This window comes from Paenibacillus sp. FSL P2-0089, from assembly GCF_038595095.1.
GTDB lineage: Bacteria > Bacillota > Bacilli > Paenibacillales > Paenibacillaceae > Paenibacillus_AQ > Paenibacillus_AQ silagei.
In genome coordinates, this window is the sequence record NZ_CP152006.1 from 2,477,954 (window position 1) to 2,535,624 (window position 57,671).

Consider the following 57,671-nt stretch of genomic DNA (forward strand, 5'->3'; position numbering starts at 1 on the left):
TTGAAGAATATTATGTCCAGTATGGATCTGGATTCCACTCCCGAGATCAGACAAATATGGATTGGGAACGATGTTCATTATGCTTCGACCATGATTTCCTACAAGCTGAATCTGAAGGGACCGAGCGTGAACGTGCAGACTGCATGTTCCACTTCCTTGACCGCCGTAGTTCTGGGCTGTCAGGCTCTGCTGAATTATCAATGCGATATGGCCATTGCCGGAGGGAGCTCCCTGTCGCTTCCTCAGGATAGCGGTTATCTCTACATCAAAGGAGAGGTTCTCGCGGAGGACGGACATTGCCGGCCGTTTGATAAAGATTGCAGCGGTTCATTAAGCGGCAGCGGAGTAGGAACCGTGCTGCTGAAAAGATTGGAAGATGCTGTGAACGACCGCGATCATATCATTGCTGTCATTAAGGGAGCCGCCTTTAATAATGACGGTTCGGCAAAGGTGGGTTATTCGGCACCAAGCATTGAAGGCGAACGCAATGCGATTAAGAGCGCCCAGATCCTAAGCGAGATAGATGAAGACACGATTACTTATATTGAGACTCATGGAACAGCGACTCCCATGGGGGACCCCATAGAGGTCCAAGCACTTACAGAAGCCTTCTCGGAAGCCACGGACAAGCTGAATTTCTGCGCCCTGGGTGCAGTGAAAGCCAATATCGGACATTTGGATTCTGCAGCAGGTACGGCCGGGTTAATCAAAACCAGTCTGATGCTCCAGAAGCAGAAGCTTGTACCCTGCATCAACTATAAAGAAACGAATCCTAACATTGATTTGCAGAACTCGCCTTTCTATGTCAATACCCGCCTCCAAGACTGGAACCCGGATTGCGGGGTAAGAAGAGCGGGCGTCAGCTCGTTTGGCATTGGCGGGACCAATGTTCATGTAGTCCTGGAAGAAGCGATCGACACCCGCAAAGTCGAGAGTAATGAGGAATTCCAATTGCTGCTGCTATCCGCAAAGACAAAGACCGCCTATGAAGAGGTGGCCGGACAATTGCTGGATTTTGTACAAAATAATGAAGACATTGATTACCGGAATATCCTGTATACGATGAATATCGGAAGAAAGAGACTGCCCTATCGAGGCGGTCTGGTCTGTAACAGCAGAGAAGATCTGATTCATAAATTGGGCGGGAGCCTTCCTGCGGTGAAATCTCCAAATGAGAACGAAAAGGAGATTGTGTTCCTGTTCCCGGGACAAGGCGTGCAGTATGTGAATATGACAAAACAACTGTACGATACGAAGCCTGTATTCCGGCATGAGCTGGATAAGTGCTTCGAAATCCTTCAGAAGCAGTTGAACTATGATTTAAGACAGCTTATCTTTGCAGATCAAGCGGATGCTAAGGGTGAGGAGACACTAACAGAAACCCAGAATACACAGGTTGCTCTATTTGCCATTGAGTACTGCTTGGCCAAGACTTTGATGCATTGGGGAATTACTCCCAAAGCTCTGCTGGGGCATAGTGTTGGGGAGTACGTAGCCGCTTGTCTGGCCGGGGTATTCTCACTCGAGGATGGTCTTAGATTAATGGTCATGCGGGGCCGGATCATCCAAAGTCTGCCGGCGGGCGAAATGCTGTATGTGAACATGAACGAGCAGGAAGCGCAGGCCTATATTAACGGGAAGGTCTCACTGGCCTTGATTAATTCCGAGAACCGGGTGGTATTGGCCGGGGATAGCGCAGCGCTGCAGGAAGTGGTCGAACAGATTACAGAGCATCGGGAGTACAGAATTCTTCACACCTCCCATGCTTTTCATTCCTATATGATGCAGGGTGCAGTGGAGGACATGCTGAAGGTGCTCCAGACGGTGACGTTCAACAAGCCGATGATCCCGATCATGTCCAATGTCACGGGAGAGTGGCTGAAGCCGGAAGAGGCGATGAGTGCTGACTATTGGATACAGCATATGCTGGGCACCGTCAGATTTAAAGATGCTGCACTTCATTTGGCACAGAAAAATTATAAATACTTCATCGAAGTGGGTCCGGGAAAAACGCTCTCTGTCTTTATGCAGGATAATTTGAAAGACTACGCAGAGTGCCTATTGTTCCAAACGGTCCGCGGCGTTAAAAATACGATGAATGATAATAAATTTCTGGCGGAGTTCGTAAAGAAGGCCTGGATCAGCGGACTAACCATTGATTTTGCAAAATATTACGAAGATGAAATCTTATTCAGAACCCCTTTGCCGACGTATCCTTTTGAAAGGAAGAGACATTGGATTGAAGCTGGCAAGCAGAAGGCTTATGAAGCGGCTGGAAGCAACGGCTGGGATAGGGAGCTCTCAGCAGACAGTGCTGTAGAAGCGGACACGATAGAGTATAACCGGCCGGATATATCGGTGGAATATGAACAGCCTGACAATGCGATTGAAGAGAGTATAGTGGAAATCCTCCAGGATATTATGGGGATCACGCCGATTGGAATCAACGATAACTTCTTTGAGCTTGGCGGACATTCTCTGATGATCACACAAGTCGTCCTGAGAATTAAGGAACTCTATGGGATTGAATTGCAGTTGAAACTGTTTATCGAAGCACCGACTGTCAAGAATGTAGCTGACCTTGTACTGGAAGAGTTGTCAGAAAGCCTCGATTTGGATGCAGTCTAAATATGGACAGTTAGAGGTGTGGAGAGATGCAGAACAACGAAAGCGGAAGCGTGAAAAACAGAGTGAATGCCTTATCGGACGCCAAGAGACTGCTGCTGGAGAGTCTCTTGGAGGAACAAAGAAAAAAGAAAAGACAGATCATCCTGCAAGACAAAGGGCTGCATAGGGTCATCAAGAGAGCACCGGAGTTGACCGTTTTGCCTTCCAACTATATGCAAAAGAAAATTTGGTATGTCGAACAGCTCTTCAATGAATCGATTACGTATAATGTTTCGGGTTATGTGAAATTCCATGGAAACCTTCAAGTGGAGCTTTTGCACAAGGCCTTCAGAACGGTGGTTAAGCAGCAGGAGGTGCTGCGTTCCAAATTCAAGGGAGGACAAGGACAGCTTGAGGTTGAGCTCAGCGAAGATACCGAAGAGCCGGCCTTCAGAATGTATGATTGCTCCCAGGCAGGGATGGAAATATCGCCTGACGGTATCAGGCAAAGGATGTACGCGGAAGGAATACAGCCGTTCCAGTTAGCTGAGGGCAAGCTTATTCGCCTGATCTGTTACAAGTTGAGTGAGACCGAATGGATTGGACAAATTGTTTGGCATCATATTGTATCGGACGGTTATTCAAGCGGCATTTTTATTAGAGAATTGCTTCAACTGTATGAAGCCTATGAAGGCGCAAGTATGGAATCTGTACACGAACCCGCTGTGCAATACTACGATTATGTCATTCACATGAATGACCGGATTGCCAAAGGGGAGTTCGATCATCAGCTTAAGTTCTGGAGGGAACAATTGTCGGGCAGCAGCATGAGCTGTATGCTTCCAACGGATTACACGGCCGGTCATGGGCTTACCTATCATGGCGAACGGGTAGCTTTTTCAATCCGCAAGGAGATGAAAGTAAAACTGGAAGCTGCTGCAAAAAAACACGGGGTTACACTGTTTGTATTGTTAATGAGCGCACTCAAAATCATGCTGCATAAGTATGTACACCAAAACGATATTATTGTCGGGGTCCCGGTTACCGGCAGAAATGAAGAGGAATGCCAGAGCATCATCGGGTGCTTCCTGAACATGCTGCCGATCCGCAGTAATATTGGTGAAGAGCAACAATTATTCGATTATATCCAGGCGGAGAATGCCCAGGTGATGCAGGCCTTGAAGCATCAGGATTTGCCGTTTGATTTCATAGTAGAGGACTTGAAGGTAGAAAGAGATTTGCTGTCCACCCCGATCTATCAGGTGGTGTTCAGTTATGAGACCAATGCGTTAAAGGATATTACAACAAAGGATTTCTACATAGAGTTCGAAGAACTGGATTTAAAAACGGCCAAGGTTGATCTGGCGCTGGAAGTCAATGATGAAAAGGATGGGTTAAGCGCCTGGTTTGAGTATAAATCGGATAAATTCTCCCGGGAGCGGATTGAAAAGATTAAGGATTATTATCTGAATATTCTGCAATTCATTGCTGAATATGACAATCAGCCTATAACAAATATTGAAATGATCCCGGAAGAAGAAAAGGATGAGATACTCTACTCTTTTAACGAAAAGGTTACGGACTATAAGCCACAGACCATCAAGCAGTTATTCGAGACCCAGGCGGCGCTCCGGGAAGAGGCAGTAGCCGTAGTATGCGGCAATGAGAGGATTACCTACAGAGAACTGAATAACCGCAGCAATCAACTGGCACATCATCTGCGGAAATACGGTGTGGGCTGCGAGAGTCTGGTTGCTATTATGCTGGATAAATCCATTGAGGCCATCATTGCCATACTGGGGGTAACCAAGGCTGGCGGAGCTTATATGCCGGTGGATTCGGCTTATCCCCGGGAGCGGATGGAGTATATTCTGGAAGACAGCAAAGTCCGGTATATGATAACTTCCGGCATCCATCAGGATTATGCAGGCATTGAGCAGATTTCAATGGGTGACAAGCATATCGAGACCGAGTCCACGGACAATCTTACGGACCACAGCAATCCGGATAATCTTGCTTATGTAATCTATACCTCGGGAACTACAGGTCAGCCCAAAGGCGTTATGGTGGAACACAGCGGTATTGTTAACTTGAGAGATTATTTTTGGAATAAATACAAAGTGACCACGGATGATACAATCCTGCAATTTGCCAATCTTGTTTTTGATGCCTCTGTCTGGGAAATGATTATGGGAATTCTCACCGGTGCAAGACTATGCATCATTACCAAAGAAGTAGCGCTGGATGTGAATCTGCTGGAACTGGAGCTGAAAAGGCATAACGTAACCGTTGCCACCTTGCCTCCGCCATACTGGAATGTAATAGCGGATAGGCCCGTCGGAATCCGTCTGTTGATCACAGCGGGATCAGCAGCAAGCGTCAATCTGGTGGAGAATTTGCCAGAGCCGATTGAATATTTCAATGCGTATGGACCTACCGAGACTACGGTCTGTGCGTCGGACTGGCAATACGAAAGGACTGTTCAAATCCCGAATAGAATTCCGATCGGCAAGCCAATTACCAATATGCAAATCTATATTATGAATTATACTTCCTTATGTGGAAAAGGAATTATTGGAGAATTATGTATAGCAGGAGTAGGCATTGCCCGGGGGTATCTGAACAGGCCGGAACTGACAGCGGAGAAATTCATAGATAATCCTTATGGTCCCGGTAAATTGTACCGGACGGGGGATTACGCAAGCTGGCTGGACGACGGAAATATTGCTTTTACCGGAAGAATAGATCATCAGGTCAAGATCAGGGGACACCGGATCGAAATCGGAGAGATTGAGAATAAACTCTCTTCTCATAACAAAGTGATTGAGGCGGTTGTTATCCCGGAGATCGACCACAAGAGCAATCTTTATCTGGCAGCTTATGTAGTTGTGGATACAGCAGTGACTCTGACAGAAATCAGAAGCTTTTTGAACGATGGATTACCTTCGTATATGATCCCATCAGCATTTTATACGCTTGAGGCCATTCCGCTAAATATGAATGGTAAGCCGGATAACAGCAGATTAGCGTCCTTAGGCCAGCCTATGGAAGCGGAGAACGATTTCGCTGAACCGACCACAGAGATTGAAAGAACGCTGGAACGAATCTGGAGTGAGCTCTTAGGAGTTGAGCGGGTTAGTATCCGTGATCATTTCTTCGAAATTGGCGGAGACTCGATTATCAGCATGCAGGTTATTGCTAAGGCGGCAGAGGCAGGAATTAAGCTCGAATTAAAGTCTTTTTACGATGATAAATGTATTGAACAAATGGCCTTAAAGGCTGCGGCAGTTGAACACATCTGCTGTGATCAGGGAGAGGTTACAGGTACTTACCTGTTGACACCTATCCAGCAGTGGTTCTTCACCAATAATTTCCCGGAAAATAACCATTGGAATCAGTCTGTAAGCTTTGAATTGAAGCAGACTGTAGATGCTGGGCGATTGAATGAAGCACTCAATGAAGTGTACCGGCAGCATGATTTGTTAAGAACCCGTGTACTTCCCGGAAAGGCTCCAAGGTATGCGGATATTCTGCCGTTTGCCTACAGCGAACGCTTGAAGACAGTAGAGATTCCAGCTTGTGATGACTATGAACAGCGGATGCAGCAGGAATTGACGGCTTTTCAGCAATCTCTTAATTTGCAAGCGGGAGAAGTATTTAAAGGGCTGCTTATTGTGTCCGATACATGGTCAAGCAGCAGACTGGTATTGACAGCACATCATCTGGTATGCGACGCGGTGTCCTTCAGGTTCATCGCTGAGGATGTATTGAATGGCTATCAAGCCTTAATAGACAAGCGGGAAGTCAGGCTTCCGCAGAAAACCTCATCCTTCATAAGCTGGAGCAACGCGGCAGAAGCATACGCCGGCAGCCATGAAGCAGTGAGCAAAAAAAAGGAATGGACCAAAGAAATTGCGGCTCATTCAAGTAAAACCAAAAGAGGCTGGTCCAGCATAGACAATCTTGAAGGAGAAGCAGAGCACTGCCTGTTCTCCTTATCGGAAGAAGATACCGCCAAGCTAATGATTGAAGTGCCTAAGCATTACAGCATTCAGCCGATTGAGGTCATGATTGCCGCCCTGGAAACGATGCTGCATGAATGGGATGGGGCAGACCATACCTTATATCTGGAAAGTCACGGAAGAGATATGCTTGCCGATCAGGTGGATCTGTCAAGAACGGTAGGCTGGTTTACCAACCTGTATCCTTTGTACTTCTCCGCAGATGATATTTCAACTACTGGAGCTACGTTGAAAAAAGTGAAAGACAGATTAGCTGCCGTGCAGAAGCGTAAGTTCGAGTTCTTGCTTAGTGATTGCCCCCGTGAAGCTATGGATATTGTTTTTAATTACATGGGGCATTTAGATAACAAAACCTCCGAGCATGCACATTTCCGGCTGATTACCGGAGAACCGCTGTATACCAGGGGATTGAAGAATACAAGAGTCAGTCTGCTTGAAGTCAACGGGTATATCCAGCAAGACCGCTTAACCTTCGAGTGGGGATATAACCCGAATATCCATTCCGGGGAGAACATCGTGCAGCAGGCCAATGCTTTCACGGATACGCTTAGGGGGATGATCAGCTACTGTATTGAATCTGAGGATGATGGAGTTTCCGCTGCAGATTTTGACGATGTGGATATGGAAGATTTAGATTTCATCTTGGCAAAGTTCAATTAAGGTCACTCAGGGACAAGAAAGAGGAGAATACATGAACAAGAGGAACGTTGCAGATATCTATGGATTATCCACCATGCAGGAAGGCATGCTGTTCCACAGCCTAAAAAGTGAAAGCAGCAGCATGTATTTGGAGCAATTCTCGTGCAAATTACACGGGCAGATTAATTTCGAATATTTTTGGGATTCCTGGCAGAAGGTCATTAACGATCATTCCGCTCTAAGAACCGCCTTTGTCTGGGAAGGTGTGAAAAAACCTGTTCAGGTAGTTCTGAAGCAATGCGAATGCAGCTACATTCAGTATGACTGGAGCAATCTGCCGCTTGAAGAAATCGGGCATGATTATAGCACGTTTCTTGAAAATGATCGAATGATGGGTTTTGAACTGGACAAGGCTCCGCTGATGAGGTTTGCTCTAATTCAAATTACTGAAGACAGCTATTATTTTGTCTGGAGCTTTCACCACATCATCATGGATGGCTGGTCACTGCCTCTGGTACTGGAGGAAATGTTCGGGAATTATAAAGCGTTCAAGACAGGGGAAGCACCGGCGAAGCACAAATCCGCATCATTTAAGGACTATATCCATTGGTTGCATAAACAGGATGCCGAGGTCTCCAGACAGTACTGGAAAGACAAGTTTAAGGGCTTCGAGGAAGCTTTGCCTCTGTATACTGAGTCTGTAGTGGAAGAGCAGAAGGGGGAGACCCGTAAACTCTCCTTACGGCTTTCAGAGGATATACATCATTCTATCGAGCAGATATCTAAAAATAACGGGTTCAGCGCCTATCAACTGTATAATCTTGCCTTTGCCATCCTGTTGAGTAAATACAGTGGAAAAGAAGATGTCGTCTATGGGACGACTGTGTCGGGAAGACCTGCGGAATTAAAAGGTATCGATCAAACCGTAGGAATCTTTATCAATACCATTCCGGTTCGTGTTCAGTTGGATGATAACCTTACCTTGCTGGAGTGTCTGGAGAACCTCACACAGGATCAAATCAGCCGCAGTCCCCATGAATATATGTCGTTGGCTGAGATCAGCAGCGCCCATAATCTGCCTCAGTTATTCCAGAGTATTTTTGTATATGAGAATTATGCCAACGCGCAGGCTTATAAGGATATCACAGAGTTCTCGATAACAGAGCTGCAATTAAGAGAAGAAATCAATTATCCGCTGGCCTGGGTGGTTAAGCCGGATCACGGAATCCTTGTGGAGACGATTTATAATTCCGCTTATTTCAGCGACAGGATCATTGAAGAATTTCAAAGGAGCTTCATAACGATTTTGGATGAAATTGTCCTTAAAATAAATGAAGCTATCCGCACGATTCAACTGCTTCCATCTGAGCAGAATACAGATTTCAAAGCAGGGAAGGCAGTATCCGCCGTTGTGAACTTGCATAACCAGCCTATCCTTCAGATATCAGCTTCCGCTATACCGCGCGTTCTGATTGTTGATACATATGGGCACCCGCTTCCGGACGGATTCGAAGGCAGTGTATGGACGCCGGATCAGACCGCTTCCGGGTATATGGGCCGTTATTATGCAGATGGAACGTTAATGATTAATGAGACCTTAAGCACCAGCATGGTAATTGGCGGAATCAAACGTGATTTGCCTGTGCTGGAGCGTGCCCTAAGAGCGGAATCATTAGTAGAAGACGTGAAGCTGCTTCACCGTTATAACAGGAAGGGTGAATCCAAGCTTGTTGTCTATTATGTGGAGCCGGTGACGGATGCTGTAGTGGAACAAGCGGCATTCGATGAAGAGCGAACCGGAGCCATAAGAAGTGCAATCGCCGACAGATTGTGCATCTTGCTTGACTTAAATAAGAAGGATTGTCTGGCAGCAGCAGAGTTCGTTCCTGTGTCAAACATTCCTTATTACAGAGATGGCGTTGTCAAAATCAATGATCTGCTTGAACTGGAAATTATTAATGACAACCTCATTCAGCGCTGGAGTAACTTAGTGATCCCGGATGAGCAGAGCGCTATGAGTGAATTTCCTGTGAAGTTCGTGCGTAAGGCCGTAAGAATCAGCCGGGATAATGTGCATATCTCCGATTTGGCCGAGCATTTTTCTTTTATTAAGAAGAGTTCCGGCAAAACGGATAACGTTGAAGTGGTTGAAGTCCGCAAGGAAGAGAGCGGCGCTGACACACAGCTATCACTCATTGTTGGAGAAGAAGTGATCATTCCTGAGAATACCGTCTTTGATCTGGGTTATTACATCAAACGGGCTGCCGATCAAGCTCCTGAGGATTATGGCATCCGGTTCGTTAATTATGATGGCAGCATTGAATTTGCTAACTATAAGCAGGTCTACAGTGAAGCCAAGGCTATCTGCTGCGGTCTTATCGAAAGAGGATTGCAGCCTGGGGACAAGGTCATCTATCAGATGGATAACAACCGGAATTATGTAAATACCTTCTGGGCTTGTATGTTAGGCGGCTTTATCGGAATTCCGGCTACGGTAGCTGCTTCTTATAAAGAAGATAATGCAGTGATCCGCAAACTGTTGAATGCTTGGAAAATGCTTGAACAGCCTGTGATTGTGACGGATGAAGCTCTGGCTGAAAGTATTCGCAGTGTTCCCGGAGTTCTTGGCGGCGAAGAAGAGTTCACCGTCTATTCCGCTGAACAATTGATGAACAGCCGGGAACTAGAAATCACCTACGAGGTGAAGCCGGATGATGTAGCGCTGCTGCTGCTTACCTCGGGAAGCACAGGAATGCCGAAAGGAGTTATGCAGACCCACAGAAATATTTTGAGACGCACCATTGCCGCCTGCCAAAATAACGGGTTTGGTCCAGAAGAAGTGACCTTTAACTGGATGCCTATGGACCATGTGGGCGGAATTGTAATGTGTAATGTAAGAGACATCTATCTGCATTGCCAGGAGATTCTGGCACCTGTTAATTATATTCTGGAAGCTCCGCTCCGTTGGCTTACGCTGATGAGTGATTTCAGAGCTACGAATACCTGGGCACCGAACTTTGCCTTTAATTTGATTAACAGCCTTGAGAGTGGAATCAAAGCACTGAATATTGACCTGTCTGCCCTGCGGTTTATAACCAACGGCGGAGAAGTGGTAGTGGCGCGGACCGCCCTGAAGTTTAATGAGATTCTTAAGCCATATCATCTGGATAAGTCGGCAATGATGCCGTGCTTCGGGATGTCCGAGACGTGTGCGGGTTCCATCTATTCCAGTGATTTTGGTCAAGACTTAGTGAAACAGGAGGATAGCAGTGTAAGCGTAGGCAGACCTCTTCCAGGGAACAGCATCCGTATTGTCGATGCTCAGAATGAATTAGTGCCTCTCTATACAGAGGGACGCTTTCAGATGGCCGGGGTGTGTATTACACCGGGATATTACAATAACCCCAAAGCAAACGCTGAAGCATTTACGTCAGACGGCTGGTTCGATACGGGGGATCTGGGGATTATAACCGACCGGGGACTTACTATTACAGGCAGGGCCAAAGACATCATTATCATCAATGGTGTCAACTATAATAATTCGGAAATTGAGGCCATCCTTGAGGAGATTGACGGGGTTGAAGTATCTTATACGGCTGCGGTATCAGTCAAAGCAAGCAGTTCACAAGAGGAAGAATTAGCGATATTCTTCCATCCGGTATCTATGGATGCCGTGAGGCTCAAAGGAATCATCAAAGAGATGCAAAAGGTCATCACTTCAAAAATCGGGCTTGTTATTGAATACATTATCCCTCTGGCTAAAAAAGAGATTCCAAAGACAGGAATTGGTAAAATTCAGCGGATTCTGTTAAGAGATTCCCTGCTTGCCGGCAAATACGATGCTGTCCTGAAAAAACTCGAAATGGTCAGAAATAAGAACACCGTAAAGCCATGGATATTCAAGAAAGTATGGAAGCCGCTGAGCTTTAAGCTTGAAGAGGGCACCGTACCCTGCGTCAATATCCTGGTGTTTGAGGACCGCCACGGATTGGCGGGTGAATTCATAGAAGGTATGGGCCTGGATGAGACCAGGGTCATATCGGTCAAGCAAGAGGACTGCTTCCAGGTATATGACCGGAATCATTATGGCTGTGATTATACCCGTTATGAGGGCTGCAAAGAGCTGTTTGACTATTTTAAGCAAATCGGGTGGAAGGCCGATCATATGATCTATCTTCCCACTTATCAAATCAACGCTAGCGGAGATACAGATATCTCAAGCAGTAACCAACTCGGTGTCTTTAGTCTAATCCACTTACTGCAGGTATTGGCGGACAATGACCTATGCGCTTCTACAAGCCTGTATGTGGGTAGCAGCAATGTGTTCCAGGATGCAGGCGGCCTGGGAACCCGTTATGATAATGCCGCATTAATCGGCTTCATGGCTACTCTGGATACGGAGAATACGGGTTTACGATCGCTGCTGATCGATTTGGAAGGCAGGGATATCAAGCAGGATGCCCGCTTATTACGCGCTGAGATTATGCACGGAGAGACTGCCGTGAAGGAAATCAGTTACCGTGACGGCAGGAGATTAACCTGGAAGCTCCGGAATGTGCCTTTACGGAAAGCAGAACCCAAGACAAGGATCAAACAAGGCGGAAATTATGTGGTAACCGGGGGTCTTGGGGGCATCGGCACAAAAATCTGCAGTCAGCTCATCGAAAACTATCAAGCGAATCTTCTGATCCTGGGAAGAAGCGATCTGGGGACTCTTGAGGATAATGATAGCAGAGTTCAACATTACAACCAATTAGTTGCACTAGGAACTTCCATCAGTTACCGGCAGGCGGATGTGTGTGATCTGGATTCCATCATTCAGGCGGTTGAGGATTATGAGCAATCGAAGGGAATTCAGATTGATGGAATTATACATCTTGCCGGGAATTCAAGCTATCAACGGCATTTTGACAACCGGGATTCATACCTGATTACGGAAATCGGACAGCAGACTTTTGCCGAAGAATTCAATGCCAAGGTCTATGGCGTGCTAAATCTGTTTGAACTCTTGAAAAGCAGAAAAGATGCGATGCTGATCACTTTCTCTTCGGTGACCTCGCTGCTCGGAAGTGCGACCTTCAGTGCCTATGCGGCAGGAAACAGCTTTCTGGAAATGTTCTGTAAGTATGCAGCCGGCCAATTAGGGTACGCAGTGAAATGTATCTCTTGGACGATGTGGGATAAGATCGGAATGACTGCGGGCAGCCTGCAATCCATTAACAGTCTCAGTGAATCCATCGGGCAGCATGTAATCAGTGAGCAGGATGGCCTGTTATTCTTTGAAGCCCTGCTGAACCTTGGTGACGACATGGTCTATGTAGGAATTGACGAGAATAATGTGCATATCAGCCACAGAATCGATGAGAAAGTGTATGCCAAAGAATATCTTGCTGTCTACAGGCAGGAAGATACAGAGGCTCTTCTCCAGCTTGAGAACGCCAAGGTCCTAGATGATTATGGCGCGGTAAGCACGCTGAAGATGCTCACGGTCAATAGGGATGGCGAAGTGATCGAAGAGGAACAAGCAGAGCCATATGTAGAAGCGTCTACAGATGCTGAGAGAATCATAAGCAACATTTGGTCCGAAGTATTAGCCGCCGGGAAGATAGGGATGAATGATAACTTCTTTGAGCTTGGAGGACATTCCTTAAAGGCAACCCAGGTCGTCTCCAGAATTAAAAAAGAATACGGGATCGAATTTGCCATCAATGACTTATTCTATCATCCGACCGTTGGAGCGCTGGCTAAGCTTGTGGAAGAGAGAGTTCGCCCGGTTACGGATTCCAAGGGGGAAGGTCCCCTTTCAAAATTATCTGATGAAGAGAAGAAACAAGGCATACCGGCTTCTTATGCCCAGCAAAGACTTTGGTTCTTAAAACAATATGATGAAGAAAGCGCGTTTTACAATATTCTGGAGACCATCAGGCTTAAAGGCGAGTTAAATGTCTCCTGCCTGCAGCAGGCTGTTACAGAAATCGTCAAGCGCCATGAAGGACTCAGAACCACCTTCGACAACATTGAAGGGCAAATTATGCAGGTTCTGCATGATGTGGATGCCGTCGAGATCCCTCTGCAGAATCTAATGCATGTGGAAGAAGCGGCAAGAGAGCAGGTAATTACCAAGCTGGCAGATGAAGAAGTCCATCAGGAATTTGATTTCAAACACGGACCGTTAATCAGATGTAAGCTGCTTAAATTGGCCGCAGACGAGCATGTTATTTTCCTCACCATGCACCATATTATTTCCGACGGCTGGTCTATGGGCGTCTTTGTACATGAATTTGTCCAGCTATATGACGCCTTGGTGAATCAAAAGTCGGCCCAATTACCCAAGATTGAATGGCAATATGCGGATTATACCCAGTGGCAGAGAAACTGGTTCACCGGAAAGGTGAAAGAGGACCAGTTCGCATATTGGAAGAACAAGCTCCAGGATGTTGCCACCCTGGATATCCCGTCGGATTACGACAGACCGAAAGTACAGACCTTTAACGGGAAAAAGGACTTCTTTGTCTATAAAAAGAGCATGATGGACCGGGTGAATGATCTGGCAGAGGCTACGGGCGCTACACCTTTTATGATTTACCTGGCGGCGGTCGATGTCCTGTTCGCAAGATATACCGGACAGGATGATATCGCTATTGGAACCCCGATTGCCAACCGTACGCGGATGGAGACAGAGAATACAATCGGATTCTTTGTGAATACACTCGTGCTCCGCAATGATTTGTCAGGCGATATTTCCTTCATGGAATTGATTGAACGGGTAAAGGCAAGTGCGCTGGAGTCCTATGATGCGCAGGATATGCCGTTCGAGATGCTGGTGGACGAATTGGAGCTGGAACGCAATTTAAGCAGAAACCCGTTGTTCCAAGTGATGTTCTCCCTTCAAAATGAGGCACTGCCAGATTTCAAGCTGCCGAATCTTGCGATTACAAGAGTGGAAACAGACAATAAATCAGCAATGTTCGATTTCTGGATTTCTATGAGAGAGCTGGAAGACGGAGTGCACACCTTATGTGAATACAATACGGATATCTATAAAACAGGCACCATACGGAAGATGATGCGGCATCTGGAGAACATCATCAACAGCCTATGCGCAGATCCCTATCAAAAAATCAGGCAGTTCAATTTCATGGATAAAGAAGAAATCAATGAAATCCTCTATGAGCACAATAAGACGGATCATACATTTGAGAATGAATTATTTATCCATGAATTATTTGAAGAACAGGCTGCCTTAAGACCGGATGCACCGGCGCTGAGATTCCAGGGAGACACGCTTACGTATCGGGAATTTAATATGCGGGTGAATCAAGTCGCCCATTATCTGATTGCGCAGGGAATAGGGACCGAGGATTTCGTTGGTGTGTACGCAGACCGGTCCATTGAAATGATGGTAGCTGTCTATGGGATTCTAAAAGCAGGCGCGGCCTATATCCCTATTGATCCAACATATCCCCGGGACCGGGTAGATTATATGCTACAGGATTCTGAGGTTAAGCTGGTGCTGTACTGCATGGACGAGACCGATGCGCTTGCGGGAATCCGGAAGGTGGATTTGCGGAATAAGGAACTGTTCCTGCCGATGAGTACAGATAATCCGGGAGTACAGGTTGAAGGTACCCACGCGGCATATATGATTTATACCTCAGGTTCGACAGGAAAGCCTAAGGGAACGATTAATATTCACAGCGGCATCCGAAACCGTATTGTATGGGGGCAAAAAGAATTTGGGATGCAGCCGGGAGATCGGCAGGTGCAGAAGACGCCCTTCAGCTTCGATGTATCCTGCAGCGAGATTTTTTGGGCGCTGACGGTAGGCGCCTGTCTGGTTATAGCGAAGCCGGAAGGGCATAAAGACGTGGAGTATCTCGCTCAGCTGATCAGGGATGAACAGATTACCATCTCTCATTTTGTTCCTTCGATCCTGAAGCTGTTCCTGGAGCATCCCGGAGCCAAGCAGGCAGGAAGCAGCCTGAGAAAAGTGTTCTGCAGCGGGGAGGCATTGCCGTACCGGTTAAAGGAACAGTTCTTCCAGACCTTCGATGCAGGTCTATACAACTTGTATGGCCCTACCGAAGCCTCCGTTGAAGTATCTTACTACGATTGCAGCGAGCAGCTGGATAAAGAGATTGTGCCGATCGGCAAGCCCATTTCCAATGTACAGCTGTATGTACTGGACGAGTACATGAATCCCGTTCCCTACAATGTGAGCGGAGAGCTATTCATTGCCGGTGTGAATCTGGCCAGAGGATACTACAAACGGGACGACCTGACAGCCGAGAAATTCATTCCGAATCCGTTCAGTAAAGTTGTGGGTGCACGGATGTACCGGACCGGTGACATTGTCAAATTGCTGCCGGACGGCAACATCAACTTCATAGGACGCGCTGACAATCAGGTCAAAGTAAGAGGACTGCGCATTGAATTAGGGGAAATCGAAAAGGTGATTCAGTCCCATCCTTCCGTTAAGGATAACGTAGTTATAAACCTAGAGGATGGAAATGATGTAAGAATCGTGTCCTATATTGTCCGTGATGTGAATTATAGAGAACAGGATGTCATGGAGGAGAGCAAGGAACAGGTCACCCAGTGGGAGTCGATATTCGATAATGCCTACAACAAAGAGGAAACGATTCAAGATTTCAGCTTAAATACAATCAGCTGGAACAGCAGCTACACCGGGGAGAAGCTTGGGATCCCGGAAATGGAAGAGTGGCTTACCGATTCCGTAGATCTGATTAAGAGCTTTAAGCCGCGGAGAGTACTGGAGGTCGGTTGCGGTACAGGGATGATTCTGTTCAAAATCGCCCCGTTATGCGAAGAGTACGTGGGTATTGATCTATCGAGGATAGGCCTCGATTATATCGAACGGAATTTGGACAGCTCCATGAATGTCAGACTATATCAGAAATCGGCTGATGAGCTTGGCGAGCTGCAGAATGAGACGTTCGACACCATTATTATCAACTCTGTCATTCAGTACTTCCCGAGCGGAGCGTACCTGAATGAGGTGATTACTACTCTTTTAGGCATGCTGAATAAAGAGGGAACCCTTTTTATCGGTGATGTACGTTCTCTGCCGCTGCTGAAGAGCTATCATACTTCAGTGGAATGGTATAAGGCTCCTGCGGACACTACCGTGCAAGAATTAAACGACCGGATTAAGAATTCCATTACAGCGGAGAATGAGCTGCTGGTAGACTCCAAATATTTCTTGAGTCTTAAGGATTCCCTGGAGCAGGTAGAGCATGTCTCCATTCTGCCTAAAGTAACAAAGTTCGAGAATGAGATGAGTAAATTCCGCTATCAGGTAGTGATCCGGACGAAAGAAGCGGAGCAGCTGGAGAATATCGTTCAGTTCAGCTGGCGGAATATACAAGCGGAGCAGGGGCTCCAGGATATACTCACCGGGCGGCAGGATGAGGTTATTGTCATCCAAGATGTCCTGATGGATAAGCTGGTTCATGAGAACAAGCTTGAGTTGCTGCTGAACGATCATAGTGTGCAAGCTGCAACTGTCCGTGAGCTGAGAGAAGACGTTAGGGAGCTTCAACTGTATGCTCCAAGCTTATACGATTTGCTCGTGCAGGATGGCGGGAATTACCGGCTTCGCGCTTTGTGGAATGGTCATGGCGAGAGCGGAGATTATCAACTGATCTTGTTCCATAAGAATAAATATGGAGCGGACACCTGTGCCTATGATTATGAAGTGCCGAATTTCATCCGCTTCAATGAGGACCAAAGTCTATACTTCACCAATCCTCTGGAGTGGAAAGATAACCACAAGTATATTCCTGTCATCAGAGAACATATCAGAAGTCAGTTGCAGGATTATATGATTCCATCGTTCTTTATGGTCTTGCCGGAGATGCCGTTATTGCCAAATGGCAAGCTGAATAAGAAGATGCTTCCGGAGCCTGGAAGGTTAAGAAGAAGCGTAATGAATGAATTTGTAGAAGCAGCGAATGACAACGAAGCCAAGGTCAAGCGAATATGGGAAGCCGTCCTGAATGCCCGGAACATTGGCGTCAATGATAATTTCTTTGATATTGGCGGCCATTCGCTGCTTGTGGTTCAGGTCTATTACAAGATCAAGGAGAGCTTTGATACGAATATTACAGTGGTGGATATGTTCAAATACCCAACCATCCGCAGTCTTTGTGAATATCTGGAGGAGACAACGAGCAGCTATGCCGAAGTCGCTTCTGCAAGTGAAGTGATGGAGACAGAGAAGGAAGCCATGAAGGTAAAGAGGAAGCGCCTTAAGGAGCTTTTGAAAAGATAGGTAAGGAGTACTTATATGGAGACTAAGAAGGATAAAATCAAATCCTTATCAAGGGAACAGCTCGCAGGACTAATTACAAAGTCCAGAGACAGCAAAAAAAGGGATATTGAGCGGGCCGCCAGAACCTCGAATGCGTTCAGCCAGTCCTTTTCACAGCAAAGACAATGGTTTATGGAGCAGTTCATGAACGGTGGCGTATTTAATGTCCCGCAGTCCTATCGGCTCAAAGGCGATATAAGACTTAATATTCTGGAAGATGTGCTCAATGCAGTCGTTGAGAAGCATGAAAGTCTTAGGACAGTGTTCAACACGATAGATTATATCCCGTCACAGATTATCAAGCCGTATGAAAGGTTCCAGCTGGATATTATTTATTTGGAAGAATCCGACCCTTCTTTGAGAGCTGCCAAGATCAAGGAGATGAACAGCGAAATCGCAAGACGGCCCTTTGATTTGACCGTAGGCCCTTTATGGCGGTTCTATGTGTTGATATTGTCTGAAGAAGAAATCGTATTGACCCTTTCCCTTCATCATATTATCTGTGATGGCTGGTCCTTTGGTGTAATCATGAATGAAATTGCCAGTGCCTATCGGGACAGGCTTCACGGACAAGTTACCCGTTCATTGCTGCAGGTACAATATGTCGATTATTCGGAATGGCAGCGTAAAAGAATTGAAGGCGGCCAGCTGGATGATCAGCTGGAGTATTGGATTGGCAAGCTTAAAGATGCACCAAAGGCCATTCATTTACCCTACGATTATAGAAGGGGCAGCACACAGACTTATCGGGGAAGGACGGAATACTTTTTCATTGAAACAGAAGCAGTGAAGGCAATGAGCGACAGATGTGTGCAAATGAATGGCTCGATGTACCATATGATGATGTCCGCGCTAACCCTTCTGATGCATGGCTACAGTCTGGATAATAAGCTCTGTATTGGAACACCGGTTGCCAACAGAAACCAGCTTGAATTGGAGAAATTAATCGGCCTATTCATTAATACGGTAGTGATCCAAAGTGAAATAGCCAGCAGCATGACCTTTGCAGAGTTATTCACCCAGGTTAGAGACCATTGCATGGAAGCCTTTAATCATGCGGAGATTCCGTTTGAGCAAGTGGTAACGGGCCTAGATATTGAACGTCAGATGCAGCATTCACCAGTGTTCCAGGTGCTGTATGTTCAGACCGAGGAGTCGATGCTGAGTGTTAGTATTCCGGGAATTGAGGTTGAAGTACTCCCAGTATCGGTAGAGACGGCACAATTCGATTTGTCGTTGTACGCAACCATTCTGAAGAATGGAATATCTGCAGGGTTCGAGTACAATACGGATCTGTTCGCCCAGGATACCATTCTGCAGATGATTGAGGATTTCAAGCTATTAATCCAGTTGATTACTGAGAATCCTGACCGGACCATCGGTGAATTCGTCTCCTCTCTATCGCGTAAGAAAGTAGTGATGACGGTCGTCTCCTCCTTCGAATCCGGGCCGGTAGGAGAGCCGATGGAATTCTGGCTGGATAAGCTCCGGATCGACTATAAGCTGCAATTCGCACCATATAGCCAGGTGTTCCAGCAATTGATTGATGATACGGGACTGTTATGCAGAAGCAGTCAGGGCATCGGCATCCTGTTACTCCGTTTGGAGGACTGGATTCAAGGAATGGATGCTAAGGATGCTAGGCTTGAAGCCGTGCTGACGGACAATGCGAACCGGTTCATCCAATATGCCTGTAGCTTTGTGAACAAGCATCAGTCCAAGGTCATCCTATATCTGTGTCCGGCATCGGATAAAGTCAATCAGATGAATGAAACAAAGCGGCTCATTCAACAGTCGGAGCAAAAAATAGCTGCGGAATGTACGAAAAACGGGAATATTTCTGTACTTCATGGAGACGAAATCGCTGTGAAATATAAGCTTAGTGAGTATAACGACGGTCTTGGTGATGAAGAAGGGCATGTTCCTTATTTAAGAGAGTATTACACGGCGATGGGCACAGAACTGGTCATGAGTATTTACAATACAGCACTGCAGTCAACGGGCTGAATGATGAGAGGATGCTGAAGTTATGACATTAAAAGAGATTGTTGCGGATATTCTGGCCATACCGGACAAAGAAACGATTCACGAAGACTTGTCACCGCAAAATGCTCCGGAATGGACAAGCCTGAAGCATATCAAGTTAATCACAACTATTGAAGATACCTATAAGATCAAGTTCTCCTTCAAGGAAGTGAAAAGCCTGAAAAATCTTGCCGCCTTTATAACGGTCTTGAAGAGCAAAGGAGTAAGCAATGAAATCTTTGAATAATGCCATTTCCGGGCAGGCGGTTCTGGCGGGAAGCACTAGTGATCATGATCTGGAAAGAATGCTGTTGATCCGTCAATATGAGCTATCGGTCCTCGGGCTTTTTTCAAGCGGACATGTCACAGGGACCACTCATACCTGCATGGGACAAGAATATATCCCGGTAGCGTTGAATCCGTTCATTGAAGAAGAAGACTTTGTGATCAGCAATCACCGGGGGCATGGGCATTATATTGCCAGATATGGGGATGCCCAGGGCTTGCTGGCAGAGGTCATGGGCAAACAAGGCGCCGTATGCAATGGAATCGGAGGAAGCCAGCACATTCGCAGAGACCGTTTTATATCTACAGGGGTTCAGGCCGAAGGCATAGCGGTAGGCACAGGAATCGCCTGGAGTTATAAATACAAGCAACAAGATAATCTGGTATTTGTCTATATTGGAGACGGAACCTTTGGCAGGGGCTGCGTGTACGAAAGCTTGAACTTTGCCGGCATATGGAATCTCCCGATGGTTATCGTTGTAGAGAACAATGGAATAGCAATATCAACCCAGCAAAGCTACAGCATGTCGGGAAGTATAGAAGGCCGGGTACGGGGGTTCGATCTTGATTATCTGTGCATCCGGAGCAAAGCTGTGAATGAAATAAGAGAACAGACTGGTGACGCTATACACCGTGTCCGCAAGGAATCCAAACCCCTGGTCATTGAATTTATAACAGATCGGGTCGCGTCCCACAGTAAAGGTGATGATACTAGAAGTGCTGATGAGCTTGAAAGAGTCCGGGAGAATTACTGGTACAACCAAATGAAAGCCAGCGATAAGGCAAGGGTAGATAAGCTTGAAGAAGCTGTCCGGAATCAAATGCAAACGCTGCAGAAGCTTGTCATACACAGAGAGGGAGCCGAATGGGTGGACTATGAAAAAAGAAAAAATAAATGAGAATTTGAGACATGCCATTCATCAACTGATGTGTGAGGACGAGGCAGTCGTTGTAATCGGGGAAGATGTACGTGAGCCTTATGGGGGTGCCTTCAAAATCAACAAGGGATTATCTGATGATTTTCCGGACAGAGTGATTGGCACGCCGATAAGTGAAGAGGGATTTGTCAACATGGCAAGCGGAATGGCAATCATGGGCCACAAACCGATCGTGGATATGATGTTTTCGGATTTCACTACACTGGCATTTGACCCTCTGCTCAATTTTGCGTCCAAGTCGGTAACCATGTACGGGGACAAGCTGGATCTCAGCATGATTGTCAGATGTGCGAATGGCGGTTACAGGGGGTACGGACCCACACACAGCCAAAGCATGCAAAAATACTTCATGGGCATCCCGAATCTAAGCGTGTATGAGCTGTCTCCTTTTCATGATAATTATTATGTGTTTAACCGGATGTTGAGTGAGAAAAATCCTTGTATTTTTTTTGAAGAAAAAATAATATATTCCCAGTACAGGTATGAAAATGGCGTAATCGATGAACTTTTCAACTATTCCTTTAAAGGTGACCATGAGAACTGGGCAGTCGCCAGTATAGAAGAAAACAGTGTACCGGATGTTCTGATCCTTTGCCCCGGAGGCTTGGCTTCCATGTGCATGAAAGTGGCTGAAAAGCTGATTATGGCGGATGAAATTGAAGTTAAGGTAGCGGTACCTTCCAAACTGTATCCCTGCGGAATCGAGGCCATTATTGAAGATGCGGTTGCAGCCGGCAAGATTCTCATTGTGGAAGAGGGGACCAGCGGGCATACCTGGGGCGAAGGGATAGCGGTCAAATTATATCCATATCTCAATAAGCAGAAGGATGGAGCCATTGAGCTCTTAAGTTCTTCTGACAGCATTATTCCTGCATCCAAGTATTATGAAAGCCAGGTACTGGTAGGGGAACAGGACATTTATGAAAGTGTACTGAAGCTGATGAAAATTGCGAAAGAAGGATAACGGAGGCGGGTATGAGACCAATTGTTGTTCCACAATTAAATGCGAATGATAACAGCTGCTTGATCCAGAACTATTATTGCGCTGAGGGCGAATTCATTCATTCCGGTGATCTAATTACTACCCTGGAGACCTCCAAGGCAGCTATTGATATCGAATGTGAAGCAGACGGCTATTTTTATCCTGCGGCTAAAGAACAAACCGATGTGAGAACCGGCGAGGTTATTGCCTTTGTTTTTGAGTCCCTCCAAGAGATGAATACATACAAGGAATTATCCGTGGGCAGTGCCACAGCAGAAAGCACGGTCAGTTACAAACTTTCCAATCAGGCAGAAGCGTTTGCCGCGTTGCACCAATTTTCGCAGCAGGAGCTGTCAGCCTTAAATAAGAAATTGATTAAATTAAGTGACTTGGAAGAGCTGCTGAAGCAAAGAATCGATGGGGATGAGGCCCGGATTCTCTTGAGTAAGAATCAAAAACAGGTCTCTAAAACAGTAGCCGAATCGCATACGAATATTCCAAACGCCTTTTTATTAATGAAAGTATATTGTGATGAAGCTCTAACCGGAATGCGGGAAATCGGTGAGCAGCTTGAGGCCATTGTGGGGTTTGGAGAAGTATTACCGGTGCTGCTGGTATCGATCAAGGATGAATTCCCGTTAATGTACGGAAAGCTGAAGGATGAAAATACATTTATTCCTGCTGATGAAGTCAACGTCGGTGTGACCATCGATGTGGGGACAGGTCTCTACATTCCGGTAATTAAAGCTGAACATGCTGGAAGGATTGAGCATACTGCAGAAATAATGATGGAATATAAATATAAAGCCTTAAGAAGCAGTTTTGCTGAAACGGATCTGATGGGCGGAACGATAACGATTAGTCTGAATACAAGCGCCGATGTTGTCAGTGTCATTCCCATCATTCTGCCGGGCCAGACCGGGATGATCTCCGTGGGTGCGGTAATGAAGGAATTGGTCCTGAAGGAAGGGACGGTGGCAGAAAGAAGCTATATCAATCTTGGCCTGGCGTACGATCATCGTGTAGTGAACGGATTCTATGCGGTCGAATTTTTGGCGCGGCTGAAGAGCAAGCTTGAACATTTTGAGATCAATGTGTAAGGTGTGAGCCCGGAAGTGGAGAGTGAAGGAGGAGGATGTAGTGAGTGACATGCCGCACAATATTTATGTATTGTCCAGCTTCACTGCTGATTTACTGGAAGACTATCTTGAAGAAGATATCAAGGAACTCGGGCTTCAGTCCAAAATTGAAACCGGACCTTATAATCAGATCATATCCCAGTGCATGGACCCGGACAGCTTATTATTTCAGAAGAAACCGGATTATGTAGTCATCTGGACCCGGTTGGAAGATATTATAGGCCGGAAAGATTTCTATCGGAAAGAGAGCTTTAATTCATGCAAGGCTGATCTGTCGATGTTGATCGAAGCCGTTCTGCAGGCCAAGGCGGCACTCCGCTGCAAGCTGATTTTTATGCTCCCTCCTGTCTATGAGAACAGACCGCTGGGAGTCGGTGACCTGCAAATTGTGTACGGTGCAATGGAAACGTCCATGATGCTGCGAAAGTTTATGATGGATAAGCTTAGATTCGTTGAAGGCATATACCTGGCAGACGGGGAAGAGCTGGTCCGCAGATACGGCGCAGATCAGAGCTATCACATGGGCATGTATGCTTTTGCCAAAGCTCCTTATGTGAATAGCATCTACAAAGAGGCTGCAAGACAGATTAGCCGAATCATCAAGCTGGATCTGAGCAATAAGCGCAATATCCTTGTCTTTGATGCGGATGTCCTATTGTGTGAGCAAGAGGAACAAGCAGGAGACGCAGTTCTTCATGAATTGGATGAGCAAAGAGTGGTTACGGATGATTCCTACCTTTTATTTCAGCGCTATCTGCAGGAACTTGTAAGCTGGGGAAATGAAATCATGCTGTGTTCAAGATCCGCTCCAGGACAATTGAATGCCATATTGGACAGGGAAGATCTCATCCTCACCAAGCAAGAATGTAAGTATATGAGCTGTGAGTGTGAAACGATAACAGAAGCAATCCTGCAAATACATAGAGAACATGGCGTTTCACTGGATCAATTCATTGTACTGGATACGAAAGAGCTGTACTTAAACGGAATACGCCAGCTGCTGCTGCCGGAGGATTCTACACTTTGGATGCAGAGCGTAGAGGCCTCGGGGATTCTGGATTATATATCCGCTGAAGCTTCCCGTTACAGCAATGGCGAAGATGTCTTGGCAGACAACACTGAGGAATACAGTCTGGAGGAATTCCTTCAATCCATCCAGCTGGAAGTCACTCTACGGGAAATCAATGAGCTGCAGGCCGAACAGATCGAGCATATCCTCCATAATACCAAAGACTTCAACCTGACAGGATTACTATGGACACAGGAGGAAATCATCGGAGCGCTTAACGGGGATAATCAATTGATTTATTCCGTAAAGGTACAAGACAGATTTGGAGATTACGGCATGGCCGGTACCATCATTGGGACAGTTGATAAGAAGAGCTTCAAGGTTGACGCTCTGCTCTTAAATTGCCGGGTGCTCGGTAAAAATGTTGAATATCATTTAATGAAGGAATTAGCCAATAGAATTAGAGAACACCAGTGTGACTCTATAGTGTTCCACTATCAATCCAGCGGCAGGAATGAGAGTGCGGCTCAATTTCTGGCCAGGATTACCCGCACCGACTTGAAGCGTGTTCACACAGGTGAAGCCCTGACAATTTCTTGTGAAAAGCTCGAGGATTATGCGAATGAAGCACTCCACCCTAACAAAGCAGACCAAGAACCGGATATTCCAGACAAACCGCACAAGGCAGACCGCAGCTTCGACCCCTACCAGTTCATTTTCAACAGATGGAATAAGCTGGATGAAGCCGAAAAAGATCAAATTAACGATCTGGTTAGTCATACGCAGTCTATTGAAGAAATAATGAGGGCGATTGCGGATTCGAAAATGAAAACAAGAACAGGCGTTAAGGCTGAATATCTGCAGCCGAGAACGGAAACGGAGCAAAAAATTGCCGCCCTGTGGGCAGATATTCTTAACGTTGACAAAGTAGGAGTTTTGGATAACTTTTTCGAACTTGGCGGAACCTCCATCATGGCGGCCCAGCTCATTGTAAAGTTCAAGAATGCCTTTGATATGATGCTGCCGGTGCGGATTTTCTTCGACAGTTCGTCCATTGAGCAAATGGCGATGTATATTGAAGCGGTCAAAAGCGAGCAAAATAAACAGGATATCAATGAATCCGCCGTAAGTAATTTTCGCTATAAGACCCGGGAATTCTTGAAAAATGAGGTGTGGCTGGACGAGGAAATTACCGGAGCAAAGGAACTTCAAGCGTGGGATCATACCCGGATCCATAACGTCCTTTTGACCGGTGTGACGGGATTCCTGGGGGCATTTCTGCTGCAGGAGCTTATCGCTATGACAGATTATCATATGGTGCTGCTGGTCCGTGCGGACAGTGTGCAGAGCGGCTACGAGAGAGTTGTGGCTAATATGGAAATGTACCATTTATGGGACGAAGCTTACAGAAGCAGAATAGAAGTCTGCACGGGCGATCTTGCCAGACCTTTGCTCGGACAACAGCTGCAGGATTTCAACGAATTGGCAGTCCGAATCGATTCCATCTATCATGCGGGCGCTATCACTAATTTCCTGGAACCGTATAACAAGATTAAAGATGTTAACGTACAGGGAGTTCAGGAGATTTTACGTCTGGCATCCACTCATAAGTTAAAGCAGGTACATTACGTGTCAACTCACTATGTATTCTCTACGCTCTCACACGAAAACGGCTATATCGCATACGAGGATACAATTCCGTCCGACCATGAGGTGCTTGTACTGGGATATCAGCAGAGTAAGTGGGTTGGCGAGAGAATTATAGCTCTGGCCAAAGAGAGGGGCATTCCGGTAAGTATCTACCGCGTCGGCAGAATATCCGGCTCCAGTACCACAGGGGCATGTCAAACCAGAGATATCATGTGGCTTATGATCAAAAGCTGTGTAGAGGCAGGAGTATTGTTCGAGGAGAATGTGAATATAGAATTTATTCCAGTGGATTATGTCAGCAAGTCTATTGTAGCCTTGTCCACCCAAGCGGGATCAAGCAACAAAAACTTCCATATTGTCGCCAGTAAAATGAACACCCTAAACCAAGTGTATACCTGGATGAATTCGTACGGGTTCAAGGTTGAAAAAATGCCGTATGAGCAGTGGAAGGATGAATTGGTGGACAGAGTTGCCGCGAATCCTAATCTGAATACCACCAAGGCTATGTTGCCGTTCATTCCGGAAGATATGGGGGAATGGGATGTGGAAATAACGTATGACATTACCAATGTTACCAAAGGCTTGAGTGAAACTACAATCACATGCCCTGAGGTAGGAGAGGAGGTGTTCAACCGGTATTTGGATTACTTTGTGAAGACAAAGTATTTTCAATTCACCCGTTGAGGGCAAGTGAAGGATCAGAAAGTATACATTATATGATTTTATACGAGGAGGAACAATGATGAAGGAAAGATTGGATGTAATTACAGCAAAAAAAATGAGCCTGTACACTAGCGGGATGTGGGTCTCCCTGCTCATAGGCTTGCTCTATATGGGAATAGGCATTCTGATGCCTATTGATCCGGCGGAGAAATACAGAGGAACGGAATTCTATGAGCAAATTGCTGCCCATCCGTTTATTCCGCATTTATGGAGATATATCTTCGTAGCGATCGGCTTCTTGTCCATCTACTGGATATCGACGGCAGTTTCAACATTGAGATCCAAAAGCTATGAATGGGAAGGCTTTTACAAATGGGTAACCATTGTTGGTTATGGCGGCGCGGGCTTGCTGTCCCTGGAGTGGATGAGAGAAATATTTATTATGAAGGTTATGACTTTGTATTCCACAGGCAATGAAATGTACCGGGTAGCCTTGGAAGTAGCAGCTTTCCCGCTCGACCCTGACTTTATCTGGATGTTTGGCGGCTTTGGATTATGGTATCTGGTGACTTCGCTGTTGGGCAAAAGAAATCAGGTTTTCTCCTCCAAGCTCAACATTTTGGGCATTATCGTCGGACTGGATTTGATCATCACCATGGTTTTTGCAATGACGGATACGATCATTTATTTCGATGGCGGTCAGATGACCGTTATGCAGATTACGGCTCTCCTCGGCGGTATTATGGGGGCTGTGTATCACATCTGGATGTTCTTTGATATGAGAAAGAATAAAGCGATGTTCGAAAAAAGCATTACCACCCTGCTGGAGCATAAAAAGAGCGCGGCATAAACGATGAAACCAACCTTAACTAAAAACAGGCTCGGCTTTTCTCTCAAGGGCCTGATTATTCTTTTGCTGGTATTGCTTCCTAATCTGTTATTTTACGCATTTGCGGTAAACGGAACTGCCGGAACCGGGGCAGCCTTCGACAACAGGGTTGAAATCCTTAGTTATATTGAACGTTCGAGCCAAATATTATTAATGCTTGTATTAATATTTCGCGTAAACAAAAGCTCTCCGTCATTGCAAAGCAAATATGTGTTTGGAATGGCCGTATTTTTACTGCTCTATTACGCTTTATGGATTCGTTATTTTGCGGGCGGGATGGACTATACCTTGATCAGCGGGACTTTTTTCGTATTCATGGGGATGTCCATCTTCCCGTCCGTGTATTTCGCATTAGCAGAGAAATGGCTGGGGGATCATTTGGGAGTAGGGGTCGCCATTACCTTTGGGGTATTCCACACCCTTAACACCTATCTGAATTTTGCAGCTTAATGAGAAGAGTGGAGGATAACATGAAACAAGAGGTTAAACCATGGTTTTTTTTCAAAAGAAACGCCGATAAGTCTGAGATCAGATTACGTTTGTTTTTGTTCCCTCCAGCCGGTGGAGATGTTTCAACCTTTTTGCACTGGGAAGAGCAGATGCCGCGGGATGTGGAGACCTGCTTGGTCAGGCTGCCGGGCAGGGGGGCCAGAATAACGGAGCCGGCCATTGATAATGTGGATATACTTACAGATCTATTGCTTCAGGAAATGAAAGAGTACACTGATGTGCCGTACGTGTTGTTCGGGCATAGCATGGGAGGGCTGGTCTCCTATGAGCTGACGCAAAAAATATATAAACAGGGGCTTAGCTTACCGGAATATGTAATTATATCAAGCATGAAAGCACCCAACTATATGAACAAGTTCACGGAGAGTCTGACCGAAGACGGAAATGACAAATTATATCTGAAAAGCAACGCTGAATTTATGGATACAATCATCAGTCTTGGCGGAATCCCGGACGCTTTCAGTGAAAACAGAGAGTTTCTGGAATTAATCCTGCCTACCTTTAGAAAAGATATGAAAATGTGTGAAACGTATAATCCTGAGAGTGCGCAAGCCGTCCCGGTGTCATTTGATATCTATGGCGGGAACCGCGATAGCATTGCTACTAAGAAAGAACTAGAGGGATGGAAGAAATACACCACCCAAAAATACGCACTCACCCTCTTTCAGGGGAACCATTTTTATTTTATGGATAATCCCAATATGCTTCTGTTCCATCTGCGCAATAAATTAATGGATATAGGGAATAAGCTTACGGATCAAGCTCAGAGAGAGGCACTATAACACCAGCTTGCCATTTAAAAAGAGTGGAGGATGAAAGATGAATGTGATTCAAATCGATAACCTGGTCAAAAAATTTGGTGACTATACCGCAGTAAACGGACTCAATCTGTCCATTGAAAAAGGTGAGGTGTTTGGTCTGTTAGGCCCGAATGGAGCCGGCAAGAGTACCACGATTAATCTGGTATGCGGCCTGCTGCATGCGACATCGGGGAACATCAGGCTATTCGGAAATAAGGTGGAGGATGAGAAAAGAAAGCTTGGCTTTGTCCCGCAAAACATTGCCCTGTATGACAATTTCACTGCGTATGAGAACGTTAAGTTCTTCGGTGAGCTGTATGGACTGAAGGGGAAAGAATTGGAGAATGGAATTGATGAAGCCTTGGAATTCACAGGCTTGTCCGATGTCAAACGTAAAAAAGCGAAGACATTCTCCGGCGGGATGTTAAGACGATTGAATATTGCCACTGCTTTGGTCCATCAACCGCAGATTCTTATTATGGATGAGCCAACGGTCGGGATTGATCCGCAGTCCAGAAACCACATCCTGAAGTCTGTCCAGCGGTTAAATGAGAAAGGCGTGACGATTGTCTACACAACACATTATATGGAGGAAGTTGAAGCGATCTGTAATCGCATAGCCATTATTGACAAAGGCCAGGTCATTGCTTCGGGTACAAAGAAAGAATTAACAGATCTGATCAGTGATAAGAAATCTCTGCAGTTAACCGTTGATGATGCTCTTGAACTGGATAAGGAAGCAATCTCCCATATTGATGGCGTGGTTAATGTGGAAATCAATGACAACCTAATCCAGGTGGAGTCGTTAAAAGAAAATGATAACTTGAATGCAATTATTGCATACGTAAACAGCAAAAATGTGAAAATCAGAAGTATCGGCACCACAGATGTTACGTTGGAAACCGTATTCCTGACATTGACAGGGCGCAAATTACGCGACTGACCATAGAGTCTAGAGGAAAGGAAGATCATATGTTTCAGATCATAAAGAAAATCATTAAAAATCAAATCAGAAATCCAAAGTGGTTATTATTCTTGATGATATTCCCTATCTTTTTAATGATTCTGATCGGTTCGATTCTAACGAGTGCTTTCTCCGATAAATCAAACCTGACCAAGGTTGACGTTGCGTTGCTCAATCAATCGGAAGGAATGGCAGCCGAGGTTATTGATGCCTTAACCACAGCTTCTGTATCCATCGAAAAAGATTACGGGATCAAAATGGGCTACACCGGCTCAGAGAAAGAAGGAAAAAAAGAGGCGCGGGTGAACAAAAAAGTATTCGTGCACCTGGATAAGGAGAAGATCCTGGTCTACGGAAATGAATCGGAGCCGTTAAATACAGCGAGAGTGGTAGCCTTATTCCGCAGCGTGGCCAGCAGCATTCAGACGGTTAAGGAAGCCTATAAAATAGACGGGGAAAAAGCGATTGAATTGATTGGCGCGGATAATGCCACGTATGAAGTGCCTGTAGAGCTGATTCCCTCCAAAAGTGCCATGAGCTCCTATGATTATTATGGAGTGGTGGAATTAACGCTTATGGTGATGTATATGATGCTGATTCCCATTGGGGATCTGTTTACGGATAAAAGAACCAAAATCAAAGAGAGAATTTTACTTACAGGACTTAGCAGAGTGAAGTATTATCTCGCTTCCTTGGCCGCGTACTCTATTTTTGCCTTTGTGGTATTTATTCCAGCCTTTATTTTCTCAATAACCTACTTGGACGTAAACTGGGGCAATTATTCTTTATTCATGTACCTGTATATTGTTTTATTTGCCATCTTCAATGTAGCTCTAGGCATGTTAGTGGCCCAATTATTAAAAGCGCGCGGCAAAGTGGATGTGATTCTTTCCGTGATTATCCTGCCGATTTTCTCCTTTCTCGGGGGATCGTATACACCATTTCCTTACGATATGGACGGTGTATTCGGCAAAGTCTTGCTGGTCTCCCCGTTACGATGGGTGAATATTGGTATTTTAAAAAGTACCTACGCGCATGACAACCAAATGATATGGGTAAGCTCTTCCATATTTCTCCTTTTAATATTCGTCAGTCTATTTATCGTTGTTGCCAAAGAAAAGAAGGAGGAATTAAGAGCATGAGAACATTTTATGCATTAATAAAAAATAACTTAAGAATTACGATAATGCATAAACCGATTTCTTTTCTGTTAATGACCATCACTCCGATTATCGTCTTAATCATTGCCAGTAAAATGGTCAGTTACTCGACAACCTTTGTAAACGTGGGTATTGTGGATGGAGATAAAACCCGGGCCTCGGAAGCCATCACCCAAATTGTTGACGGCCTGGAGGGCATCAAGGTCTTCAAGATGAATGAGAATGAAGTGGAGGCCAATTTTCAAAGTAATAAAATAAATACAGCTTTGGTCATCCGCAGCGGATTCCAGGATGGGTTGTTAAATAATTCTATCGATCAGCTTGTGGTGAAAGGAAACGAAGAGCAAAACGTATATACGTTGCTTCAGGCTATCCTCAAAAATCATTTGCTCAATTTGCGCAACTTGGGCAAGATTTCAGGGGGGGATGCTGCTGTATTCGAGAATGCGGTAGGCAATTATATCGCCAGCTCTGAGTTCGTGGAGAAAACCTCTCTTAACGATTTGTATACGGAATACAACAACTCCAATATCTTTGTCGGTTTTTTGATCTTGTTTATTTTCTTCAATTCCTCGGCCATAGCGAATGTAATTAATATTGACCGGGAGCGCAATATTTACTCCAGGATCTTCCTCTCTCCGGCCAAAGTATGGATGTATTATCTGTCCAATGTACTCTGCAATCTGGTCATCACCGCCTTTCAAATTCTGGCCGCAATCCTCAGCATGGAATACTTCACGAATACCTCCATTGGCGTGGAGCCCAGTGTGCTGTTCTTGATTCTCTTCCTGACGGCTATGGTGGCTGTCTCCTTGGGGACATTCTATGTTTCCATTACGGAAGAGGCGGATGCTGCTTCCATGATTTCCAATTTTGCGAACCTGCTGATTGTTATCCTGGGCGGCTGCTTTATTCAGGTGGAACTGTTTCCTAAATTAATCAATGCCATTTCCTATATTTCACCGGCAAGATGGGCTATGGGAAGTATTCTGGATTTACAGCAAGGATTAACCTTGGGGGATATAGCTGGCAAGGCGTCTTTACTTGGCGGCATGGCAGCGGTGATTCTAGCCATATCGGTCATCATAACCAGCAAGCGGGAAAAGAAATTCAGAAGTCTCTCCTAAAGTGGCAACGAATTCAACTAGACAAGGATAGGAAGATAACTATGGCAGAACTCTATTATATTAATATCGAAGACCCCATAAGTGCTGAAGATTATCAGACGTTACTGGGCGCATGTGCTTCAGACAAAAGGGAAGCCCTACACAAATTCAGATTTGAGGCAGACCGGAAAAGAAGCTTGTACGGGGATGTGCTGGCCAGATTCATGATCGCCAAGAAAACTGGAGTTACGATGAAAGACATTAAATTTGACAAAAATCCATACGGAAAACCTTATGTAAAGGATCAGAATGAGGTATTTTACAATATATCTCATTCTGGAAAGTATGTAGTCTGCGGATTAGATACTGAGGATATTGGCATAGATATTGAAGAAATCCGGGACATTGATTTGGATATTGCTAAACGCTTCTTCCATGTCAAAGAATATGAGGATATCATTTCTCGGGAAATAGGAGAGCAGGTTCATTCGCTATATGATTACTGGACGTTAAAAGAAAGTTATATTAAGTTTTTGGGAGTCGGGCTGAGTAAGCCGCTGAACTCATTTTATTTCATGATTAACGGAGAATCCGTACAGCTCTGCTCCCAAGAAGACCATAGAGTTTATTTTAACCGTTACTTGCTGCAGGATAATTACAGGCTTGCCGTTTGTGTAAGCACACCTGATCTTATCCATATGGAAAAAATATCACTTCATGACCTTGTAGCCTACATTAAGAGTGAAAGTTAATGGATAAAATCTGGTAAGGAGTCCCTGGCATGAAGAAAATAGTTGCGATTTCCGGAGCATTAAGCACTTTGTTTTTTTTGATACATCTTATAGTGGCCTGTATCTATTACGCAGGAATCATGCCGTATGGATATATTCATATGACCATCGGCGGAATTCTGTCCATTGTCATGTCCGTCCATATGCTTTCCGCTATCTTCCTGATGGTGAAAAATCGCCAAAGGGATAAACAGGCCAAGCAATATCCGCAGCTCAATATGGGCACTGTAATCCAGTCCGCAACAGGTATTTTCACAGGGATATTTTTATTGGTGCATATCCTGGTGATTGAATTAAGTAAAAGGATAGACGGGACTGTGTTTAATATTATTTATGTTTCAGCAGAGTTTTTGTTTCTCTTAACTGTAGGTCTGCATATGGCCATCAGCGTGCCCAAGCTCTTTATATCCATGGGAGTCATTAAAAAACGGGAGAATTACCCGCTCTTCATCAGAGGGACCTACGTCTTCTTAGCCTTGGTGCTGGTGATGTATATGGGTTCCCAAATTATGTTCTGGGCAGCATAGACAGCCGGGTGAACCTTGTTGTCTGAGGGAGAGAGAGGAGTGTCAGCATTCGGATGAAGAATATACTTGTAATGGGCAGTGGCCTGGCCGGAATGACGGCAGCGCTGAAGCTTGTGGAAGAAGGAGCAGCTGTTACCTTGGTGTCACCGGCGTATTCAGAGAGAGCACAGTCTGTAATGGCCATGGGCGGAATTAATGCTGCTTTGAATACCAAGCAAGAAAATGATTCGGTAGATGAGCATTTTGCGGATACTATGCGGGGAGGCAGTGATCTTAATGACCCTGAAGCCGTGGCTAATCTGGTACAGAGGGCTCCGGAGATCATCCGCTGGCTTGAAGAAATCGGTGTGAATTTCACCCGGGATGAGAAGGGCAGAGTGGATCTACGGAATTTCGGCGGACAAAAAAAGAAACGTACTGCCTACGCCGGTGCGCGTACCGGTAAACAAATTGCCACAGCTATCATAGCTAAATCCCGGAAATATGAAGCTGCTGGCCAAATCAAGCGGCTGACGGGTTGGAGATTCCACTCCCTATTAATAGAGGGTCAGGAATGTGCGGGTGCTGTTCTGTTGCACGAAAACACGAACGAACTGCAAAGCCTGGTTGCCGATGCTGTGATTATGGCCGTCGGAGGGCCGAATGGCGTTTTCGGAAAAACTACCGGCTCCAGATTAAATGATGGCTATGCTGCGGGAATGCTGCTTGAACAAGGGGTCGAATTTTCCAATCTGGAGATGATTCAATATCATCCTACAACAGTACATACCCCTTCCAAACGTATGCTGATTACGGAGGCTGCACGTGGCGTCGGAGGAAGATTGTACGTCATCAAAGAGGGGCAGCCCTGGTACTTCATGGAGGAGTGGTTTCCGGGATATGGGGCATTAATGCCGCGTGATGTGGTGAGTCAGAGTATCTATAGAGTATGTAATGAGATGAAGCTGGGCATTAACGGGAGCCAGGAGGTTTATTTGGATGTCTCTCATCTGTCCCCGGAAATTATTGATGTACAGTTAGACGAAGTTGTCAGCATCTGTTCGAAATTCTTAAAGGTCAACCCGTATAAGGAACCCATTCCGGTTGCTCCAGGGATTCATTACTTTATGGGGGGAATCAAGACGGATAAGAATCACACAACGAATCTAGCGAGACTTTTTGCCGCAGGAGAATGCTCCGCTCAATATCATGGGGCAAACAGACTGGGCGGAAATTCGTTACTAGGCGCGATTTGTGGAGGATGGGTTGCAGCCGAAAGCTCTCTAAGGGTCGGCCCAATCGATACTGCTGCCGCAGAAAAAATAGGTGAACAGCAGCTGGAGACAGCAAATCAGGAGCTGCAGCATTGGGAGAAGAGGGCGAACACTTCTATAAAAGGCTATTTTCAGATCAAACAAGAATTATCAGAGCTTATGTACGGCGCCATGGGTATATATAGAAAAGAGAGACAGCTGCTTGAAGCCAAAAAAAGGCTGGAGGAAATGAACAACGACAGCGCAGAGTCATGGTATCATCATCATTTTTATGAATACAAAACTTTATCAGCCAATATTGTATTGGCAAGGGGAATGGTCGAGTCGGCATTGGCCAGAAAAGAGAGCCGGGGGGCACATCAGAGAATCGATTATAGTGAAAAAAATGATACACAATTCAAGAAATCTACGAATGCAGTATTTCTGAATAATAGTATCTGCATTGAGTTTAATTAAGAAAAGAGGCAGTACTATGAGTATCAGGATTAATATCAAGCGGCAGGAAGATGCAACGAAGGAAGCGTACTGGCAGAATTTTGAGTACTCAGGTGAATTACATGTATCCATAGGGACTCTAATTAATAATATGAATAGTGAAATGCTGGAAAGGGACGGGGGAGAGCGGCCGATACGCTGGGACTGCAGCTGTGAACAGGGACTGTGCGGAGCATGTGCAATGGTGGTTAATGAGAAGCCGGTACTGTCCTGCCAATTATTTTGCGATGATCTGGTACAAGAGAACAATGAAATTACGATTCATCCCCTAAGTAAATTCCCGGTCATAAGCGATTTGGCAGTGGACCGGAGTCAAATGTTCGAAGTGATGAAGGACATGAAGCTATGGCTGGAAGAACCGGCAAAGGTTAGAACCGCCAATTTAACGCTGCAATATGAAGTGTCCCAATGTCTGATGTGCGGCAGTTGTCTGGAGGTCTGCCCCAATTATAGCCTGGGTGAATTATTTACTGGAATGTCCTCCGCGATGTCGATGACTAATCTGACCTTATTAAGTGAGGACAAAGCCTATAAAAAACAATATACCCAAAGAGTATATGATGGCTGTTCCAAATCTCTTGCCTGCCAGGAAGTTTGCCCCATGGACATTCCGATTGTGGAGGCGATCTCCAAAATGAATAGAGTATCGGTCTGGGGAATGTGGAACATGTTTGGGAAACATGGATAAATTGAAACTGATGAATGACATTACCAAACTACGATAGCGGAGGACACACCATGAAACAGCTCTACATCAAGCAAAAGGTATTCAGCATAGGCGAGAAGTTCACGGTGAAGGATGAGCGGGAACAGGATGTGTATTACGTGGAGGGCAGCTTCATGCGGATTCCAAAGACCTTCTTGATTATGAATGCAGGCGGAAGGGAAGTTGCACAGATTACGAAGAAGGTGTTCAGCTTTCTGCCCAAGTTCTTCGTGGAAGCGGATGGCCGTGAGGTGCTCACCATTAAGAAGGAGCTGTCGTTCTTCAAGGCGCGCTATTCGATAGATTCGGCGGATATTGAGGTGCACGGGAACTGGTGGGATATGGATTTCCAGGTCTTGCAGCGCGGGGCGGTTGTCGGGGAAGTGAGCAAGAAGTGGTTCACCTGGGGCGACAGCTACAGTGTTGAGGTGTTGAATGAGGAGCTGGAGGCGATCATCATCGCGATTGTGGTGGCGATCGATTGTGTGAAGAGTGATGAAGCCTCGGCTTCTAATCAGTAGCTATTCTTCCAACAACATAAAAGACAAATAGAGCAGCGGTTCTCCCGTTATTGGAGGATCGCTGTTTTGTATTTGGTATAAAATCATGAAACAAAATTGATAATGATAAGCATCAAAACTGATATCTTACCGCAATGAAAGCGGATACAATAAATTTGTAGTAATAACCAAGAGGGGGCAAGAAACATGAAGATCAAAAAAAAGACAATGTTACTGGCAAGCTCGGTAGTTGTACTGTCTGCCCTAATGAGCGGCTGCAGTAAAGAGGCGGCAAGCCCGGAAGCCACGCCTGCTGCCCCGGCGGCATCGGAATCCTCCCAGGAGCCTTATGTAGTCAAAATAATTATGGTGGACGATGCGGATGATGAAGCGGTGAAGGCGGTTGCCGCAGAAGCAAGCAAAATTACAGAAGCGAAGTTTAACACGACCATTGAGCTGGTCCGGTACGGCTTCAGCTCGTTCAACCAGCAAAGAAATCTGATGCTGTCCTCCGGAGAGAAATTTGACCTGATGCCAAGCCTGGGGCTGACCGTTCCGAACGCCTCCAACAGCGGCCAGGTGGTGGCGCTGAATGATCTGCTCAAGGAATACGGCAAGGATATGCTGGAGCAAATACCGCAGTCCGATTGGGATTCGACTTCGGTGGACGGGCAGATCTATGCGGTCCGCAATAATAAGGAGCTGGCCTCCGGTTATGGCTATGCCATCCCGACAGAGTATCTGGAGGCGCTGGGCACCGATCCTGCTTCGATCAAGACCGAAGAAGATTATGAGGGTCTCCTTAAGGCAGCCAAGGCAAAATTCCCGAATATGTACCCGCTCGTCTCGGATGCCGGAACCATGGGATATTATATTTCCTACAAGGATGATCTGGGAGGAGATCCCGGCGTACTGGAGGATTCCACCAAAGACAGCACGACAGTGGTGAATTGGTATACCTCGGATACCTACAAGGAGATTGTAGCGCGCCGCTATCAATGGCAGCAGGAAGGACTGCTGCTTCCGAACGGTTCAACCAACTCGGAGAGCGCGGTTAGTCTGATTAAGGCCGGGAAGGCCTTCTCATCCATCACCAACACCAAGCCCGGTGTAGAGTCCGAGATTGAGAGAAGCACAGGCAAGCCAATGACGATTATTGAACTGGTCTCCCCGTATTCTACAACCAATAATATTAACAACCTGTGGTACGTTCCCCATAACAGCGAAAAGCCGGAAAGAGCGGTACAGGTGTTAAATGAAATGTACACTAACCCTGAGCTGGCTAATATCCTGATCTATGGCGTGGAAGGCAAGAATTATGTAGTAAAAGATGAGGCCAAAGGGCTTATCGATTACCCAGAGGGCATGGATGCCGGTAACAAGACCTACAACGTTGATCCGTGGGCTTGGCCGAATGAGCTGATCTCTCATGTGTGGGCATCCGATTCCCCTACCGTGTGGGAGGATACACTGAAGTTCAACGAAGAAGCCATCAAGTCCGTGGCCAAAGGGTTTGTCTGGAACAATACGAAGGTATTGCCGGAGATTGCTGCGGTCAATAATGTGCTCTCAAAGTTTGTTAATGCACTGGATTGCGGAGATTTGAACCCTGAAGAAGTGCTCCCCCGTTTCGAGAAGGAGCTGAAGAGCGCCGGCATCGACACGATTATCGCGGAGAAGCAGGCCCAGCTTGATGCTTGGCTCGCCCAGAAGAAATAACAGCTAGTTAGCCATAAGAATGCTCCTCCGGTCCGGCGGTCAGGACAGCAAGAGCGAGTTCCGGCCGCCGGGGCAGGGAGAGGGGAGGAAGCCAATGAGTCGCGTGAAAAAAATGAGCCGCTGGAAATTTAAACAGTATCTGCCCCTGTATCTGCTGTTGCTTCCCGGCACGATTTATATCATCATCAACAACTATATTCCCATGAGCGGAATCATTGTTGCCTTCAAGCAGTTCAATTACCAGAAGGGGATCTGGGGCAGCGATTTCATCGGGCTTAAGAATTTCGAGTTCTTATTTAAGACCCAGGATGCCTGGCTGATTACACGCAATACGCTCGGTTATAATCTGTTGTTCATTGTCATTGGAACCCTAATGTCCGTAGGGGTAGCGATTCTGCTGAATGAGGTGACGTCAAAGGTAGCCAAAAATATATACCAGACCACCATTCTGCTGCCTTATCTGATCTCGATTGTTATTGTGGGTTATCTGGTCTATGGCTTCTTAAGTGCCGAAACCGGATTTATCAACAATTCACTCCTGAAGCCGCTGGGGATAGATGCTGTCTCATGGTATACCAGACCCGAGTATTGGCCAACTATTCTGGTAATAGTGAATGTCTGGAAGTATTTCGGCTTCAATACGATTATCTATTATGCCACCTTGGTCGGGATCGACAGCGGTTTTTATGAATCTGCGGCAATCGACGGTGCAGGCAAGTGGAAGAGCATCCGCCATATTACCCTGCCCACGCTGAAACCGACAATTATCATTCTCACGCTGATGGCGATTGGACGGATCTTTTACTCGGACTTCGGTCTCTTCTACCAGGTGCCCATGAACAGCGGGGCGCTGATGAATGTAACCAATACCATTGATACTTATGTCTATCGCGGACTTATGCAGACCCAGAATATCGGAATGTCCTCAGCTGCCGGTGCGTACCAGTCAATGGTCGGGTTTGTCCTGATTCTGCTGGCTAATTATATTGTCAAGAAAAGAGATCCCGACAGTGCATTATTCTAGAATCTTCATAGAAAGCAGGGAATGCAGATGGTTCAAACCAACAAGGGCTTCCGGGTGTTTGTACACTTATGCCTGGCTGCAATATCCATATTATGTATCATTCCCTTCCTGCTGCTGATCGTATCGTCCATTACCAATGAGACCAGCCTGATTCAGGACGGGTATTCATTCTTCACCAGCCATCTTGATTTCACCGCATATAAGTATATATTCACTAATTCCAGCGATGTGGCCCGGGCGTATATGATCTCCATTATCGTCACGGTAGCCGGGACAGCGCTAAGTCTGCTCATTACCACCATGTTCGCTTATCCGCTGTCGCGCAGGGATCTTCCGGGGAAGAATCTATTTTCCTTTTTCATTTTCTTCACCCTGCTGTTCTCCGGCGGATTAATTCCGAGCTATATTATGTGGACACAGGTCTTCCATGTGAAAAATACGATGTATGCGCTGATCTTTCCCAATTTGCTGATGAACGCGTTCAACGTCATTATGATGCGCAGCTATTTCACGACGAACATTCCGGATGCCGTGACGGAAGCGGCCAAGATTGACGGAGCCGGGGAGATCCGGATTCTGTGGAGAATTGTACTGCCCATGTCCCTGCCGATTATTACAACACTGGTCCTGTTTATCGGACTCGGGTACTGGAATGACTGGCTGAACGGACTTTATTTTATCAGCGACACAAGCTTGTACAGCTTACAGGTGCTGCTCAACAAAATGCTGCTCGACACACTCTTCATGATGAGCGGACTCGGCAATAAGCTGCAGGTTAACATGGCGATGAATTTTCCGACAACTGCAATCAAAATGGCCATTGCCGTAATAGGCCTGCTTCCTGTACTGGTGGTTTATCCGTTTTTCCAGAGGTATTTTGTCAAAGGGATCGTTGTCGGTGCAGTTAAAGGATAAGGGGGAAGAATTTCAATGCCGGACTATTCAAATTTTAAGGTAGCCTTATATTTTACGACGAGATGTATTTCCAATTTTGATTCTGTAGAGAGCCTTAGACGCGGTTTTGATTTTTTTGAGAAGCATTTGAACTGCTCCAAGGTCTATCTGGAGACCCACAGGGACGATATGGACATGTCCAGAGAGCAGCTTGAAGTTATGAAGGAGTTTTTCCTTGCCAAAGGAATTGCCGTCTCCGGCGCGATTACAACCACGCTGATGAAGACGACACTGAGTAAGCCGCTCCGGAATGACACCGGGGTTTTCGGCAGCGGGGGCACGATTTTTGGAAGCCAGGCCGAGCCGGTTGAAGAAGGCTATAAGCGGTCATGCACAACGCTGTGCTACACCAATGAGGAAGAGCTGCTTAAGCTGGAGGACATGGTCAGATTCTCGGCGAGCGTGTTCGATGAGGTGATTATTGATGATTTCTTCTTCACGAACTGCACCTGTCCGTCCTGCATCAAGGCCAAGGGGGACCTTAGCTGGGCGGATTTCCGCTTGCAATTGATGACGGATGTATCGGAGAATGTAGTTATGCGCGCCGCCAAAGCGGTCAATCCCAAGGTGAACATGATCATCAAATTCCCGGACTGGTATGAAGCCTATCAGGAGACGGGGTATAACCCCGAGACACAGGCCGGGATATTCGATGAGATCTATACCGGCACGGAGACGAGGGATTCCAACCATTCCGCGCAGAGCCTTCCGCGATATGGCAGCTATTCGCTCATGCGCTGGCTGGAGAAGCTGAAGCCCGGGCATAATGCAGGAGGGTGGATCGATTCGCTGGGGAGCACGCCGCATATTTCCTATTTCCTCGAACAAGCCTATCTCACGCTGTTCGCCAAGGGGAGAGAGTTGACCTTGTTCTGCTACAGCTGGCTGATCGACACCGTTCAGATTCCTGCACTCGGTCATGAGCTGGGCCGCCTGGATCAGGTGCTGGGTGCAGCCGGCAATCCTGTGGGCTTATCGGCGTATGAGCCGTTTCATGCCCGGGGCGAGGATCACCTGTACGATCATCTGGGCATGGCCGGATTCGCTCTGGAGCCTGCACCCCAATTCCCGGACAGCTCCGGCCTCGTCTTCATCTCGGCAAGCGGTGCCCAAGATCCTGACATCATGAATAAGCTGAGTAATCACCTGCTGAACGGATCGGATGTCTGTATCACCTCGGGGTTCCTGCGGGAGATGCAGGGCAAGGGCATCGAAGAGCTTACCTCGGCAAGATATACCGGCAGAAAAGCCTGCTCCAATGAATTTGTCTCCGAAGGCTCAGCCTTCAGCGGCTCTTACTGGAGCGGAAGCAGCGTGCTGTTGCCGGTCATTGAGTATATGAGCAACGCCGGGGATTGTCTGGTCGCGCTTAAGAAAGAAAACCACTGGGCTCCCGTGCTGTTAAGAAATAAATACGGCAACGGAACCGTCTATGTTCTGACCGTACCGGATGACTATGTCGAGCTGTATCAGTATCCGGCAGAAGTACTGACGATCATGCGCCAGCATTTGATGGGTGATTTGAAGATTTATCTAGAGTGCAGAGGGAAGATTTCCGTCTTTCTGTATGATAATGATACGTTTATTTTGGAGTCTTTTGCGGACGGCGAGGAGAAGGTTAAGGTGCACGTATCCGGGAATGGACGCAATTTGGTGGATGTAAGAACCGGAGACGTACTGCCGGTCTTTTACGGGAGACCGAATGAATCCGTATTTGAGGTTGAGGTGCAGCCGCTCCTGTACAGAGTGTTCAAGTTGGTATAGATATCCCCCGAGGAGAGCCGGATGCTTATGAGAGCGAGAGCACGAATTTCATACAAAAAACAGACCCTGCTGATCCTGCTGCTGCTGATCGTTCCCTTTCTGATTTGCCTGCTTTTATACAATCTGTATACGGCAAATACGGTGGTGAACGCCAATATATTGCAGGAGAACAAGAGCAAGCTCCGTGTCTACTCCTCGTCCTTCGAGAAGAATTTGTCCAATATCCATGCCTTCATGTCAACAACGGTAGCGAACGATACGAATTTCAAGGTCCTGGGCTATAAAGTGGGGAAATTAGACGCCTTCCTGTCCGCCAATGAGATCCTGGAGAAAAGCAAAAATGTCATGTCCATGTATGATATCGTTACCGGTTTTTTTCTATATTCCGCCCCTAACGGACTGATGTGGAACGAATTTCAACTTAAAACCGAAACGATGAACCGCCCAAAGCTGACAGAAGAAGTGCAGGGGATGATGCAGCAAGGGGATTTCACGCCTGCCGGGTGGTTTGTGCGCGAGCTGAATGCTGAATCCTATCTGGTCCGGGTATTTGAATACAAGCAGGCTTACTTCGTATGCATCATCCACCTGAACAGGGCAGCCCAATTATTGAATATGGACGGTTCGGCGAATGCCAATGCGTTGCTGTTTGCTTCCGGGGACATGCGTTTGTTGACGGCCGATCCCGATTTAGATCCTTCAACGCACGTATTGACAACGAATAGCAGCGGCAAGCCTTATGATACAACGAAGGTAGGAGAGAAGAAGTACCTGTTCATTCAGAGCGACTTCGGGGTGAGCGGGGTGAAGATGGTGTATCTGGTGGCGCTGCGGAGCATCTGGGCCAATATGGACTCCAAGCAGTTATCGCTGCTGTTCTCCTCGATCCTGTGTCTGCTCCTTGTACCTCTAGGTTATTATCTGCTCAACCGTTCCTTTTTCTCTCCGTTTAAGGGCATGGTCCATACGATGAACAGTATCAAAGACGGTAATTTTGACGTAACCATGAGCAATCAGTCCCCGATTCTGGAATTTGAGCAGATGAGCGAGACCTTTAATGAGATGCTCCAGGAGATCAAGTCGCTGAACATCAAGACCTATGAACAGATGCTGGAAGCCCAGCTTGCCACCATGCAGTATCTGAGAATCCAGATCCGCCCGCATTTTTATCTGAATTGCCTGAACAACCTGTATGCCCTGGCCCAGAACGGAGACTATAAGCAGATCCAGGAGATGATCCTTCTGCTGTCAGGGTATCTGCGGCATATGTTTCAGGAATCTCCCTATTTTGTCTCCCTGGCGGATGAAATGCGTAATACAGAGACGTATGTGGAGCTGCAACGGATGACGCAGTCCATACCGATTTATTTCTCGGCGGATGTGGTGGACGAGCTCCGGGATTTCCCCATCCCCCCGATCACGATCCTGACGTTTGTTGAGAATTCCATGAAATTCGGGATGTACCAGAACAAGTCCTTGATTATCCATGTGAAGGTCAGGCTGCTGAAGAATGACGCAATGAACTATGTCAACATCACCATTCTGGACAACGGGAAGGGCTTCCCGGAGGAGGAGCTGAACCGCCTGAATTCGGAGCAGACCGGGGAAGACTCGCAGCATGTGGGAATCAGCAATGTGAAGCGCCGCTTTTATATTCAATATAAGGGCAAGGCGATTCTGTCTTTCTCCAACTCCAACGGCGCATGTGTGGATATATTCATTCCGTATTCCGAGCCCGAATCCCAGGCGGAGCCTGAGACGAACAATGGGGTGGTCTAGATGATTGTGCTGATTGTGGATGATCAGATCAATATTGTGGAGGGTATCTATTCAGGGATTAACTGGAAATCCATCGGGGTGGAACAGGTGCTGAAGGCATTCAATGCCCTGGAAGCGAAGGAGATTCTTAAAAGCCAGATTGTCGATATTCTGCTCAGCGATATTGAGATGCCCGGGGAAAGCGGTCTTGACCTCCTAAGATGGGTGCAGGAGAAGCAATATGAGCTCATCTGCCTGTTCCTGACCTCTCATGCGGATTTCGAGTATGCGAAGGAAGCGGTTCAGCTGGGCGGGCATGACTACATTCTTCAGCCGGCCAAATATGAGGATATTGAGCAGTCCATCATCCAGGCGGTCCGCAAAATTAAGGGCAAACGCGAGACCGAGAAATACTCCTCCTACGGGAAGCTGCTGTTCAATAACAGTGAGCGTATTCTGCAGGTTCTGCTGAAAGAATGGTTCACAGAGAATTCTACCCATGTGGAGCATTTCCTGGCAGATATGAGAAGCTTCAATATTCCGATTAACGAGAGCAGTAAGGTGTACTTGACGTTAATCGATATGATCAGCGACCGTGATTCCTATAGTGTATGGGATACCCCTACCTTATCCTATGCCTTGTCGAATATTATTACGGAGCACTTTGACGCTTACAGGCAGCAGATTCTGCTGATTCCCGTGGAGGGGCAATGCTTCTTATGTATCATTTTCTCCCGCGAGAACGAACTGGTCAGTACCTGGATTCTTAAGCAGCAGCTGGACAGCTTGAGAGAGTTCATGCAAAAGTATTTCAAATGCAGGATTGCTTGTTATTCCGGCTCCTCCCTGTCTATCGATATGCTGGGCAAGCGGTTCGCTGAGCTCCACAAAATGAAGGAAGACAATGTTACGTTCCTGGATGACGTATTCATATGGAATCAGGATCAGATGCTCCCGCAGAATGCAAGCCATGCTGAGGATATGCACCTGTGGAACCAGTTCCTCGGCAAGGGATCGCCTGACCAGATTCTGAAGCAGGTGTTGTCCTTCTTAAGACAAAGGTCAGAGGAAGGAGGACTGAATGCGGAACGCCTGAAGCGGTTCTACCAGAACTTCATGCAGTTGCTCTCTCATATGACAGGGTATATGGACATCTCCGTCAATGATATCTTTGAGGGCAGCGAATGGCTGGACAAGTCGCTTCATTCCTATTCCAGTGTAGCGGACATGGAGAAGCTGATTCAATATGTGATGGAATATTTCCAGAGTGTGGCCGTATCCAAGCAGGATGCGCAGCGGCTGGTAGATACGATCATCCAGTATATCCGCAGCAACATAGAGATTGATATCCGGAGGACGGATATTGCCGATGCGGTCCATCTGACACCCAATTACGTCTCGCGGCTGTTTAAGAGTGTAATGAATGTCTCCCTGAAGAGCTTCATCATCACCGAGAAAATGAACACGGCGCGAACGCTGCTACGGAACACAGCCCTGCCCATCAGCATGGTTGCGGCCAAAGTAGGCTATGCCAATTTTTCGCATTTCACGCAAGCCTATAAATCATTCTTCGGCGTAACTCCCATGGAGGACCGGCAGAACTGAAATTCTGAACGTTGCCCTTACTGGTTATCAAACCGGGGGCAACGGCTGGAAGCCCCGATAGGCTCTGGAGTTACGGCGGCGAAGCCCCGGCCTTGGCCTGTCGCTGGTAATTTCGCGGTGTATACCCGGTCACTTGCTTGAATTGCCGGCAGAAATGCTCCACATTCGGATAGCCGCACCGTGCTGCGATATCAGCGATGCTCTCTGTGCTGTGGATGAGGTATTCCTTGGCCATGCGGATGCGGCTGTTAATGACATCCTCCATACAGGAGAGTCCGAAGGTTTTTTTGTAGATATTCTGAAGATAGCCTGAACTGATCTCCAGCACACCGGCCATTCTGGCTACGGTCCAGTACTCCCCGGGATTGGTCTGAATAGACGTGCGCAGCTTCAGCAGCTTGTAATATTGCGGGGTAATATTGTCCTGGAAATAGGATTCCCACAGCTTGTTGAACAGTGCGCGCAGGAGCAGATCGATGGAAGAGGCTTTACAGTCCCCGCCCATATGATGCTCGCTGGCGAGCAGCTCAAGCAGCTTTTGGCAATAGTCAGGGTCGCTAAGCGCAAAGGGGATACCTAAGGGAAGCGGAGATTCGGTAACATAAGGCTCATTGGATTCAAAACGAATCCAGTCATTGATGAATTGGCCGGCGCAGGCCTGATAATATACTTTCTGCTGCGGCTGGTAAAGAACTACGCTGTGGGCAGGGTATTGCTTGAGTCCGCCATGCACCCAGAATAGAGCCGGAGTCTTGGTAATGACCAGGAGCCAGTGCGCGCCAGCGGGAACATCTACAACGAAATTAGAACCGTGTATCGTATTGCACTCGACATAGTGAATAAGGGCCATTTCCATACTCCTCCCGGCAACCATGCTTAATTATAGCATGGTTTTTTTTATGTTTTTGTCAATGCCGGATAAGTGAAGTAAAAATGTGAGCGTTGTCAATAAATAGGTGCCTCCCCCATAATGAAAGCGTAACCAAATTAAATCTACACTAAATGAACTGGGGGTTGACTATGAACACAGGTACAAGAAATGGTCTGGGCCGACTGAAGAGTACATCCATCCTGCTGTTGTCTGCACTGCTGTTGTCCGCTTGCTCGGGCAAGCTGGAATCCGGTAACGGCGGCAAGGACGCGGCAGCCGGTAATGATCCGAAGCCAAGCGCAGCTGTTGATGAGAGTCCGCTCGGCAAATACGATCCTCCGATTGAGCTATCGTTCGTCAGAGATCTGAGCGATGTGGTAGAGAATAACGTGCTTGGCGTATTGAAGGATGAGACGATTGATAACAACCGCTGGACCAAGCTGTATGAGGATCAGCTCGGCATCAAGATCAAATATAACTGGATTGTGAAGGGCAGCCAGACCTCGGATCAATACTTGCAGAAAATCAATGTCACCCTGGCCTCCGGGGATCTGCCGGATGTAACGCCGGTCAACGCCACCCAGCTCAAGCAGTTGGCCGATTCAGACCAGCTTGAGGATATGACAGCTTTATATGAAAAGTATGCTTCCCCGTTCACCAAGAAGGTGCTGTCGGGAGAAGGCACGAGTGTATTCGATGCCGCGACCTTCGAGGGCAAGCTGATGGCTATCCCGAGCCTGGAATCCTCCATTGAACGCTCGATGTATATCTGGATTCGGACAGACTGGCTGGAGAAGCTCGGTATGCAGCCGCCGAAGACGATGGCGGATGTCCTGGCGATCTCTGAAGCGTTCGCTGATAAGGACCCCGACGGAAACGGGAAGAAGGATACCTACGGCCTTGGCATCACCAAGGATCTGTGGGGCGGGGCGATGGGACTGGAAGGCTTCATGGCCGGGTATAATGCCTATCCGAACATCTGGCTGGATGACGGAACCGGCAAGCTGGTCTACGGCAGCATTCAGCCGGAAGTGAAGAAAGCGCTTCAGGTGTTGCAGGATATGGCCAAGAAGGGGCAGCTGGATCAGGAGTTCGGCGTGAAGGACGGCGGCAAGGTCTCTGAGCTGATCTCGGCCGGCAAGATTGGGATGGAGTACGGCGAGCAGTGGAATTCCATCTGGCCGCTGCAGCTCAACCGTGACAATGATCCCAAAGCCCAGTGGCAGGCCTTCCCGATTGTCTCGGAATCGGGCGACACGCCGAAGGTGCCGCTGAAGTTCAGCACAACCCGCTTCTTCGCAGTCAAGAAGGGCGCCGCCCACCCGGAAGCGGTGATCAAATTGTTCAACCTGCATGTGGAGAAGAACTGGGGTGAGACGGCTGAATTCGATAAGTACTATGCACCGCCGGAAGCGGAAAGTGTCTGGCAGCTGTCTCCGGTTACGCCGTATCCGGTCACGAAGAACGTAGATGCGTTCCGTGAGATTGATGCTGCCCGCAAGGCCGGTGACTTCTCTACACTGAAGGGTGAAGCCAAGACGATCCAGGAGAAGCTGGAGTCCTATGCTTCAGGTTCAACGGAGGGCTTCTCCCTGTGGGGCTGGGAGCGGATCTATGGAGAGCAGGGCTCCATGGGCATAGCTGACCAGTATATCAAGAATGACCAGTTCCTGCAGGAGAAATTCGTCGGCGCTCCGACTCCGACCATGGTCGAGCGCAAGACAACGCTTGAGAAGCAGCAGAATGAAATGTTTGTCAAAATCATTCTGGGTGACCCTATCGATAAGTTCGACCAGTTCGTGAAGGACTGGCAGAAGCTGGGCGGCGATCAAATTACGCAAGAGGTCAACGAATGGTACGCAGCGACTAAGAAATAAGGCGCCCCTGGAGGAAGAAAACGACCTTTTCTTCCTCCATTCCATTCTTGCCTGCAGATGTGGAGGATAACGATGAGAACAAAACTGCGAAAAGAACTGCCGCTTCATTTGATGCTTTTGCCGGGACTGGTGATGATCATTCTGTTCTCTTACGTCCCCATGGCCGGTGTCATGATTGCATTTCAGAAATTCATCCCTGCCAAGGGCTTGTTCGGGGATCAGAAGTGGGTGGGCCTTGATAACTTCGAATATGTGATGAACCTGCCAAGCTTCACACAGGTGCTGTGGAATACGCTGTTTATTTCAAGTCTCAAGCTGATTCTGGGCCTGATTATTCCGCTGGTGTTCGCGATTCTGCTGAACGAGCTGGCCAGTAATGTGATCAAACGGTCTGTGCAGACAGCGATTTATCTGCCGTATTTCTTATCCTGGGTCGTGCTTGGCGGCATCTTGATTGATATTCTGTCTCCATCGGGCGGGATTGTGAATGAATTCCTCGGATGGTTCGGCGTCTCCAAGATCTTCTTCCTCGGCGACAATGACTGGTTCCCCTTCACGCTGATTGCTTCGGATGTGTGGAAGAACTTCGGCTACGGCACGATTGTATATCTGGCGGCCATAACGGGCATTGATCCCGGACTATATGAAGCAGCTACCATTGACGGTGCGAACCGGTGGCACAAGACCTGGCATATTACCATTCCGGGCATACGCATGGTCATCGTCCTGCTGTCGGTACTCAGTCTGGGTCAACTGCTGAACGCGGGCTTCGATCAGGTCTTCAATCTGTACAGTCCGCAGGTCTATGAGAGCGGGGATATCCTGGATACCTTCGTCTACCGGATCGGTCTGCTCGACGCACAATACGGCGTAGCGACTGCCGTCGGCTTCTTTAAATCGATCATATCGCTTACCTTAATTTCCAGCTCGTATTTCCTGGCTTACCGTTTCGCCAAATACCGGATTTTTTAGAGGAGGGAGTACCCTTGGAGCAACAGCTAACGCCTAAACCGGAGGAATGGACTCCCATTCGCCCCAAAAAACGCTTTGACGGGATTGCGGTATTGAACGCAACCGTTCTGATTCTGGTCTCACTGCTCTGTATCCTCCCGCTTATTCATATTATAGCGGTGTCCTTCAGCTCCAGCGCGGCGGCTTCCGCAGGGTATGTCAGGCTCTGGCCGGTAGATTTCACATTCGCCTCGTATATGTATACGATGAGCCGCACAGAATTCTGGCAGTCGATGCTTGTCTCCCTGACACGGATCGGCATCGGCACGCCGCTGAACTTGTTGCTGACGATCCTCGTGGCCTATCCGCTATCCAAGGAATCACACGCTCTGCGGTTCCGCAGCGTCTATGCCTGGGCCTTCTTCGTCACGATGCTGTTCAACGGCGGGCTGATTCCCTGGTATACCACGCTCAAGGAGTATGGCCTGTTGGATTCCATCTGGGCGCTGGTGCTGCCCGGCGCAGTTCCTGTGTTCAGCGTGGTGCTGCTGCTTAACTTCTTCCGGGAGATTCCGAAGGAGCTGGAAGAGGCGGCGCTGATTGACGGGGCCGGCCACTTCCGGACGGTCTGGTCTATCTTCGTGCCGATCTCCAAACCTGCGCTGGCTACACTGGCCTTGTTCTCAATGGTGGAGCACTGGAACAGCTGGTTCGACGGCCTGCTGCTCATGGGGAATCCGGCCAACTATCCGCTGCAAAGCTATATCCAGACGATTGTAATCCAGCAGAACCTGTCGAATATGTCGCGTGATGCCATGCTTGATCTGGCGCTGATCTCGGACCGGACGCTGAAGTCTTCCCAGATCTTCCTCGGCTCCCTGCCGATTATTCTGGCCTATCCGTTCCTGCAGAAATATTTCGTGAAGGGAATTGTACTCGGCAGTGTCAAAGGTTAACCTCCCGGAAGTTATGCATAAGCCTGCGGCTCTCCCCGGATTCAGGCTATAATGGTGAAAATGATTGCTGGGGGCCTGGGACTGTTGTTCAAAAAGGATTACTCACTGCGCAATACGATATTTCTGCGGCTGATTGTGACCTTTCTGCTCATTATGCTGCCTATTCTTGTCTTCGCCGCTTATCTGTATCAGTGGATTGTGCAAACGGCCAGCAGCGATATCCGAAGCTCGGCCAGCGCGCAAACCGTCTTCTACTTAAATGATATGGAGAATGAGATCGAGCGGATGAAGCTGCTGCAATACAGTCTGCTGGAGGATGAGGATCTGAATAAGCTGGCTCTGACCTGGGAGACGCTGCCGACCATTGACCGCACGGAGAATCTGAATTCGCTGATGAAGCGGCTGTTCATCGTGCAGAACAGCAGCACGTATATCAAGGACGTCAGGGTTCATATCATGACTATAGGCCGGACCATATCATCAGTCGGCGGCGTGCGTGAGATTGAACTGAAGCGCTTCCGCGAGATCCGCTCGGTCTTCGGGGACCGCCGTTCCCAGGTGATTGAGTGGGATGGCGGCCTGTACCTTAGTGCGATGAAGCAGCGGGGCAACAAGGGGGCGGAGCCGCTGCTGACGGTCGAGATTGAGCTGGACACCCAGGAGCTGCGGGCGGCGCTGGGCCAATTCAATACGTATCCCGGCAGTGGAACGCTGCTGCTCTCCGATAGTGCGAGATTCGCGCTCTACAGCATGACCGGCGAGCTGGCGCAGGCGGAGCCGTCCCAGTATGCCCGGGATATCCGCGCGGTGGCCTCCGGGGAGAGGCTGAGGATCGCCGGTGCGCCTTATTATATCGTCCAGACCGGCTCACAGGAGCTTGGCTTGTCCATCTACCGGATGATCCCGGAGGATATTATCAAGAATCCGCTGAGCAAATTCTATACCTGGGCCTGGGTGTTTGCCGTGGCTGCGCTTGCTATCATCATTGCTTTTGCACTGTCGACCTACAAGTTCATTCATAAGCCGATGCTGACGCTGGTGAAGAGCTTCCGGAGAATGGAGCAGGGCGATCTGGACATTCATATCCAGCATGAGTCGAAGGATGAATTCCGTTATCTGTACAGCCGCTTCAACCAGATGGTGAGCAATCTGCACTCCCTGATCGACCAGGTGTACAAGCAGAAGATTATGGCCCAGCGGGCAGAGCTGAAGCAGCTGCAATCACAGATTAATCCGCATTTTCTGTATAACAGCTTCTTCATTCTGAACACAATGGCGAAGACCGGCGATACCGAGCGGATCGAACAGCTTACTACGATGCTGGGGGAATACTTCCAGTTTGTCACCCGGAACGCTTCCGATCTGGTGTCATTGGAGCAGGAGATTCACCATGCAAGGATGTATACAGAGATTCAGGCCATGCGCTTCTCCCGCAGAATTGGGGTCCGGTTCGATGCCTTGTCGGAGGAGCTGAAGAAGGTGTCCGTTCCGCGGCTGATTGTGCAGCCGATTATTGAGAACGCGTTCAAGCACAGTCTGGAAAAGAAATCCATGGAGGGCCTGATCATTGTCCGCTTCGCGCAGGAAGGCCCGGATATCCGCATTATCGTTGAGGATAACGGGGACCGGCTGAGCGATGACACGCTTGAGCAATTGAAAGACTCCCTTAATGTCTATCAGGAGCAGGCGGAGACTACCGGCCTTGTGAACATTCACCGGCGCATCCGCATAACCTTCGGGGAAGAGAGCGGCTTGCTGGCGGACCGGAGTGAGCTGGGCGGACTAAGGGTAACCATCCTGCTTAGAGCTGGAGGTGAGAATGCTGATTTACAGGATGCTTATCGTTGATGATGAAGAGATTATCACAGATGGACTGGCGGTAATTTTCGGCAAAATGGAGCTTGAGCTGGACATCTACAAGGCCTACTCGGGCCGTGAAGCGCTAAATCTGCTGCACCGGACCCGGGTGGATATTGTCCTGTCTGATATCTGCATGCCCGAGATGGACGGGCTGGAGCTGATGGAGCATATCCGCCGGAGCTGGCCGCAATGCAAAATCGTCTTCCTGACCGGACACAGCGACTTCAATTATGTCTACCAGGCGATTCAGGCTCCGGGCGTCCAGTATGTGCTCAAGAATGAAGGTTATCCGAAGCTGATTGAAGCGGTGATGCGTGCGCTACAGGAATTGAACGACACCATGCAGGTGAATGATCTGATCCGTGAATCCAAGGAGCAGCTGAACACGCTGGAGACCTTGGCACAGGGCGATTATTTCCGCCATCTCATTCACAGCGTCAAGGCGGATCAGGATATGGCCGGGGACTTCGTCCGTCTGAACATTCCGCTGGATGCTTCGCGGCCGGTGCTGATCGCACTGGGCAGCATCAGTGATCCTGAATCCTCGCGCACGTATATGAACCGCCGGGAGACAGCGCTTGCGGTCAAGTTCCTGTCGGAGAAGCTGCTGAAGGAGCGGACGGTCAGCCTTGGAGTCATCGACCGGTACGGTGACCTGATCTGGCTGATTCAGCCGGGCGGTACGGAAGAGGCTTCGCAGCCGGAGGATCTGGAGCAGATGATTAAATTTCTGGAAGGCACCTTCGAGCTGATTCAGCAGTCGTGCAGGGAATCGCTGGAGGTCGGGATGGCCATCACTCTCAGTGCGGAGGAGTCGGCCTGGTCCAGGCTTCAGGTAGTGTACGATAAAGCGAGGCAGGTTCAGCATTACCGGGCAGGAGACGGAGAGCGGATGGTGCAGAAGGTGCAGCTGAATGAAGCGGCGGCGCCGGATACCGTGCGTGACCGGTTCATGCAGGGCAAGGTGGAGACGCTGGCTGCACATCTGGAGGCGGGCCGTAAGGAGGAATTCCTCCGGCTGTTCGGGGAGATGGCTGAACCTGCGGGGCAGGAATGCACGCGGGGCAACCCTTATTTGACTGAGCTGTATTACACCATTGCTCTGATGCTCATGTCGTATACGAACAGATGGGAAGCGGACCAGGAGATCGGGGCAAGCGGGCTGATGCAGCTTGAGGTCCACCGTACATGGGGAGAAGCCTTCCGCTATCTGGAGGATACTGCCGGGAATCTGTTCTCTGTCCGCAGGAGCGGCGAGCAGAAGCGGGCGGCGGGTGTTATCGACCGGATATGCATATATATAGAAGATAATCTCGACCAGGACCTGTCGCTGGTCCGTCTGGCCGATGTGATCCACTTCAATCCTTCCTATCTGTCCCGCCTGTTCAAGCAGGAACGGGGAATCAATCTGTCCGAGTATATCGAGGAGTTGCGCGTCCGCCAGGCCAAGGAGCTGCTGCGCAGAGGGGAGCTGAAGGTCGCCGAGGTCGGCTCGCTGATCGGCTACGTCACCCCGCAATCCTTCACGCGGGTCTTCAAAAAGTGGACCGGAACCACGCCGCAGGAATACCGTGCGGATGTGGTTAGCGGCTAAATGTCCTGCGCTCGTGGCTGGCGGCCACGAGCGAGGGTGGAACAGGGTAGAGATAACGGGGAAGGTCCATTGGGTGAGAGCGACAGGATGAGAGACGTAAGAATGAGATACATTGGATGAGAAATATTAGAGGAAGATATAGTCGCTCCTTCGGATGGATGGCGTTGCCTCCATCGTCCGGGGGAGCGATTGTTCGTTGAGGAGAGTAAATGAGAGGGGAAAATCCCATTAATGCAGCCAAAAGTCGGCTGGATGGGCGAATGAAAGGGATAAATCCCATTAATGCAGCCAAAAGTTGGCTGGATGGGCAAAAAGAAAGGGATAAATCCCATTAATGCAGCCAAAAGTTGGCTGGATGGGCGAATGAAAGGGAAAAATCCCATTAATGCAGCCAAAAGTTGGCTGGATGGGCGAATGAAAGGGAAAAATCCCATTAATGCAGCCGAAAGTGGGCTAGATGGAGAAATGAAAGGGATAAATCCCATTGATGCAGGCGACAGTGATGGTATTAGAGTAACGAGGAGCACCGCAAGTGCCCCTGATATCGGCAGAAGTTAGCTAAATGAGTGAATGAGGAGCAGAAGTGCCCCTGATATTGGTTGAAGTTGGCTAAATGAGTGAACGAGGAGCAGAAGTTGGCTAAACGAACAAATCAGGAGCACAAGTGCCCCTGATTTCACTCTACATAGTCCATCTGCCCCGCCAGAAATAGGCCAATGGAGGACAGTGAGGCCAGCTTTAGTTAGTTTCTTTTATAAGTAAATCCGATAATTCCCGCTCAGCGCCAGCATGGTGAAGAAGTATAGACAGTTGTCGTAATACCGCCGTTCTCCAGTGCGCAGCGGGGTGTCCCAGAATAGCTTGACGAAATGCCCGGCATCCGGGCCATCGGCGGCAAGCGAGGCCATGGCGAGAGTGGATAGCAGGCCGACCGGATGCAGCGAAGGCTCGTCGAACGGCTGACCGTCAATGGTATACCGCCGGTAATCAGCCGGATCGATATCGCGGAAGAAAGCCTGAATGCGGTTAGACTGCTCTATCTGCCAAGGATCGCAGCGGAACCATTCATAATCCAGCCCAATGTTGGCGGCGACCCGGTAAGCATCACTGAAGAAGTGGCGGAAGTCGCCATGCGGTTGAGGTTCCGCCGGAGTTCCGTCATAGTTGGCGTATTCCGGCGACAGCCCGGTAACCGGGTGGCAGGCCAGATGCAGGTAATCCCGACTCCGAGCAGCGGCATCCTTCCAGAACGCCCGGTCTGCTTCATCCGCTTGCAGCGCAAACAAATCATAGAAATGCGGCAAATGATAGGAGGGATCGCTGAACGGAGTCTCCGGGATGAACTTGATCAGCCGGGTCTCCGGGTCCCACATCGGATGGCCTTCCCCGTCTTCTCCCTTGTGCACACAAGCGCGGAGAATGATTCTGGCCTGCTCGGAATAATTGAATGGCGCGGCCCCGTCACCCCAGCGGCGGGAAGCGAAGAATAGTGCCATCGCGAAGAACTCTTCTCCATCCGGCGCGGGGCCGGGAGACAACCGTGTACCATCCAGCTTGCATTGCCAGGCGAAATAATCCTTATATCGGCCCTCCGTATGCTGCATGAATACCTTGGCGAAATTCCAGAGCCGGTCGAACTCCTCCTTTTTATCCAGCTGAACCGCCATCATCATCCCGTAGGACATGCCCTCTGTGCGCACATCGGTATTGCCTGTATCTACAATATAACCCTTATCCTCATCCATAGTATGATAGAGCCGGACATCAGGGGCGCCGTAGAACATTTCGTTCCAGGTATCTTCCAGCCGCTGCTGAATCGCCTCCGGACGCAGTCCGTTCTCAAGGAACAGATTTCTGTACTCCCCTGTGTAAAAAGAGCCCTCTGTAGTATTCATCATAACATCCTCCAGGTGAATTTTATTTTGCCCAAGTATATCATAAGCGGCAGTATAGAGATTAAAGCGTTTTCCAGATATTTTATAGAGGATTCCGGCTCCGGCCCATAATCTAAGGATAGATCAAGCTTAGGTGTCTATATGTCATGGACTTCACGCCAAAAGCTTCTCTATACTGATAGGGACATGCTGCAAGATGAATAACAAGGTAAGGGTGATAGAGCTATGAATGAGGTGGCAGAGCTAATGAAGCTTACAGTCTACACGCGCATACCGAACCAGGATTACACCGGGTCTCTCGCCAACAGTGTTCATATGGCCTGTGCAGATGACCCTAACGAATTTCAGCCGCTGAACCGGAACTATGGCCTATTATTTGCCGTGGCCACCGTGGATGAGAAGAATGTGATTCATGAAAAAGGACTCAAAAACCCCTATCTGTTCCGCACACAGGATGGTGCTTTCGGGATGATTGCGGTAAGGATTGACGCCTCGGGGGAGGATGACGGGGAGAGCAGGGGGCAGATTCTGCTGTGGACCTCGCCGGATCTGGTGACCTTCGATGCCCAGCGGCTTGTCCGGCTCGATAATGAACGCTATGTAAAAGAAGCAGTCTGCGCACTGGACAGCACTGGCGGATATGAGATCCGCTGGCAGGACAATGACGGCAGCTATTATGTGAACCGGCTGGCCGACCTGCGGAAGCCGGAAGGGATCTCGCCGCCGGAGCCTGCGGAAGCTTACACAGTAGAGCGGCCCGCTCAGCCGCTGCCCGGAACCCGTCCGGGGAATGTGCTGACAGTTTACGGTCCCGCCGGCCGCAAGGTTCAGGCGGCCTGGACCCCGGTGCATAACACCGGTATTCGCGTGGAGGAGCAGGTCAGTGTCCACTCCGCCGGCGAATTGACAAAGGTCAGAGCCACAGCGCTATATTCTGACGGCTCCACTGCCGATAAGCGGGTGGCCTGGGATACCGCAGGGATTGATTTCACCTTGCCGGGAACACATACCATACATGGCAAAGTGGTCACTTATGACTTGCCGTTCCCGTTAGCAAGCGGCTATGCTGACCCGGTGATTCTCCCTTGGAACGGCAGGTATTACTTCCTGGCTACCAATGACAATGTCAATAATATCGGCATCTATGTCCGCGTGGCAGATACCTTGCAGGACTTATTCGCTCCGGGCTTCCAGGAAGCCGTTATACTGGATCTGAATGAGGAGCTGAACTTCATCCAGACCTTCTGGGCACCGGAATTCCATGTCATCGGCGGGGAGCTGTACATCCTGTTCGCTGTTGGCGGCAAGGTATGGGGACCGCAATGCCATCTGATGAAGCTGAACCCCGGCGGCGATATTATGAAGGCCGGGGATTGGAGTACGCCGGTCCGGGTGAAGCGGATGGACGGTACTCCATTGGCCGCAGACGGCATTACGCTGGATATGACTTATTTCAAGGCAGACGGCACCTCCTGTGTAGTCTGGTCTTACCGCAAAGGGATCGGAACGCCGCTGGATACCGGCTCCATGCTATACATCGCCACTGTAGATGAAGCGAACCCGGCGGTATTAACCAGTGAACCGGTGCTGCTGTCGCGTCCTCTGCTGGGCTGGGAGAATGTTCAGGGCACGATTAATAACGAAGGCCCGTATCCGCTCCTGACGGAAGATACCGTGTATATTGCCTATTCCGGCGGGGCGGCAACGGGATATACCTATGCGGTGGGCTGGTTAAGCATTCCACGGGGCGGCGATGTTCTGGATGCCGGTGCCTGGAATAAGGCGGGCACACCGGCACTTTCTTATTATTCGCTGGACGGGGTGTACGGTCCGGGGCATAATTCCTTTTTCCAGGATACAGACGGTACTATGCTAGTGCTCTACCACGGGGAAGAGCAGCTGGTGAAGCATGGAACGAGATGCTCGGCGATCCACAGAGTCCATTACAATAGTAACGGCGTACCCTTGCTCGATGTGGCCGGAGAGAGAGATGTACATCCGGATTACGCCGACTGCACGATACAGGTGACAGTGCTTGCTTAGTCTGGAGTCACGGCCATCCCAGAATGAAAAATTAACAACGACAATCTATATAACAAATGGAGGATGTTAGAATGACACAACAACAAGGATTCAACCCCTATCTGCCTTCCTGGGAGTACGTGCCGGATGCGGAGCCTTATGTTTTTGAAGGAAGAGTATATGTCTATGGCTCGCATGACCGGTTCAACGGACACGCCTTCTGTCTGAACGACTATGTCTGTTGGTCAGCGCCGGAGGACAATCTGGGCGATTGGCAGTATGAAGGGGTGATCTACAAGACGACAGATGACCCGCTCAACCCGGAAGGCAGCATGTGTCTCTATGCACCGGATGTGACGCAGGGACCGGACGGGCGCTACTATCTCTACTATGTACTGGACAAGGTTTCTGTCGTATCGGTAGCGGTCTGCGATAAGCCGGGCGGCAAATATGAATTCTACGGCCATGTAACCTACGGGGACGGCACGCGTCTGGGCGAACGGGAAGGCGATGAGCCGCAGTTTGACCCGGGGGTATTAACCGAAGGAGACACCACTTACCTGTATACCGGCTTCTGCGGATACGGCGACAAGTCCAGACACGGCGCGATGGCTACCGTACTGGGTCCCGATATGCTTACGATTATTGAAGAGCCTGTGTTCGTTGCACCGAGCCAGCCTTACAGCCAGGGAACCGGCTTCGAGGGCTATGAGTTCTTCGAGGCCCCTTCCATCCGCAAAAGAGGAGATATCTATTACCTGATCTATTCCTCCATCTCGATGCATGAGCTGTGTTATGCCACCAGCAGTCATCCTACCCGGGATTTCG

36 protein-coding genes (2 of these 36 running past the window's edge) are annotated in these 57,671 nt (G+C 48.1%); 34 read left to right on the top strand and 2 right to left on the bottom strand.

Annotated elements, in window-relative coordinates:
* The 26 genes from NST69_RS10075 to NST69_RS10200 all read left to right on the top strand — a co-directional run.
* On the top strand, nt 1-2,628 hold the 3' portion of the coding sequence (locus NST69_RS10075) for a type I polyketide synthase (RefSeq protein ID WP_036725008.1). The gene continues 408 nt to the left of window position 1, outside the view; only the last 2,628 of its 3,036 coding nucleotides appear in the window; the start codon falls outside the window, past its left edge; its stop codon occupies nt 2,626-2,628.
* Between the two features lie 26 nt (nt 2,629-2,654).
* A complete protein-coding gene (locus NST69_RS10080) occupies nt 2,655-7,289 on the top strand; it encodes an amino acid adenylation domain-containing protein (protein WP_342549140.1) in 4,635 nt (1,544 codons plus the stop codon).
* Between the two features lie 31 nt (nt 7,290-7,320).
* Entirely contained in the window at nt 7,321-17,562 is a 10,242-nt protein-coding gene (locus NST69_RS10085) for an amino acid adenylation domain-containing protein (protein WP_342549141.1), read from the top strand.
* Between the two features lie 15 nt (nt 17,563-17,577).
* Entirely contained in the window at nt 17,578-19,608 is a 2,031-nt protein-coding gene (locus NST69_RS10090) for a condensation domain-containing protein (protein ID WP_342549142.1), read from the top strand.
* A 22-nt stretch (nt 19,609-19,630) separates the two neighbouring features.
* Entirely contained in the window at nt 19,631-19,873 is a 243-nt protein-coding gene (locus tag NST69_RS10095) for an acyl carrier protein (protein ID WP_342549143.1), read from the top strand.
* Nucleotides 19,857-20,810: a thiamine pyrophosphate-dependent dehydrogenase E1 component subunit alpha gene (locus NST69_RS10100; RefSeq protein WP_342549144.1), complete on the top strand. Its 954-nt coding sequence runs from the start codon at nt 19,857-19,859 to the stop codon at nt 20,808-20,810. The genes NST69_RS10095 and NST69_RS10100 overlap by 17 nt, the downstream gene beginning before the upstream one ends.
* Nucleotides 20,788-21,813: a transketolase C-terminal domain-containing protein gene (locus NST69_RS10105; RefSeq protein WP_342549145.1), complete on the top strand. Its 1,026-nt coding sequence runs from the start codon at nt 20,788-20,790 to the stop codon at nt 21,811-21,813. Before NST69_RS10100 ends, NST69_RS10105 begins: the two co-directional genes overlap by 23 nt.
* An 11-nt stretch (nt 21,814-21,824) precedes the next feature.
* The gene (locus NST69_RS10110; protein WP_342549146.1) at nt 21,825-22,931 is read left to right on the top strand and encodes a 2-oxo acid dehydrogenase subunit E2; all 1,107 of its coding nucleotides are present in this window, start codon (nt 21,825-21,827) and stop codon (nt 22,929-22,931) included.
* A gap of 49 nt (nt 22,932-22,980) precedes the next feature.
* Nucleotides 22,981-26,313: a thioester reductase domain-containing protein gene (locus NST69_RS10115; RefSeq protein WP_342550135.1), complete on the top strand. Its 3,333-nt coding sequence runs from the start codon at nt 22,981-22,983 to the stop codon at nt 26,311-26,313.
* A gap of 58 nt (nt 26,314-26,371) precedes the next feature.
* The gene (locus NST69_RS10120; RefSeq protein ID WP_342549147.1) at nt 26,372-27,142 is read left to right on the top strand and encodes a hypothetical protein; all 771 of its coding nucleotides are present in this window, start codon (nt 26,372-26,374) and stop codon (nt 27,140-27,142) included.
* 3 nt (nt 27,143-27,145) lie between these two features.
* Nucleotides 27,146-27,631 carry a hypothetical protein gene (locus NST69_RS10125; protein ID WP_340992294.1) on the top strand — a complete coding sequence of 162 codons (486 nt, stop codon included), beginning with the start codon at nt 27,146-27,148 and terminating at the stop codon, nt 27,629-27,631.
* A gap of 20 nt (nt 27,632-27,651) precedes the next feature.
* Nucleotides 27,652-28,473 (top strand): alpha/beta fold hydrolase, encoded by an 822-nt coding sequence (locus NST69_RS10130; RefSeq protein WP_342549148.1) that lies wholly within the window; start codon nt 27,652-27,654, stop codon nt 28,471-28,473.
* Between the two features lie 37 nt (nt 28,474-28,510).
* Nucleotides 28,511-29,434 (top strand): ABC transporter ATP-binding protein, encoded by a 924-nt coding sequence (locus tag NST69_RS10135; protein ID WP_036724993.1) that lies wholly within the window; start codon nt 28,511-28,513, stop codon nt 29,432-29,434.
* 29 nt (nt 29,435-29,463) lie between these two features.
* The gene (locus NST69_RS10140; RefSeq protein WP_342549149.1) at nt 29,464-30,597 is read left to right on the top strand and encodes an ABC transporter permease; all 1,134 of its coding nucleotides are present in this window, start codon (nt 29,464-29,466) and stop codon (nt 30,595-30,597) included.
* Nucleotides 30,594-31,742, top strand: a complete 1,149-nt coding sequence (locus tag NST69_RS10145; protein WP_342549150.1) for an ABC transporter permease — start codon at nt 30,594-30,596, stop codon at nt 31,740-31,742. The genes NST69_RS10140 and NST69_RS10145 overlap by 4 nt, the downstream gene beginning before the upstream one ends.
* A gap of 41 nt (nt 31,743-31,783) precedes the next feature.
* Nucleotides 31,784-32,473, top strand: coding sequence for a 4'-phosphopantetheinyl transferase superfamily protein (locus NST69_RS10150; protein WP_342549151.1), 690 nt, complete (start codon nt 31,784-31,786; stop codon nt 32,471-32,473).
* Between the two features lie 29 nt (nt 32,474-32,502).
* On the top strand, nt 32,503-33,039 hold the full coding sequence (locus NST69_RS10155) for a hypothetical protein (protein ID WP_209878062.1): 537 nt from the start codon (nt 32,503-32,505) through the stop codon (nt 33,037-33,039).
* Between the two features lie 53 nt (nt 33,040-33,092).
* Complete coding sequence (locus NST69_RS10160) at nt 33,093-34,748, top strand: FAD-dependent oxidoreductase (RefSeq protein ID WP_342549152.1); 1,656 nt, start codon at nt 33,093-33,095, stop codon at nt 34,746-34,748.
* A 16-nt stretch (nt 34,749-34,764) separates the two neighbouring features.
* Nucleotides 34,765-35,475 (top strand): 2Fe-2S iron-sulfur cluster-binding protein, encoded by a 711-nt coding sequence (locus tag NST69_RS10165; RefSeq protein ID WP_342549153.1) that lies wholly within the window; start codon nt 34,765-34,767, stop codon nt 35,473-35,475.
* A 50-nt stretch (nt 35,476-35,525) separates the two neighbouring features.
* Nucleotides 35,526-36,014, top strand: coding sequence for an LURP-one-related family protein (locus NST69_RS10170; protein ID WP_342549154.1), 489 nt, complete (start codon nt 35,526-35,528; stop codon nt 36,012-36,014).
* Nucleotides 36,015-36,200: 186 nt separating this feature from the next.
* A complete protein-coding gene (locus tag NST69_RS10175) occupies nt 36,201-37,712 on the top strand; it encodes an ABC transporter substrate-binding protein (protein ID WP_342549155.1) in 1,512 nt (503 codons plus the stop codon).
* A 94-nt stretch (nt 37,713-37,806) separates the two neighbouring features.
* Complete coding sequence (locus NST69_RS10180) at nt 37,807-38,736, top strand: ABC transporter permease subunit (protein ID WP_036724983.1); 930 nt, start codon at nt 37,807-37,809, stop codon at nt 38,734-38,736.
* A gap of 27 nt (nt 38,737-38,763) precedes the next feature.
* Nucleotides 38,764-39,651: a carbohydrate ABC transporter permease gene (locus NST69_RS10185; RefSeq protein WP_076073565.1), complete on the top strand. Its 888-nt coding sequence runs from the start codon at nt 38,764-38,766 to the stop codon at nt 39,649-39,651.
* A gap of 15 nt (nt 39,652-39,666) precedes the next feature.
* Nucleotides 39,667-41,454, top strand: a complete 1,788-nt coding sequence (locus tag NST69_RS10190; protein WP_342549157.1) for a permease — start codon at nt 39,667-39,669, stop codon at nt 41,452-41,454.
* Between the two features lie 27 nt (nt 41,455-41,481).
* Entirely contained in the window at nt 41,482-43,233 is a 1,752-nt protein-coding gene (locus NST69_RS10195) for a histidine kinase (protein WP_342549158.1), read from the top strand.
* The gene (locus NST69_RS10200) at nt 43,234-44,817 is read left to right on the top strand and encodes a response regulator (protein WP_076073571.1); all 1,584 of its coding nucleotides are present in this window, start codon (nt 43,234-43,236) and stop codon (nt 44,815-44,817) included.
* Between the two features lie 70 nt (nt 44,818-44,887).
* Here the strand turns inward: NST69_RS10200 and NST69_RS10205 are convergent, their stop codons facing one another.
* Nucleotides 44,888-45,667 (bottom strand): AraC family transcriptional regulator, encoded by a 780-nt coding sequence (locus NST69_RS10205; protein ID WP_076073573.1) that lies wholly within the window; start codon nt 45,665-45,667, stop codon nt 44,888-44,890.
* Between the two features lie 170 nt (nt 45,668-45,837).
* Between NST69_RS10205 and NST69_RS10210 the strand changes: the two genes are divergently transcribed.
* The 6 genes from NST69_RS10210 to NST69_RS10235 all read left to right on the top strand — a co-directional run bounded on the left by NST69_RS10210 (nt 45,838) and on the right by NST69_RS10235 (nt 53,484).
* Nucleotides 45,838-47,565: an extracellular solute-binding protein gene (locus tag NST69_RS10210; protein ID WP_342549159.1), complete on the top strand. Its 1,728-nt coding sequence runs from the start codon at nt 45,838-45,840 to the stop codon at nt 47,563-47,565.
* A gap of 72 nt (nt 47,566-47,637) precedes the next feature.
* Complete coding sequence (locus NST69_RS10215; protein WP_340941791.1) at nt 47,638-48,537, top strand: ABC transporter permease subunit; 900 nt, start codon at nt 47,638-47,640, stop codon at nt 48,535-48,537.
* Nucleotides 48,538-48,593: 56 nt separating this feature from the next.
* Nucleotides 48,594-49,472 (top strand): carbohydrate ABC transporter permease, encoded by an 879-nt coding sequence (locus NST69_RS10220; protein ID WP_076074807.1) that lies wholly within the window; start codon nt 48,594-48,596, stop codon nt 49,470-49,472.
* 84 nt (nt 49,473-49,556) lie between these two features.
* The gene (locus NST69_RS10225) at nt 49,557-51,320 is read left to right on the top strand and encodes a histidine kinase (protein ID WP_342549161.1); all 1,764 of its coding nucleotides are present in this window, start codon (nt 49,557-49,559) and stop codon (nt 51,318-51,320) included.
* The gene (locus NST69_RS10230) at nt 51,292-52,926 is read left to right on the top strand and encodes a response regulator (RefSeq protein ID WP_342549163.1); all 1,635 of its coding nucleotides are present in this window, start codon (nt 51,292-51,294) and stop codon (nt 52,924-52,926) included. The genes NST69_RS10225 and NST69_RS10230 overlap by 29 nt, the downstream gene beginning before the upstream one ends.
* A 282-nt stretch (nt 52,927-53,208) precedes the next feature.
* On the top strand, nt 53,209-53,484 hold the full coding sequence (locus NST69_RS10235; RefSeq protein ID WP_036724969.1) for a hypothetical protein: 276 nt from the start codon (nt 53,209-53,211) through the stop codon (nt 53,482-53,484).
* A 194-nt stretch (nt 53,485-53,678) separates the two neighbouring features.
* Here NST69_RS10235 and NST69_RS10240 read toward each other — a convergent pair whose 3' ends face one another.
* The gene (locus NST69_RS10240; RefSeq protein WP_340979156.1) at nt 53,679-54,821 is read right to left on the bottom strand and encodes a glycosyl hydrolase family 8; all 1,143 of its coding nucleotides are present in this window, start codon (nt 54,819-54,821) and stop codon (nt 53,679-53,681) included.
* Nucleotides 54,822-55,046: 225 nt separating this feature from the next.
* Here NST69_RS10240 and NST69_RS10245 point away from each other — a divergent pair, with 225 nt between their 5' ends.
* Both NST69_RS10245 and NST69_RS10250 read left to right on the top strand, forming a co-directional pair.
* The gene (locus NST69_RS10245) at nt 55,047-56,864 is read left to right on the top strand and encodes a family 43 glycosylhydrolase (protein WP_342549166.1); all 1,818 of its coding nucleotides are present in this window, start codon (nt 55,047-55,049) and stop codon (nt 56,862-56,864) included.
* 71 nt (nt 56,865-56,935) lie between these two features.
* Nucleotides 56,936-57,671: the 5' portion of a family 43 glycosylhydrolase gene (locus NST69_RS10250; protein WP_342549167.1), read on the top strand. The gene runs 692 nt beyond the window's last position; the window shows 736 of its 1,428 coding nt (coding positions 1-736); its start codon is at nt 56,936-56,938; its stop codon lies off the right edge, out of view.

Excerpts from the sequence above, each read along its gene's own strand:
- NST69_RS10080 (WP_342549140.1), top strand. The coding sequence starts at position 2,655 with ATGCAGAACAACGAAAGCGGAAGCGTGAAAAACAGAGTGAATGCCTTA.
- NST69_RS10085 (WP_342549141.1), top strand. The coding sequence starts at position 7,321 with ATGAACAAGAGGAACGTTGCAGATATCTATGGATTATCCACCATGCAG.
- NST69_RS10090 (WP_342549142.1), top strand. The coding sequence starts at position 17,578 with ATGGAGACTAAGAAGGATAAAATCAAATCCTTATCAAGGGAACAGCTC.
- NST69_RS10095 (WP_342549143.1), top strand. The coding sequence starts at position 19,631 with ATGACATTAAAAGAGATTGTTGCGGATATTCTGGCCATACCGGACAAA.
- NST69_RS10100 (WP_342549144.1), top strand. The coding sequence starts at position 19,857 with ATGAAATCTTTGAATAATGCCATTTCCGGGCAGGCGGTTCTGGCGGGA.
- NST69_RS10105 (WP_342549145.1), top strand. The coding sequence starts at position 20,788 with ATGAAAAAAGAAAAAATAAATGAGAATTTGAGACATGCCATTCATCAA.
- NST69_RS10110 (WP_342549146.1), top strand. The coding sequence starts at position 21,825 with ATGAGACCAATTGTTGTTCCACAATTAAATGCGAATGATAACAGCTGC.
- NST69_RS10115 (WP_342550135.1), top strand. The coding sequence starts at position 22,981 with ATGCCGCACAATATTTATGTATTGTCCAGCTTCACTGCTGATTTACTG.
- NST69_RS10120 (WP_342549147.1), top strand. The coding sequence starts at position 26,372 with ATGAAGGAAAGATTGGATGTAATTACAGCAAAAAAAATGAGCCTGTAC.
- NST69_RS10125 (WP_340992294.1), top strand. The coding sequence starts at position 27,146 with ATGAAACCAACCTTAACTAAAAACAGGCTCGGCTTTTCTCTCAAGGGC.
- NST69_RS10130 (WP_342549148.1), top strand. The coding sequence starts at position 27,652 with ATGAAACAAGAGGTTAAACCATGGTTTTTTTTCAAAAGAAACGCCGAT.
- NST69_RS10135 (WP_036724993.1), top strand. The coding sequence starts at position 28,511 with ATGAATGTGATTCAAATCGATAACCTGGTCAAAAAATTTGGTGACTAT.
- NST69_RS10140 (WP_342549149.1), top strand. The coding sequence starts at position 29,464 with ATGTTTCAGATCATAAAGAAAATCATTAAAAATCAAATCAGAAATCCA.
- NST69_RS10145 (WP_342549150.1), top strand. The coding sequence starts at position 30,594 with ATGAGAACATTTTATGCATTAATAAAAAATAACTTAAGAATTACGATA.
- NST69_RS10150 (WP_342549151.1), top strand. The coding sequence starts at position 31,784 with ATGGCAGAACTCTATTATATTAATATCGAAGACCCCATAAGTGCTGAA.
- NST69_RS10155 (WP_209878062.1), top strand. The coding sequence starts at position 32,503 with ATGAAGAAAATAGTTGCGATTTCCGGAGCATTAAGCACTTTGTTTTTT.
- NST69_RS10160 (WP_342549152.1), top strand. The coding sequence starts at position 33,093 with ATGAAGAATATACTTGTAATGGGCAGTGGCCTGGCCGGAATGACGGCA.
- NST69_RS10165 (WP_342549153.1), top strand. The coding sequence starts at position 34,765 with ATGAGTATCAGGATTAATATCAAGCGGCAGGAAGATGCAACGAAGGAA.
- NST69_RS10170 (WP_342549154.1), top strand. The coding sequence starts at position 35,526 with ATGAAACAGCTCTACATCAAGCAAAAGGTATTCAGCATAGGCGAGAAG.
- NST69_RS10175 (WP_342549155.1), top strand. The coding sequence starts at position 36,201 with ATGAAGATCAAAAAAAAGACAATGTTACTGGCAAGCTCGGTAGTTGTA.
- NST69_RS10180 (WP_036724983.1), top strand. The coding sequence starts at position 37,807 with ATGAGTCGCGTGAAAAAAATGAGCCGCTGGAAATTTAAACAGTATCTG.
- NST69_RS10185 (WP_076073565.1), top strand. The coding sequence starts at position 38,764 with ATGGTTCAAACCAACAAGGGCTTCCGGGTGTTTGTACACTTATGCCTG.
- NST69_RS10190 (WP_342549157.1), top strand. The coding sequence starts at position 39,667 with ATGCCGGACTATTCAAATTTTAAGGTAGCCTTATATTTTACGACGAGA.
- NST69_RS10195 (WP_342549158.1), top strand. The coding sequence starts at position 41,482 with ATGAGAGCGAGAGCACGAATTTCATACAAAAAACAGACCCTGCTGATC.
- NST69_RS10200 (WP_076073571.1), top strand. The coding sequence starts at position 43,234 with ATGATTGTGCTGATTGTGGATGATCAGATCAATATTGTGGAGGGTATC.
- NST69_RS10205 (WP_076073573.1), bottom strand. The coding sequence starts at position 45,667 with ATGGCCCTTATTCACTATGTCGAGTGCAATACGATACACGGTTCTAAT.
- NST69_RS10210 (WP_342549159.1), top strand. The coding sequence starts at position 45,838 with ATGAACACAGGTACAAGAAATGGTCTGGGCCGACTGAAGAGTACATCC.
- NST69_RS10215 (WP_340941791.1), top strand. The coding sequence starts at position 47,638 with ATGAGAACAAAACTGCGAAAAGAACTGCCGCTTCATTTGATGCTTTTG.
- NST69_RS10230 (WP_342549163.1), top strand. The coding sequence starts at position 51,292 with ATGCTGATTTACAGGATGCTTATCGTTGATGATGAAGAGATTATCACA.
- NST69_RS10235 (WP_036724969.1), top strand. The coding sequence starts at position 53,209 with ATGCAGCCAAAAGTTGGCTGGATGGGCAAAAAGAAAGGGATAAATCCC.
- NST69_RS10240 (WP_340979156.1), bottom strand. The coding sequence starts at position 54,821 with ATGAATACTACAGAGGGCTCTTTTTACACAGGGGAGTACAGAAATCTG.
- NST69_RS10245 (WP_342549166.1), top strand. The coding sequence starts at position 55,047 with ATGAATGAGGTGGCAGAGCTAATGAAGCTTACAGTCTACACGCGCATA.